This window comes from Streptomyces sp. NPDC005794 (genome assembly GCF_042871445.1).
In the GTDB taxonomy this organism is placed as follows: Bacteria; Actinomycetota; Actinomycetes; order Streptomycetales; family Streptomycetaceae; genus Streptomyces.
The window spans coordinates 110,061-165,376 of the sequence record NZ_JBIAIN010000010.1; the positions used below are offsets into that span (position 1 = coordinate 110,061).

At 72.6% G+C, this 55,316-nt stretch carries 52 protein-coding genes and 2 pseudogenes (1 of these 54 only partly in view); 27 read left to right on the forward strand and 27 right to left on the reverse strand.

Going from position 1 to position 55,316, the window contains the following annotated elements; translation table 11 throughout:
* From ACFYQ5_RS18025 to ACFYQ5_RS18035, 3 genes are all read right to left on the reverse strand, one after another.
* Window positions 1–1,111: the 5' portion of a PTS transporter subunit EIIC gene (locus tag ACFYQ5_RS18025; RefSeq protein ID WP_389198456.1), read on the reverse strand. Its footprint begins 404 nt before the window's first position; 1,111 of the gene's 1,515 nt are visible here — the first part of the coding sequence; it begins with the start codon at window positions 1,109–1,111; its stop codon lies beyond the left edge, outside the window.
* A gap of 32 nt (window positions 1,112–1,143) precedes the next feature.
* On the reverse strand, window positions 1,144–2,112 hold the full coding sequence (gene murQ, locus ACFYQ5_RS18030; RefSeq protein WP_389198458.1) for an N-acetylmuramic acid 6-phosphate etherase: 969 nt from the start codon (window positions 2,110–2,112) through the stop codon (window positions 1,144–1,146).
* 88 nt (window positions 2,113–2,200) lie between these two features.
* Window positions 2,201–3,118: a MurR/RpiR family transcriptional regulator gene (locus ACFYQ5_RS18035; protein WP_389198460.1), complete on the reverse strand. Its 918-nt coding sequence runs from the start codon at window positions 3,116–3,118 to the stop codon at window positions 2,201–2,203.
* Window positions 3,119–3,284: 166 nt separating this feature from the next.
* Between ACFYQ5_RS18035 and ACFYQ5_RS18040 the strand changes: the two genes are divergently transcribed.
* A complete protein-coding gene (locus ACFYQ5_RS18040) occupies window positions 3,285–3,653 on the forward strand; it encodes a hypothetical protein (RefSeq protein WP_389198462.1) in 369 nt (122 codons plus the stop codon).
* Window positions 3,650–3,922: a DUF4031 domain-containing protein gene (locus ACFYQ5_RS18045; protein ID WP_389198464.1), complete on the forward strand. Its 273-nt coding sequence runs from the start codon at window positions 3,650–3,652 to the stop codon at window positions 3,920–3,922. Before ACFYQ5_RS18040 ends, ACFYQ5_RS18045 begins: the two co-directional genes overlap by 4 nt.
* Here the strand turns inward: ACFYQ5_RS18045 and ACFYQ5_RS18050 are convergent.
* From ACFYQ5_RS18050 to ACFYQ5_RS18065, 4 genes and pseudogenes are all read right to left on the reverse strand, one after another.
* A complete protein-coding gene (locus ACFYQ5_RS18050) occupies window positions 3,873–5,108 on the reverse strand; it encodes a Cmx/CmrA family chloramphenicol efflux MFS transporter (protein ID WP_389198742.1) in 1,236 nt (411 codons plus the stop codon). The two genes, ACFYQ5_RS18045 and ACFYQ5_RS18050, sit on opposite strands and share 50 nt — an antisense overlap.
* A 104-nt stretch (window positions 5,109–5,212) precedes the next feature.
* Complete coding sequence (locus ACFYQ5_RS18055) at window positions 5,213–5,908, reverse strand: hypothetical protein (RefSeq protein WP_389198465.1); 696 nt, start codon at window positions 5,906–5,908, stop codon at window positions 5,213–5,215.
* Window positions 5,909–6,001: 93 nt separating this feature from the next.
* Window positions 6,002–6,286 (reverse strand): annotated as a pseudogene (locus ACFYQ5_RS18060) (DUF2891 family protein); the annotation flags it as partial.
* Between the two features lie 166 nt (window positions 6,287–6,452).
* Window positions 6,453–7,178 carry a GntR family transcriptional regulator gene (locus ACFYQ5_RS18065; protein WP_389198467.1) on the reverse strand — a complete coding sequence of 242 codons (726 nt, stop codon included), beginning with the start codon at window positions 7,176–7,178 and terminating at the stop codon, window positions 6,453–6,455.
* 223 nt (window positions 7,179–7,401) lie between these two features.
* Between ACFYQ5_RS18065 and ACFYQ5_RS18070 the strand changes: the two genes are divergently transcribed.
* From ACFYQ5_RS18070 to ACFYQ5_RS18090, 5 genes are all read left to right on the forward strand, one after another.
* The gene (locus tag ACFYQ5_RS18070; protein ID WP_389198744.1) at window positions 7,402–8,151 is read left to right on the forward strand and encodes a LamB/YcsF family protein; all 750 of its coding nucleotides are present in this window, start codon (window positions 7,402–7,404) and stop codon (window positions 8,149–8,151) included.
* Window positions 8,148–8,783, forward strand: a complete 636-nt coding sequence (locus ACFYQ5_RS18075) for an allophanate hydrolase subunit 1 (RefSeq protein WP_389198469.1) — start codon at window positions 8,148–8,150, stop codon at window positions 8,781–8,783. Before ACFYQ5_RS18070 ends, ACFYQ5_RS18075 begins: the two co-directional genes overlap by 4 nt.
* Complete coding sequence (locus tag ACFYQ5_RS18080; RefSeq protein ID WP_389198471.1) at window positions 8,780–9,640, forward strand: biotin-dependent carboxyltransferase family protein; 861 nt, start codon at window positions 8,780–8,782, stop codon at window positions 9,638–9,640. The genes ACFYQ5_RS18075 and ACFYQ5_RS18080 overlap by 4 nt, the downstream gene beginning before the upstream one ends.
* Window positions 9,641–9,778: 138 nt before the next feature.
* Window positions 9,779–11,182 carry a lipase family protein gene (locus tag ACFYQ5_RS18085; RefSeq protein WP_389198745.1) on the forward strand — a complete coding sequence of 468 codons (1,404 nt, stop codon included), beginning with the start codon at window positions 9,779–9,781 and terminating at the stop codon, window positions 11,180–11,182.
* A gap of 194 nt (window positions 11,183–11,376) precedes the next feature.
* Entirely contained in the window at window positions 11,377–12,066 is a 690-nt protein-coding gene (locus ACFYQ5_RS18090; protein WP_389198473.1) for a copper homeostasis protein CutC, read from the forward strand.
* 151 nt (window positions 12,067–12,217) lie between these two features.
* Here ACFYQ5_RS18090 and ACFYQ5_RS18095 read toward each other — a convergent pair whose 3' ends face one another.
* Window positions 12,218–13,213, reverse strand: a complete 996-nt coding sequence (locus tag ACFYQ5_RS18095; RefSeq protein WP_389198475.1) for a lytic polysaccharide monooxygenase — start codon at window positions 13,211–13,213, stop codon at window positions 12,218–12,220.
* A gap of 310 nt (window positions 13,214–13,523) precedes the next feature.
* Here ACFYQ5_RS18095 and ACFYQ5_RS18100 point away from each other — a divergent pair, with 310 nt between their 5' ends.
* Window positions 13,524–14,189 (forward strand): GPP34 family phosphoprotein, encoded by a 666-nt coding sequence (locus ACFYQ5_RS18100; protein WP_389198477.1) that lies wholly within the window; start codon window positions 13,524–13,526, stop codon window positions 14,187–14,189.
* Window positions 14,190–14,214: 25 nt separating this feature from the next.
* Here the strand turns inward: ACFYQ5_RS18100 and ACFYQ5_RS18105 are convergent, their stop codons facing one another.
* Entirely contained in the window at window positions 14,215–16,272 is a 2,058-nt protein-coding gene (locus ACFYQ5_RS18105; protein WP_389198479.1) for a HelD family protein, read from the reverse strand.
* Window positions 16,273–16,649: 377 nt separating this feature from the next.
* Between ACFYQ5_RS18105 and ACFYQ5_RS18110 the strand changes: the two genes are divergently transcribed.
* The gene (locus tag ACFYQ5_RS18110) at window positions 16,650–16,841 is read left to right on the forward strand and encodes a hypothetical protein (RefSeq protein ID WP_389198481.1); all 192 of its coding nucleotides are present in this window, start codon (window positions 16,650–16,652) and stop codon (window positions 16,839–16,841) included.
* Between the two features lie 15 nt (window positions 16,842–16,856).
* Here the strand turns inward: ACFYQ5_RS18110 and ACFYQ5_RS18115 are convergent, their stop codons facing one another.
* Window positions 16,857–18,500, reverse strand: a complete 1,644-nt coding sequence (locus ACFYQ5_RS18115; protein ID WP_389198483.1) for a DNA repair helicase XPB — start codon at window positions 18,498–18,500, stop codon at window positions 16,857–16,859.
* Window positions 18,501–18,701: 201 nt separating this feature from the next.
* On the opposite strand from ACFYQ5_RS18115, the gene ACFYQ5_RS18120 reads away from it, so the two are divergent.
* The 6 genes and pseudogenes from ACFYQ5_RS18120 (at window position 18,702) to ACFYQ5_RS18145 (ending at window position 24,937) form a co-directional block, all read left to right on the forward strand.
* Window positions 18,702–19,049: a hypothetical protein gene (locus tag ACFYQ5_RS18120; RefSeq protein ID WP_389198485.1), complete on the forward strand. Its 348-nt coding sequence runs from the start codon at window positions 18,702–18,704 to the stop codon at window positions 19,047–19,049.
* A pseudogene (locus ACFYQ5_RS18125) lies at window positions 18,994–20,507 on the forward strand (sensor histidine kinase). Before ACFYQ5_RS18120 ends, ACFYQ5_RS18125 begins: the two are co-directional and overlap by 56 nt.
* The gene (locus ACFYQ5_RS18130; RefSeq protein WP_389198487.1) at window positions 20,504–21,163 is read left to right on the forward strand and encodes a response regulator transcription factor; all 660 of its coding nucleotides are present in this window, start codon (window positions 20,504–20,506) and stop codon (window positions 21,161–21,163) included. The pseudogene ACFYQ5_RS18125 and the gene ACFYQ5_RS18130 overlap by 4 nt, the downstream one beginning before the upstream one ends.
* A gap of 121 nt (window positions 21,164–21,284) precedes the next feature.
* Complete coding sequence (locus tag ACFYQ5_RS18135; protein ID WP_389198489.1) at window positions 21,285–22,700, forward strand: SLC13 family permease; 1,416 nt, start codon at window positions 21,285–21,287, stop codon at window positions 22,698–22,700.
* Between the two features lie 60 nt (window positions 22,701–22,760).
* Window positions 22,761–24,020 (forward strand): glycerate kinase, encoded by a 1,260-nt coding sequence (locus tag ACFYQ5_RS18140; RefSeq protein ID WP_389198490.1) that lies wholly within the window; start codon window positions 22,761–22,763, stop codon window positions 24,018–24,020.
* 161 nt (window positions 24,021–24,181) lie between these two features.
* Entirely contained in the window at window positions 24,182–24,937 is a 756-nt protein-coding gene (locus ACFYQ5_RS18145) for a hypothetical protein (RefSeq protein ID WP_389198492.1), read from the forward strand.
* A gap of 85 nt (window positions 24,938–25,022) precedes the next feature.
* Here the strand turns inward: ACFYQ5_RS18145 and ACFYQ5_RS18150 are convergent, their stop codons facing one another.
* Window positions 25,023–27,488 carry a helicase-associated domain-containing protein gene (locus ACFYQ5_RS18150; RefSeq protein WP_389198494.1) on the reverse strand — a complete coding sequence of 822 codons (2,466 nt, stop codon included), beginning with the start codon at window positions 27,486–27,488 and terminating at the stop codon, window positions 25,023–25,025.
* A 63-nt stretch (window positions 27,489–27,551) separates the two neighbouring features.
* Between ACFYQ5_RS18150 and ACFYQ5_RS18155 the strand changes: the two genes are divergently transcribed.
* The 3 genes from ACFYQ5_RS18155 to ACFYQ5_RS18165 are packed head-to-tail and all read left to right on the forward strand — an operon-like array spanning window position 27,552 to window position 29,986.
* Window positions 27,552–28,790 carry a hypothetical protein gene (locus ACFYQ5_RS18155; protein WP_389198496.1) on the forward strand — a complete coding sequence of 413 codons (1,239 nt, stop codon included), beginning with the start codon at window positions 27,552–27,554 and terminating at the stop codon, window positions 28,788–28,790.
* 56 nt (window positions 28,791–28,846) lie between these two features.
* Window positions 28,847–29,428: a sugar O-acetyltransferase gene (locus tag ACFYQ5_RS18160; RefSeq protein WP_389198497.1), complete on the forward strand. Its 582-nt coding sequence runs from the start codon at window positions 28,847–28,849 to the stop codon at window positions 29,426–29,428.
* Between the two features lie 12 nt (window positions 29,429–29,440).
* Window positions 29,441–29,986, forward strand: a complete 546-nt coding sequence (locus ACFYQ5_RS18165; protein ID WP_389198499.1) for a TetR/AcrR family transcriptional regulator — start codon at window positions 29,441–29,443, stop codon at window positions 29,984–29,986.
* A gap of 72 nt (window positions 29,987–30,058) precedes the next feature.
* Here ACFYQ5_RS18165 and ACFYQ5_RS18170 read toward each other — a convergent pair whose 3' ends face one another.
* The 5 genes from ACFYQ5_RS18170 to ACFYQ5_RS18190 all read right to left on the reverse strand — a co-directional run bounded on the left by ACFYQ5_RS18170 (window position 30,059) and on the right by ACFYQ5_RS18190 (window position 34,271).
* Window positions 30,059–31,039, reverse strand: a complete 981-nt coding sequence (locus ACFYQ5_RS18170; RefSeq protein WP_389198501.1) for an ABC transporter substrate-binding protein — start codon at window positions 31,037–31,039, stop codon at window positions 30,059–30,061.
* A gap of 1 nt (window position 31,040) precedes the next feature.
* Window positions 31,041–31,913, reverse strand: a complete 873-nt coding sequence (locus ACFYQ5_RS18175; protein WP_389198503.1) for an ABC transporter ATP-binding protein — start codon at window positions 31,911–31,913, stop codon at window positions 31,041–31,043.
* A complete protein-coding gene (locus tag ACFYQ5_RS18180) occupies window positions 31,910–32,995 on the reverse strand; it encodes a FecCD family ABC transporter permease (protein WP_389198505.1) in 1,086 nt (361 codons plus the stop codon). The genes ACFYQ5_RS18175 and ACFYQ5_RS18180 overlap by 4 nt, the downstream gene beginning before the upstream one ends.
* Complete coding sequence (locus ACFYQ5_RS18185) at window positions 32,992–34,002, reverse strand: FecCD family ABC transporter permease (protein ID WP_389198507.1); 1,011 nt, start codon at window positions 34,000–34,002, stop codon at window positions 32,992–32,994. The genes ACFYQ5_RS18180 and ACFYQ5_RS18185 overlap by 4 nt, the downstream gene beginning before the upstream one ends.
* A gap of 68 nt (window positions 34,003–34,070) precedes the next feature.
* Window positions 34,071–34,271, reverse strand: coding sequence for a hypothetical protein (locus tag ACFYQ5_RS18190; RefSeq protein WP_389198509.1), 201 nt, complete (start codon window positions 34,269–34,271; stop codon window positions 34,071–34,073).
* Window positions 34,272–34,361: 90 nt separating this feature from the next.
* Between ACFYQ5_RS18190 and ACFYQ5_RS18195 the strand changes: the two genes are divergently transcribed.
* The gene (locus ACFYQ5_RS18195; protein ID WP_389198511.1) at window positions 34,362–34,979 is read left to right on the forward strand and encodes an HAD family hydrolase; all 618 of its coding nucleotides are present in this window, start codon (window positions 34,362–34,364) and stop codon (window positions 34,977–34,979) included.
* A gap of 6 nt (window positions 34,980–34,985) precedes the next feature.
* Here the strand turns inward: ACFYQ5_RS18195 and ACFYQ5_RS18200 are convergent, their stop codons facing one another.
* Window positions 34,986–35,222 carry a hypothetical protein gene (locus ACFYQ5_RS18200; protein WP_389198513.1) on the reverse strand — a complete coding sequence of 79 codons (237 nt, stop codon included), beginning with the start codon at window positions 35,220–35,222 and terminating at the stop codon, window positions 34,986–34,988.
* 166 nt (window positions 35,223–35,388) lie between these two features.
* Here ACFYQ5_RS18200 and ACFYQ5_RS18205 point away from each other — a divergent pair, with 166 nt between their 5' ends.
* Window positions 35,389–35,772: a cold-shock protein gene (locus ACFYQ5_RS18205; RefSeq protein WP_389198515.1), complete on the forward strand. Its 384-nt coding sequence runs from the start codon at window positions 35,389–35,391 to the stop codon at window positions 35,770–35,772.
* 34 nt (window positions 35,773–35,806) lie between these two features.
* Here ACFYQ5_RS18205 and ACFYQ5_RS18210 read toward each other — a convergent pair whose 3' ends face one another.
* From ACFYQ5_RS18210 to ACFYQ5_RS18225, 4 genes are read right to left on the reverse strand one after another with little or no spacing between them, the layout of a single operon-like run.
* Window positions 35,807–36,712: a 1,4-dihydroxy-6-naphthoate synthase gene (locus ACFYQ5_RS18210; protein WP_389198517.1), complete on the reverse strand. Its 906-nt coding sequence runs from the start codon at window positions 36,710–36,712 to the stop codon at window positions 35,807–35,809.
* Window positions 36,684–37,403 carry a futalosine hydrolase gene (locus ACFYQ5_RS18215; RefSeq protein WP_389198518.1) on the reverse strand — a complete coding sequence of 240 codons (720 nt, stop codon included), beginning with the start codon at window positions 37,401–37,403 and terminating at the stop codon, window positions 36,684–36,686. The genes ACFYQ5_RS18210 and ACFYQ5_RS18215 overlap by 29 nt, the downstream gene beginning before the upstream one ends.
* A gap of 47 nt (window positions 37,404–37,450) precedes the next feature.
* Window positions 37,451–37,933 (reverse strand): DUF2771 domain-containing protein, encoded by a 483-nt coding sequence (locus tag ACFYQ5_RS18220; protein WP_389198520.1) that lies wholly within the window; start codon window positions 37,931–37,933, stop codon window positions 37,451–37,453.
* Between the two features lie 27 nt (window positions 37,934–37,960).
* The gene (locus ACFYQ5_RS18225; RefSeq protein ID WP_389198522.1) at window positions 37,961–39,391 is read right to left on the reverse strand and encodes an MFS transporter; all 1,431 of its coding nucleotides are present in this window, start codon (window positions 39,389–39,391) and stop codon (window positions 37,961–37,963) included.
* A 429-nt stretch (window positions 39,392–39,820) separates the two neighbouring features.
* Between ACFYQ5_RS18225 and ACFYQ5_RS18230 the strand changes: the two genes are divergently transcribed.
* A complete protein-coding gene (locus ACFYQ5_RS18230) occupies window positions 39,821–40,750 on the forward strand; it encodes a DUF3027 domain-containing protein (RefSeq protein WP_389198524.1) in 930 nt (309 codons plus the stop codon).
* Window positions 40,751–41,101: 351 nt separating this feature from the next.
* Complete coding sequence (locus ACFYQ5_RS18235; RefSeq protein ID WP_389198525.1) at window positions 41,102–44,278, forward strand: sacsin N-terminal ATP-binding-like domain-containing protein; 3,177 nt, start codon at window positions 41,102–41,104, stop codon at window positions 44,276–44,278.
* Between the two features lie 25 nt (window positions 44,279–44,303).
* Here the strand turns inward: ACFYQ5_RS18235 and ACFYQ5_RS18240 are convergent, their stop codons facing one another.
* Complete coding sequence (locus ACFYQ5_RS18240; RefSeq protein ID WP_389198527.1) at window positions 44,304–44,564, reverse strand: hypothetical protein; 261 nt, start codon at window positions 44,562–44,564, stop codon at window positions 44,304–44,306.
* A gap of 215 nt (window positions 44,565–44,779) precedes the next feature.
* Between ACFYQ5_RS18240 and ACFYQ5_RS18245 the strand changes: the two genes are divergently transcribed.
* Entirely contained in the window at window positions 44,780–45,640 is an 861-nt protein-coding gene (locus ACFYQ5_RS18245) for a DUF5707 domain-containing protein (RefSeq protein WP_389198529.1), read from the forward strand.
* Window positions 45,641–45,649: 9 nt separating this feature from the next.
* Here ACFYQ5_RS18245 and ACFYQ5_RS18250 read toward each other — a convergent pair whose 3' ends face one another.
* Window positions 45,650–48,055: an HAD-IC family P-type ATPase gene (locus ACFYQ5_RS18250; protein WP_389198531.1), complete on the reverse strand. Its 2,406-nt coding sequence runs from the start codon at window positions 48,053–48,055 to the stop codon at window positions 45,650–45,652.
* Window positions 48,056–48,147: 92 nt separating this feature from the next.
* Window positions 48,148–48,450 carry a DUF2530 domain-containing protein gene (locus ACFYQ5_RS18255; RefSeq protein ID WP_389198532.1) on the reverse strand — a complete coding sequence of 101 codons (303 nt, stop codon included), beginning with the start codon at window positions 48,448–48,450 and terminating at the stop codon, window positions 48,148–48,150.
* A 189-nt stretch (window positions 48,451–48,639) separates the two neighbouring features.
* On the opposite strand from ACFYQ5_RS18255, the gene ACFYQ5_RS18260 reads away from it, so the two are divergent.
* Window positions 48,640–50,091, forward strand: coding sequence for an NCS2 family permease (locus tag ACFYQ5_RS18260; protein ID WP_389198534.1), 1,452 nt, complete (start codon window positions 48,640–48,642; stop codon window positions 50,089–50,091).
* A 57-nt stretch (window positions 50,092–50,148) separates the two neighbouring features.
* On the opposite strand, the gene ACFYQ5_RS18265 is transcribed toward ACFYQ5_RS18260, so the two are convergent.
* On the reverse strand, window positions 50,149–50,364 hold the full coding sequence (locus ACFYQ5_RS18265) for a hypothetical protein (RefSeq protein WP_389198536.1): 216 nt from the start codon (window positions 50,362–50,364) through the stop codon (window positions 50,149–50,151).
* A 134-nt stretch (window positions 50,365–50,498) separates the two neighbouring features.
* Between ACFYQ5_RS18265 and ACFYQ5_RS18270 the strand changes: the two genes are divergently transcribed.
* The 3 genes from ACFYQ5_RS18270 (at window position 50,499) to thpR (ending at window position 53,057) form a co-directional block, all read left to right on the forward strand.
* Window positions 50,499–50,939: a MarR family transcriptional regulator gene (locus ACFYQ5_RS18270; RefSeq protein ID WP_361890453.1), complete on the forward strand. Its 441-nt coding sequence runs from the start codon at window positions 50,499–50,501 to the stop codon at window positions 50,937–50,939.
* Window positions 50,940–51,032: 93 nt separating this feature from the next.
* On the forward strand, window positions 51,033–52,367 hold the full coding sequence (locus ACFYQ5_RS18275; protein ID WP_389198538.1) for an MFS transporter: 1,335 nt from the start codon (window positions 51,033–51,035) through the stop codon (window positions 52,365–52,367).
* Window positions 52,368–52,484: 117 nt separating this feature from the next.
* Window positions 52,485–53,057, forward strand: a complete 573-nt coding sequence (gene thpR / locus ACFYQ5_RS18280; protein WP_389198540.1) for an RNA 2',3'-cyclic phosphodiesterase — start codon at window positions 52,485–52,487, stop codon at window positions 53,055–53,057.
* Between the two features lie 145 nt (window positions 53,058–53,202).
* Here thpR and ACFYQ5_RS18285 read toward each other — a convergent pair whose 3' ends face one another.
* Together ACFYQ5_RS18285 and pip are read right to left on the reverse strand one after the other, a co-directional pair.
* Window positions 53,203–54,198, reverse strand: a complete 996-nt coding sequence (locus ACFYQ5_RS18285) for an aldo/keto reductase (protein ID WP_389198542.1) — start codon at window positions 54,196–54,198, stop codon at window positions 53,203–53,205.
* A 46-nt stretch (window positions 54,199–54,244) separates the two neighbouring features.
* Window positions 54,245–55,219: a prolyl aminopeptidase gene (gene pip / locus ACFYQ5_RS18290; protein WP_389198544.1), complete on the reverse strand. Its 975-nt coding sequence runs from the start codon at window positions 55,217–55,219 to the stop codon at window positions 54,245–54,247.
* Window positions 55,220–55,316: the final 97 nt, after the last annotated feature.

Below are 55,316 nucleotides of genomic sequence, written 5' to 3' on the forward strand. Positions count from 1 at the left end.
CGGCGGGCAGGGCGGACCTGATGGTCTTGCGGATCGACTCGTTCCGGGGAAGGCGGAGGTAGACCGCTGCCGCCGCGCCGACCTGGCCGGCTCCGGCCATCGCGAGGATCGGGAGCAGGACCGTGAAGCCCTGCTGTTCGATCAGCGTCGTGTGGATCGGGATCAGTGCCTGGTGCAGGCCCAGCATCACCAGGGGCAGGAAGAAGCCGCCGAGCAGGAAGCCCGCGCCCGCGCCGCCCGTGGAGAGCAGCCAGTCGGCGAACGTACCGATGGCGGAGGAGACCTCACCGGCCACGTACATCAGGCCGAAGATCGTGACGAGACCGGAGATCAGAACCGTGAGCGTCGGGGTGACCAGGACGTCCAGCGCCTCGGGCACCCAGCGGCGGCACCACTTCTCGACGTACACCGCGAGGACCGCCGCGCCGAGGGCGCCGAGGACGCCGCCCTGGCCGGGGGACAGGGTCTGGCCGAAGGCTTCGATGTTCGCGACGCCCGGGAAGACGATGATCGCCGCGACCGCACCGCCGAGGATCGGCGTGCCGCCGAACTCCTTCGCCGTGTTGTAGCCGACGAAGACCGCGATCAGCGCCATGAATCCGGAGGCCATCGCCGCCAGGGCGGGGGTGACCGAGGGCAGCCAGCCGAGGTTGACCAGCAGGCCGTTGAGGCCGGCGATGATGCCGCAGCCGATCAGGGCGGGGATCAGCGGGACGAAGATGTTCGCGATCTTGCGCAGGAACAGCTTGAACGGGGTGGCGTTCTTCGCCTTCTGCCGCGCCTTCAGGGACGCGCCCTTGTCGGCCAGCTCCTCGGCCGTACGGACGGGCGCGGGGGCCTCGGCCGCCCGGCCCTCCTCGACCAGCTGCTCGAACTCAGGAGTGACCCGGGCGACAGTTCCCGGGCCGAGGACGATCTGGTAGGTGTCGTCCTCGACCACGCCCATCACGGCGGGGACCGCCTTGAGGGCCTCGTCGTCGACGAGGGAGCGGTCGTGCAGGCCCAGCCGGAGCCGGGTCATGCAGTGGACGATCGAGTCGACGTTCGCAGCGCCACCGACGAGCGGCAGGATCGCGGCGGCAGTGGCGCGGTTCTTGTCTTCAGTAGCCATGCGTGGTGCCTTGCTGTGCGGGGAGTGGTGCGTCAGGTGGTTCGGACAGCCGCGAGGGCTGCGCGGAGGTGACCGTGGGACTCGGCCAGGAGCGTGGCGGCGGTGGGGCCGTCGACCCCACCGAGGATGGTGAGGATGGCGTCCTTCACCTCGCCGTCCGTGGCGGCGAGCGCGGCCTCGATCTCCTGGTCGGAGGCGCCGGTGGCGAGGGAGACGATCCGGCGGGAGCGGGCGCGCAGCTTCTCGTTGGAGGCGCGCACGTCGACCATGAGATTCCCGTACGTCTTGCCGAGCCGGATCATCGTGATCGTCGACAGCATGTTCAGGACGAGCTTCTGCGCCGTGCCCGCCTTGAGACGGGTGGAGCCGGTGAGCAGCTCGGGACCGACGACGATCTCCAGGCCGTGCTCGGCCGCCGCGGCGAGCGCGGAGTCCGCGTTGCAGGAGAGACCGATGGTGAGCGCGCCCCGCGTACGGGCGTGCTCGACGGCCCCGACGGCGTACGGTGTGCGGCCGGAGGCGGAGATCCCGACCACCGTGTCGTCGGCGGTCAGGCCCATACCGTCCAGGTCGGCGGCGGCCAGCTCCTTGCTGTCCTCGGCACCCTCCACGGACTTGACCATGGCGGACGGGCCGCCCGCGATCAGGCCGACGACCTCGGAAGGGTCGGTGTTGAAGGTGGGCGGGCACTCACTGGCGTCGAGCACACCGAGACGGCCGGCGGTGCCCGCACCCGCGTAGATCAGCCGGCCGCCGCGCGCCATGCGCTCGGCGGTGGCGTCGATCGCGGCGGCGATCTGCGGCAGCTTCTCGGCCACGGCGGCGGGGACGGTGGTGTCCTCGCCGTTCATGATGCGCGCTATCTCCTGGGTCGGCAGCCGGTCGATCTCGGCGAGCTCCGGCCGGAACGCCTCGGTGGTGAGGGTGGCGAGCTGGGCGCGCAGTTCCCCGTAGCCGCCGGGGGCGTCGGCGTCGGTGCTGGGGTCGGTGGTGGAGGTCATGGACAGCGGCTCTGCTTTCTCGTTCTTGTACGGTTCGCGGGTGCGGGTGCGGGTGCGGGTGCGGGTGCGGGTGCGGGTGGCGCCGTGGTCAGCGGCTGCGGGGGGTGTGGCGGTGGGCGAGTGCCTCGTACGAGGCGGACAGCGCGGGCGCGGCCGTCTCGTACGTCCGCTGCGCGACTCCTATGAAGAGGCAGTCGACGACGAGGAGCTGGCTCGTGCGGCTCGACATGGCGGCGGGCCGCAGCTCGCTCTCCCGTGCGGTGGACGTGGTCAGCACGTGGTCGGCGTACTGCGAGACCGGGCCGTCCGGCCGGCCGGTGATCGCGATCGTCGTCGCACCGCGGTCGAAGGCGACCCGGAGCGGCTCTATGACGTCGCCCGTGGATCCGGAGTGTGTGATCGCGATGGCCACATCGCCGGAGCGCAGCTGCACCGCGTTGGTCACCGCGAGGTGCGGGTCCATGTGGGCGTGGGCTATCAGGCCGATCCGGAGCAGCTTCTGCGCCAGGTCCTGGCCGACGAGGGAGGACGCGCCGACGCCGTAGATGTCGATGCGGCGCGCGGTGGCGGCGGCGGACACGGCCGCCCCGAGCTGCACCGTGTCCAGGCCGGCGGCCGTGTCCGCGAGGGTCTGCTGCTCGTCGTGGGCGAGCTTCGTGACCACGTCCGCGATGGAGTCGTCGACCGCGATGTCGGCCGTGACGGCGGGCGCCCGGCCCGACTGCTGGTGGGCCGCGAGCCCCGCGAGTGCGAGGCGCAGGTCCCGGTAGCCCGGGTAGCCGAGGAGGCGGGCCGTGCGGACGACGGTCGCCTCGCTGGTGCCGGTGAGTTCGGCGAGACCGGTGACGGTGAGGGCGGCGCACCCGGCGGGGTCACCCGCGACCGCTTCGGCGACCCGCTGCATGGAACGGGTCATGGACGGAGCGAGGGTCCGCACCTTGGCCGCGAGGGCGGCAGGGGCGGGCGGCGAGTCGGCCTTGAAACTTTCCTTCACATCATTGGTCACCCTTGAAAGTTATTTCCAACCCTCCCGCCCCGTCAATCCCCCCTCGGCCGACGGGAGGTCGCAGATGTGAAAGCGGGCGGTATATCCGTTTCCGGTGTCCATGGATGCCCCATGGACGTTTCATGGCCAGGCTCGGGGTCACCAGGGCGGGGGGACAATGGGAGGCATGGAGTTGAACAGCCTGGAGCAGGAGCTGCATACCGCGCGTGCGCTGGTGATGGCCGACCTCGTCGCGGGAGATGTGGCCGAGGCCGGGATCGTCTCGATGGTCGAGGACGCGGTGGCCCACCGGCGGTGGTGGGTCGAGCAGTGGCCCGAAGGCGTGTCCTTCGTCACGGGGCTCGTGGCACAGGACGTCCAGGACGCGCTCCTGGAGCAGCACGGGCGTTGGCCGCTGTGCCCGGTGTGCACGGACGAAGGGCCGCACGCCCTGGACGTCGAGCCGGAGCTCGGCCCCGATCCCCACTGGGTCTGCACGAAGGCCACGGTGTCCGTCGCCCGGGTGGGGGCGCTCGCCGAGGTGCTCGGCCGGTGACCGTCTACATCGACCCGCCTACCTGGCCGGGGCACGGCCACCTGTGGTCGCACCTGGTCAGCGATGTGTCGTTCGAGGAACTGCACGCCTTCGCCGCCACGATCGGCTGCCCGCCCCGCGCCTTCGAGCGCGACCACTACGACGTGCCCGAGGCGCGTTACGCGGACGCGGTGCGCGCCGGGGCGCGGGAGGTCGGGTCGAAGGAGATCGTGCGCCGGCTCACGGACGCGGGACTGCGGCGGCCGAAGGGGCGGCCCGCTCCTCGCTGAGGGGCGCCGGTGTGCTCGCCGCGATCCGGCGGGACGGCTTGCCGCCGCCGCCCAGCCGCAGTGAGACCGTCACGGCCACCAGGCCCAGCACCAGCATCGCGGCACCCGCCCAGGCCGTTGCCCGGAAGCCGAAGTCCGCGTCGATCACCGCACCGCCCAGCCACGGGCCGCTCGTGTTGCCCAGGTTGAACGCGGCTGTCGTCGTCGCACCCGCCAGCGTCGGGGCGACGCCCGCGACGTTGAACATCCGGGCGTTCAGCGCCGGGGCCGTGTAGAACGCGGACAGCCCGAGCAGGAACGCCAGGACGATCACCGCGGCCTGGTTCGACGCGAACAGGGCCAGCGCCACCAGGAAGACCGTCGAGGCGCTGATGCCGCTCAGCAGCACACCGAAGAGGTGCGCGTCCGCGACCCGGCCGCCGATCGTCGTACCGATCACGGCGCCGACACCGAACAGCGCGAGTACCCAGGGCACCCAGCCCGAGCTCAGCCCCGCCACATCCGTCAGCAGCGGCGCGAGGTAGCTGAACGCGCAGAACACACCGCCGGCCGCGAGGGCCGTGATCACGATGGACAGCCACACCTGCCGGTCCCGGTAGATCGCGACTTCCCGCTTGAGCTGGGGCTTCTCGTCCGGCAGCGGAATGCGGGGGATACGGGTGATCACACCGACCAGGGCCACGGCGGACGCCGCGCCGACCGCCCAGAACGCCGAACGCCAGCCGAAGCTCTCCCCGAGGAACGCGCCCAGCGGTACGCCCAGCACATTGGCGATCGACAGCCCGCCGATCATCACGGCCATCGCCTTGGCCCGCGCGTTCACGGGCACCATCGCGATGGCGACCGCCGCGCCCACCGCCCAGAAGCCGGCGCACGCCAGCGCACTCACCACCCGGGAGACGAACAGCACGTCATACGTCGGAGCCAGCGCGCCCGCGACCTGGCCGAGACCGAAGACCGAGATCAGCGCGATGAGCGTCGTACGGCGTGGCAGCCGCAGCGTGGCGACGGCCAGCAGCGGGGCGCCGACCACCATGCCGATCGCGAAGGCGGATATGAGGAGCCCGGCCTGCGGGATAGACACGTCCATGTCGTCGGCGATGGGCGGCAGCAGCCCGGACAGCATGAACTCACTGGTGCCGAGGGCGAAGACCGAGAGGCCGAGGATGTAGACGGCCATCGGCATACGGGGACGGCTGGAAGCGGAATCGGGCATGACAGTTCTCAACAGGGCTCACGTCCCTGCCATTCCCCTGTCTCGATGGGTGAGCGGCTCGGTGGGGAAGCGGCTCAGCGGGTGAGCAGGTCCAGCTCTGTCGTCAGGTTCTGCCGGGCCCTCGGCTCCCATTCCGCCGAACCGTGGGGCGTACGGAACAGCCGGGGGAGCTCCAGCAGCTGCCGCAGGACGGCCGACCGTCCCGCGCGGAACGCGTCGTCCGGGACGAAGCCGTACTCCTCCCGTACCTGCGCCGCGTACGCCGCGTACTCCTTGGGGGCCGCCGCCAGGATCGCGAGGTCCGCGTCGCACAGCACCTCGCCGTTGGTGTCGCCGTCGGCGGGGTCGTGCGTGACGGTGAGCCGGACCAGCCGGGCGACCTCGGTCGTCGCCGCGTCAGGGACCCCGGCCTCGGGCAGGGCCCGCTCGGCGAGGGCGGCGCTGCGCTCCTCGTTCTCGGAGCGGTCGGGGCGGTAGACCGCGTCGTGGAACCAGACGGCGAGGCGCACCAGGTCCGGGTCGGAGGCGTGGCCGGCCAGGGTGTCGACGCGGTCCAGGACCTGCGTCAGATGGGCGGTGGTGTGGTAGCGCCGCTGGGGTTCGGCCCAGCGCACGAGGAGGGCATCGGCGTACGGGTCCGGATCGGGCCCGCGGCCCGTCCCGCCGCGTGCGGCGAGCAGGGTCTCGCGCCAGCGGCCACGGAGTGCGCCGACGGCCTGCGGGCTCCCGGGTGTGCCGCTGTCGGATGGGTCGGGGGCGCTGTCGCTCATACGCCGAGGGTAGGGCGTAGGCCCCACGCCCCGTGCGCACGGCCCGTCACCCGGCCGCACCCCGGTCGGAGGGCCGGGCGACGGGCCCGCCGCTCAGTGACCGGGCGCCGTGTCCAGGGCCAGTGCCGCGTACGTCGCCAGCCAGTGGTCCGAGGAGAAGTCCCCGGAGGACACCGTCGGCAGACCGAGCGTGAGATGGAGCACCCGCCGCATCGCGTCCGCCTCGAACCAGGCCTTCAGCCGGTCCGTCGCCGCGTCGAGGACCGGCGCCGGCAGCCCGGCGGCCCCACCCGCGTCGAGGACCAGGCCCAGGCCGAACGCGCTGTTGTTGTGCACGCCGTGCCGGACCGGGTACGTGGCCTTGGGTAGCCAGGCGCTGGTTGGTCTTGTTCAACAATCCCACAACAGTGTGGGCCACATCGATCGGAATCGGCAGTTCCGGAAGGTGGGTGGCGGGCGCCTCATCCTGATACGCCCGCTTCCGGGGCGGAACGCGGGCACTTCGGGAGCGGAGGGGGAGCATGGATCATCGAACAATCCGGGGCTACCGCTCGGTGAGCCGTTGCGTGTACGCCTCCGCCAGTTGGCGTCGGGAATCCTCCAGGTAGAAGGCGAGCATCCGCTCGGCGCCGACCGCGTCCCCCTTGGCCAGTCTGTCCGTGATCTCGCGGTTGCGGGTGAGATAGGGCTCGTGGAAGCGGCGGGGGTCGGCCATCACGTGGAAGGCGAGCCGCAGTTCGGCGAGGACGTTGCGCATCAACTCGTCGGTGCGGGGACTGTCCGCCAGGCCGGCCAGCGCCTGGTGGAAGCGGATGTTGGCGGTGGAGCAGGCCGGCCAGTCGTCATGGAGCGCGGCCTGCTCGCCGGTCGACACCGCCGCCTCGACCGCCGTCAGGTCGAACGGGGGCTCGCCCAGGGTTCGCAGGGCCGCGCACTCGACGAGGAGCCGCACCCGGTAGATGTCGACCAGGTCGTCCACGGCCAGGACGCGGACGAAGACGCCCCGGTTGAGGCGGTGCTCCAGGAGGCGTTCGTGCGACAGGAGGCGGAACGCCTCGCGCAGTGTGTTGCGGGACACCGCCAGGGCGCCGCTGATGCTCTCCTCGGACAGCCGGCTGCCCGGCGGGAAGTAGCCCTCGGTGATCCGGTCCCGCAGGACGGCGGCGACCCGCTCGGCCGTACCTGACCGCTCCAGGGAGGCGCTGTGCGTCGCCAGTTCCGAGAGGTCCGGGGTGTCGCCGGTCCTCCTGCCGCTCGTCGTCCCCGCCATGCCCGTCCCCTGCCTGTCGCGCCTGTCGTACGGTCGTGCCTGCCGCGTCTGCCGTGCCTGCTGTTTCCGGAGTTCAGGGTGTGCCTGGTGTTCCGTCAGCTGTGCGCAGTGCGCAGTGTTCAGTGAACCGTACGAGTGTCTCAGGCGGTGGGCGGCTCTTGTCAGATTGTTGAACAATCGCTAGCGTGCGCCCGTGACGGATCTGACGAGTGTGACGCGCCCGATGGACCTCAACGCGGACCTGGGGGAAGGGTTCGGACGCTGGACCCTCACCGAGGACGAGGCGCTGCTGACCTGTGTCACCAGCGCCAACGTGGCCTGCGGCTTCCACGCGGGCGACGCCTCCGTGATGCGGCGGGTCTGCGACACGGCGGCGGAGCGGGGCGTGCGCATCGGGGCGCAGGTCTCCTACCGCGACCTGGCCGGCTTCGGGCGACGCGCCATGGACGTACCGGCGGCCGAGCTGACCGCCGAGATCGCGTACCAGATCGGCGCACTGCGGGTCTTCGCCGAGGCGGCCGGTTCCACCGTCTCGTACGTGAAACCGCACGGCGCCCTCTACAACCGGGTCGTCCGGGACGAGGAGCAGGCTGCCGCCGTCGTCGCGGGTGTGCTGCTGGCGGGCGGTCGTCCGGCGGTGCTCGGCCTGCCCGGTTCGCGGTTGCTCGCCCATGCGGAGGCGGCGGGGCTGACCGCCGTCGAGGAGGCCTTCGCGGACCGCGCGTACACCCCGCAGGGCACGCTCGTCCCGCGTGGGGAACCGGGCGCCGTGGTGCATGACGCCGACGAGGTCGTACGCCGCAGTGTCGGCATGGCCGTGGACGGCGCCGTGACCGGGGTGGACGGCAGCCGGATAGCGGTCGTGGCGCGGTCGCTGTGTGTCCACGGGGACACCCCGGGGGCCGCGGCGCTCGCCCTGCGGGTCCGGACGGCGCTGGAAGAAGCGGGCGTCCGCGTACGGGCGTTCGCGTGAGCGGCATCCGGGTGCTGGAGTCCGGACCCCGCGCCCTGATCGTGGAACTGGCCTCCGGCGAGGACGCCGAGGCCTTCCACGCGGAGCTGCTCCGCCGCCGGGCCGCCGGGGAACTCCCCGGTGTGCGCGAGATCGTCCCCGGCGCTCGGACGGTGCTGCTGGACGGGGTGGCGGACCGCACGCTCGCGGGGCGGCTGAGGTCCTGGACCGTGCCGCCGCTGAGCCGGGGCGCGGGGGAGGCCGTCGAGATACCCGTCGTCTACGACGGCCCGGACCTCGCCGATGTGGCCGAGGCGTGGGGCGTCGCCGTCGACGAGGTGCCGCGCATCCACACCCGTACGGAGTTCCGGGTGGCCTTCTGCGGGTTCGCGCCCGGCTTCGGATACCTCACGGGCCTGCCCGGGCACCGGCACGTGCCGCGCCGGTCCACCCCCCGAACCCGGGTGCCGGCCGGGGCGCTGGCCCTCGCCGGGCCGTACACCGGGGTCTATCCGCGTCCGTCGCCCGGCGGTTGGCAGCTCATCGGCCGGATGCCCGAGCCCGGCGCCCTCTGGGACCCGGGGCGCGAACCGGCGGCGCTGCTCGCCCCCGGGGTCCGCGTGCGTTTCGTACCGGCGGGGGCGCGCGGATGAACCCGGGGCTCGAAGTGGTCCGGGCGGGCGCCCTGACCACGGTGCAGGACGAGGGCCGTACCGGCTGGGCGCACCTCGGCGTACCCCGGGCGGGCGCGCTGGACGGGCCCGCCCGGCGGCTGGCCAACCGGCTCGTCGGCAACGCGCCGGACGCGGCGGTGCTGGAGACCACGCTCACGGGCTGCGCGGTCCGGGTGACCGGCACGCGGCCGGTGCTCGCCGTCGTCGGCGGGGCGGGGTGCCGGGTCACGGTGGACGGCCGCCCGGTGGCGTGGGGCGCACCCGTCCGCGTACCCGGGGGCGCGGTGCTGGAGGCCGGGCCGGCGGTGCGCGGGCTGCGCGCCTACCTGGCGTTCGCGGGCGGCCTGGTGCCCGAGCCGGTGCTCGGCAGCCGGTCCGCCGACCTGCTCTCGGGGCTCGGCCCGCCGGTCCTGCGCGAGGGCGACCTGCTGCCGCTGGGTCCCGCACGCACCGCGCCGGCCGCTGACACCGTGCCCTGGCCGGGTGCTCCCGCCGAGCTGGTGCTGCCCCTGTATCCGGGGCCGCGCGCCGACTGGTTCACGGAGGCGGCCCTGCGCACACTCGCCACCGCCGCGTACCGGGTCTCGGAGCGGAGCAACCGCATCGGCCTGCGTACGGAGGGCCCCGCCCTGCGACGCGCCATGGACGGTGAACTGCCCAGCGAGGGCATGGTGCTGGGGGCCGTCCAGGTGCCGCCGGACGGGCTCCCCGTGGTCTTCCTCAACGACCATCCGACGACGGGGGGTTACCCGGTCGTGGGCGTGGTCGCCGAAGCCGCGCTGGCCGGGGCGGCGCAGGCGGTCCCGGGGACGCCGGTGCGGTTCGTACGCGCGTGAGGGGGACGGCCCTGGGGCGGACATGCCCGGAACTGCACGTTACCGAAGCGTAACTTACCGACGAGTTACCTTCAGTAACGCAGCGGTGCTAGCTTGCGCTGACATTCATCGGAGCAGAGCGAGGAGTGAGCCGTGAGTCTGTGCAGGACCACCCGTTCGTGCTCGACCGTGAACACCCCCCACCTCCTGGAACCCCGCCGGCGGGGACGCCGTGCGGGGCGCCTGCTGGCCGCTTCCCTGGTGGCGGTCATCTGCCTGGGCGCGGTGGCCCTGCCGGCCTCGGCCGCCGACTCCGCCGGGTCGGAGCCGGTGGTCTCCCGGGGTGTGACCATCCCCGCCTTCTACAACCCGCCGGCGCGACTGCCCGCCGCCGACGGGTCCCTCGTCCGTACGGAGCCGCTGCCCCTCGGGCTGAGCCTCCCCGGCCTGGACGGCCGTCAGCTGCCCGGCACCGCGACGCGGCTGATGTACAAGTCCACCGATGCGGGCGGCGGGCCCGTCGCCGTCACCGGCGCGTACATCGAACCGGCCGCCGCGTGGAAGGGCGCGGGCCCCCGCCCCCTGGTGGCGCTCGCCTCGGGGACCATGGGCCAGGGTGACCAGTGCGCACCCTCGCTGTCCCTCCAGCACCCGCTGGTCATCGGTGCGGGCACGGTGTCCATCGGCTACGACAACCTCGCGGTCTACCGCTTCCTCGCCGCCGGTGCCGCCGTCGTCGTCACCGACTACGCGGGCCTCGGCGCGACCGACCGGCTCCACACCTACGTCAACCGGGTCGACGAGGGGCACGCCCTCCTGGACGCGGCCCGCGCGGCGCGTTCCGTCACCGGTACCTCGCTCACCCCCGAGTCGCGGGTCGGCCTCTACGGCTACAGCCAGGGCGGCGGCGCCAGCGCGGCGGCGGCCGAACTGCAGCCCTCGTACGCCCCCGACGTCAACCTGGCGGGCACCTATGCCGGGGCCCCGCCCGCCGACCTCACCGAGGTCATGAAGGGCATCGACGGCAGCGCCCTGGCCGGTGCGCTGGGCTGGTCGATCAACGGCTTCGCCCAGACCGACCCGTCGCTGAAGGCGGTGATCGACGCGCACACGAACGACGTCGGCAAGGCCGCGCTGAAGGACACCTCGACCATGTGCGTGGGCGACGCGATCCTCGGTTACGCCTTCACCAACAGCAAGAAGTGGACCGCCGACGGCACGTCCCTCGCCGACATCATCGCGGCCGAGCCGAAGCTGCAGGCTGCCCTCGCCCAGCAGCGCATCGGCAACCTGAAGCCGGCCGCCCCGGTCCGGGTGGCGACCGGGGTCCACGACGACATCGTGGGGCACGGGCAGTCCAGGCAACTCGCCGTGGACTGGTGCCGCAAGGGCGCCGACGTGACGTACGAGGCCGTCCTGCTGCCCAACCTCGGCGACAAGATCCTCACCAACCACCTCACCCCCTACCTCACCGACCAGGGCAGCGCCATCTCCTGGATGACCGATCGCCTCTCCGGCAAGAAGGCCACGTCCAACTGCTGGTCGATGCCGGTCCAGCCCTGACGTACCCGCACCCCGTGACCCGTGAGGCCGCGGCGCGCATCCGTTCGGCGGATGCCGTCGCGGCCTCACGCACGCTCCGCGCGTGTTCACGCGCGTGTCTCCCCGGGGAGGAGCTGCGCCGCGGGTGCGGGGCCCGTAGTCTGGTTATTGGACTAGACCTGTAGTCCGTAGCCGCTCCGAGGGAATGGAACACCATGAGCAACCGTGCAGTCCTGGAGGTGATCGCTCTCGACGCGGAGGACGCGGTCGCGGCGCAGGCCGGTGGTGCGGACCGCCTCGAACTCGTCACCGACATGGCGGCCGACGGTCTCACCCCGTCGGTGGCGGTCTTCACGGCGATCAAGGCGGCCGTGGACATCCCGCTGCGGGTCATGCTCAGGGCCGCGGACGGATTCGCGGCCGGTGACATCGCGGTCCTCGTGGAGAAGGCCCGGGCGATGCGCGCCGCCGGTGCGGAGGAATTCGTCCTCGGCTTCCTCGACCAGGACGGCCACGCCGACCTGGTGGCCGTCGAGCGGCTCGTCGCCGAGCTGAACGGCTGCCCGTGGACCTTCCACCGCGCCATCGACCGAGCAGTCGACCGCGACATCCTGCGCAAGCACCTCGCCGATCTGCCGGGGCTGGACACCTACCTCACGGCGGGTTCGGCGCGCGGCGTCGACGCGGGCATGGACACCCTGCTCGCCGAGGCGGCGCGCTCGGGCGTGCCCGGCTACGAACCGCAGATCATGGTGGGCGGCGGCCTGCGCCTGGACCACCTGCCGCCGCTGCGCGCGGCCGGCATCCGGGCCTTCCACATCGGAGGGGCTGCCCGGCGGGGCGGCTGGAGCGGCCCGGTGGACGCCGCGGCGGTACGGGAGTGGCGCGCGGCGCTCGACGGGTGAGGGCTGCCGGGGGCCAGGGCGGGCCGGGGGGCAGGGCGGACGCTCCCGCCGCCGTCGTACGGCTGCTGCCGGTACCCGCCGTGACGACCGGCTCGGCCACGGACCCCGGGCCGGTGAGCACCGGCCCGGGGTGACGAACAGCTCCTCGCGGTCAGTGGTTCTGATCGGCCTCCCGGCGCCGGCGCCGGATCTGGGCCACCGCTCCCGCGGCGAACACCAGGGCGGCTCCCGTCAGTGAGACGGCTGTGGCGGCGGGCAGGTAGCCGACCGAGGAGTCGTCGGTGGAGGCCACCAGGCCGGCCTCACCGGCTGCCGCCGCGTGTCCGGCGTGCTCGTCGTGCCCGGCGTGGACCTGTGCGGGCTCGATCCCGGCCTTCTCCTCGGCCGTCGCCAGCTCGGCCGCCGACATGCGGCTGCCGTTCATGCCGGTGACCTCGCCCTTGCCCCCGTCGAAGACGACATCGGAGCAGGAGTAGAAGTTCTCCTGGCTGTCCGAGCGGATCCAGTGGATGAAGAGCATGTGCTTGCCGGTCTTGCCCTGCGGGAGCTGGAGGTTCCAGTAGTAGTTGCCCCCGTCCGAACCCGCGCCGCCCGCCTGCGGCGGATTGTTCACGGTCTGGGTGAGCGTCAGGTCGTCCCAGGCCAGGGGCTGGTTCGGTGTCCAGCCGTCCTTGGTGATGTAGACGTCGAACTTGCCTGGATGGGCAGCCCAGTTGCTGTACTTCACCTGGGTGGTGGAGCCTGCGGTGAGGTGCGTCGTCGGCCAGTCGCTGCGGGCCGCGTTGTACGAGGAGAAGTCGTACGGGCCGTTGTGGCCCCCGCTGCAGAGCTCGCCGTCGGGGATGTATCCCTTGGTCCGTCCGCCGCCGTTGGAGTCCAGGACCCCGAACCAGTTGTACAGCGGTGTGGTGCCGGTCTGCGCGACCGCGGCGGCACAGGCCGGGTTGGACGGGGTCTGGTTCCCGCTCGCGATCATGTCCTTGTAGCAGAGGTAGCTGCGGGAGCCCGGCTCCATGGCGACACCGTGGGCGGACGCGGGGCTGGACAGGCCGGCCAGGGTGAGGGCCAGGAGGCCGGCTCCCAGAAAGCTCAGTGTGCGGGGGGCGCGTAACCGCGCCGTTCGCCGAGCGGTGTTTCGCATGGCCATGAGGTTGATCTCCTTCGGGATTCTCTGATGGGGCAGATGACCCTGGCGACCCCGCCCGCGCGCATGGAGCGCCGAGCGCCGGAGAGGGGCGGTGCCGGACCGTCCCGGGTCCGGCGACCGACCTGTCGTCGTGTGGTGCGGGTGGGGGGAGAAGGGCTCGTGGGAGCGCTCCCAAAAAAGTAGCGCGCGCCGGGTGGTCTGTAAACGCCCCGTGCAGCGACTGCCCCGAACTTCTTGCGCGGATGACCGGGAACTGATCGCGGCCACAGTTCGTCACTAAGAGTAAGCAAGCGAATGGGGGGGCGGAATCATGTCGGTCACGCTGGGCGAAGAGATCATGCTGCTGTCTCTGGACGACGAGTCCGGAGCGGCCAAGGACCGTCAGGCGGCAGGATGGGCGGTCGCGGGCGGCATCCTGCTCGAACTGGCCCTGGCGGGGCGGCTCTCGGTGGGGGACGGCAGGCTGTCGGTGACCGACCGCACGCCCACCGGTGTCGCCCTGCTCGACGAGCGGCTCGGCCTGATCGACGCCTGGGCGGCGAAGAAGAGCAAGCCGCCCAGGGTGACGGACTGGCTGACGAGAGATCACGCCAAGGCGGTCGGCGCCACGACGGAGAGCCTGCGGATCCGTGGTCTCGTGCACGAGGAGCAGCGCAAGGTGCTGGGCCTGTTCCCGGTGCGCCGTTACCCCGAGGCCGACGGCGCGGCAGAGGCGGAGCTGCGCGGACGCCTGGCCTCGGTGGTGCTGCACGGCACGGATCCGGACGACCGGACGGCCGGCCTCGTCGCCCTGATCCACGCCGCCGAGCTGCACCGCCTCGCCTTCCCCGAGGTGCCGGTGCGGGAGGTGAAGCCGCGCATGAAGAAGATCGCGGAGGGTCAGTGGGCGGGCGATGACGTGCGTACGGCGATACGCACCATGCAGGCGGCGATGGTGGCGGTCACCACCGTCACCGTGATCACCGCAGTGTCCTGACCTGACCTGACCTGACCTGGCCCGCCTAGCCCAGTCGCTCCGGCAGCGGTGCCGCGTGGAGGACCACGAGGCCGGAGACCGCGCGGGTCAGGGCCACGTACAGGCGGCGCAGGCCCGTGCGTTCGTCGGGTTCGCCGTCGACCACGGCCGCCGGTTCGTCCAGGACGACGTAGTCGTACTCCAGGCCCTTGGCCAGCGAGGCCGGGACCAGGGTCAGCCGGGATTCCGCCGTGGTCTCCTCACCGGGGGAGAGGCAGCTGTGGCCGGCCGCCGCGAGGGCGGCCGACAGGGACGGGATGCGGGCGTCGGCGGCGATCAGGCCGATCGAGCCCTCGTGGCGCAGCGACTCCTCGCACGCCGTGACGACCGCGGTGTCCAGCTCCGCCGTCGCCACCTCACGTACCGCGAGGGAGCCGGGCGTCTCACGCACCGACTGCACCGGGGCGAGGCCCGGCGAGATCGCGGGGAGCAGACGCGAGGCGTACGCGATCACCTCGCGCGGCACACGGAAGCCGGCCGTCAGTTCCTCCACCAGGGCGTCCGCCTTGCCCAGGTGGAACAGCGCCTGTTCCCAGCTCTGGGTCGACCACGGCGTCGTGCCCTGCGCCAGGTCGCCGAGCACCGTCGCCGAGCCGGTCGAGCAGCGGCGGCCCACCGCGCGGTACTGCATCGGGGACAGGTCCTGAGCCTCGTCGATGACGACGTGGCCCAGCGAGTGCGTCCGGGCGACCAGGTCGGCGGCCTCGTCGATCAGGACCGCGTCCGCCGCCGTCCACTTCGCGGACTTCACGCTGCGGGCGGGCTTCGCCATGAGGATCTGCTTCTGCTCGTCGCAGGTGAGGATGCCCTCCGCGTGCGCGGCCAGGAACTCCGCGTCCGTCAGGAGCCGCAGCACCAGCTTCGACGGGTCCACCGCCGGCCAGATCGCCTTCACGGCCGCCTTCACCGCCGGATTGCGCGCCACCGCGTTCTGCACCCGGTCGTCCGGGGCCTCGCCGGCCTCCTCCATCCGTACGAGGACGGCGTGCGCGATGCGCTGCGGAAGGGCCTCGTGGGCCGCCCCGTACCGCATGTCGCGGGCCAGCAACTCGCCGACCATCTCCTCGACTTCGTACGCCGGGACCCGCCAGCGGCGGGAGCCGCGCACCACCACGACCGGCTCCGTCGGGGGTGTCACGTGCGAGCGGATCGCCCGCCGCAGCACCTCGGCCATCCTGGCGTCGCCCTTGATCACCGCGGCGGCGGACTCGTCGGTGCCGCGCACCTCGACGCGCGCTGCCACCAGGTCCTCGACGGTGGCCTGCTGCACCTCCAGCTCGCCGAGTGCCGGCAGCACCTGCTCGATGTAGTGCAGGAAGGACCGGTTCGGGCCGACGACGAGGGTGCCGGTGCGGGCGAGGCGCTCGCGGTGCGCGTAGAGGAGGTAGGCGACACGGTGCAGGCCGACGGCCGTCTTCCCGGTGCCGGGGCCTCCCTGGACACAGACCGTTCCACCGAGATCGCTCCGGACGATCTCGTCCTGCTCCGGCTGGATCGTCGCCACGATGTCGCGCATCGGGCCCACACGGGGCCGCTCGATCTCCGCCTGGAGGAGCTTACTGGTCTGCTCGGTCTCCGCCGGGTCGGTGAGGCGCTCGTCCTCGTACGCGGTCAGCTCGCCGCCGGTGTAGCCGAAGCGGCGGCGGCGGTCGACGTCCAGCGGCTTGTTCCTGGAGGCCTGGTAGAACGGCTGCGAGACCGGCGCGCGCCAGTCGATGACCATGGGGTCGCCGTGGGCGTCGTGCACATGGCGGCGCCCGATGTAGAACTGCTCCCCCTCGGCGCCCTCCGCCTTCTCGGCGCCGACGACGTGCAGGTAGTCGAGGCGGCCGAAGAACAGCGGGGTGTGGGAGAGGTCGGCGAGTGCCTTGATGCGGTCGTCGATCTGGGCCTGCAGGACCGCCGCGTTGACCCAGTTCGCGGTGACGTCACGGATGTCGAGTGCCTGCACGTCCTCGCGCATGGCGCGCAGCGCGGCACGGGACGCGGCGAGATGCGCCTGCTCCCTGACCAGTGGATTGCTTGACTCTTCGTGCGCGGGCACGGTGTTGCCTCCGGCTCTTCGACGCGTCTCGACGGCTCTTCGACGCAGGACGGCGGACAGGGCGCACCGCCCGGTCCGCTCGGGGACGTTCACACAGAGAGCCGCACGCGAGGTGGGCGCGCGCGGCTGTTGTCGGCCGGTTTCCGTCCGGTCGGCGGCGCTCCCCCGGCTGCCGGCCGCTCAGAGGGGCGGGCCGGTACCACGGTGCGGGAGGCGGGCAGACCGGCGATTGTATCCACCACGGCCTGCGGGAGCGAACGAACAGAGGGCTCCGTCCCGTAGGGGAGGGTGTGCGACCTCCGGCCTACCCGGGCCCGTACGCGCTTCCGCCCGCAGGCCGATGCCGGGGCGCGGGCGGCCGGAGCACCATGGAATACATGAGCACCCTTTACCTGAACCCACGCAGGACCGGGCCCGCGCACGGCGCGACCGCGGCCACCGGTCAGCCACACAGCCACCGCATGGGAAACGCGGTGCGCGCCGTCTCCGTCTTCGCACGCACCGCGTTCGGTGTGGCCGTCCTCGGGGAGTACGCGGAGGAGGCGGGCGTCGTCCGCCGCCACCGCTGAACCCCGGACCGGCTCTCAGCTCTCCGTCAGCAGCTCGTCCGCGTCGACGATCCGGTAGGCGTAGCCCTGCTCGGCCAGGAACCGCTGGCGGTGCGCCGCGAAGTCCTGGTCGATCGTGTCGCGGGCGACCACCGAATAGAACCGGGCCTCGTGCCCGTCCGCCTTCGGCCGCAGTACCCGGCCGAGCCGCTGCGCCTCCTCCTGGCGTGAGCCGAACGTCCCGGACACCTGGATGGCGACCGTCGCCTCCGGCAGGTCGATCGAGAAGTTCGCGACCTTCGACACGACCAGCACGCTGATCTCGCCCTCGCGGAACGCGCCGAACAGCTTCTCGCGCTGCGCGTTACTGGTCTCGCCCTTGATCACCGGGGCGTTCAGGTGCTCACCGAGCTCGTCGAGCTGGTCGATGTACTGCCCGATGACGAGGGTCTGCTCACCCTGGTGCCTCCGTACGAGCGCCTCGGTGACCTTCCGCTTCGTCGCGGTCGTCGCGCAGAACCGGTACTTCTCCTCGGGCTCGGCCGTCGCGTACGCCAGGCGCTCCGAGTCCGTGAGGTTCACCCGGACCTCGACGCAGTCGGCGGGCGCGATGTAGCCCTGCGCCTCGATCTCCTTCCACGGGGCGTCGAACCGCTTGGGCCCGATGAGCGAGAAGACGTCCGACTCGCGGCCGTCCTCGCGCACCAGCGTCGCGGTGAGCCCCAGCCGACGGCGGGCCTGGAGGTCGGCGGTGAACTTGAAGACGGGCGCGGGCAGCAGGTGCACCTCGTCGTAGATCACGAGCCCCCAGTCGCGGGAGTCGAACAGCTCCAGGTGCGGGTAGATCCCCTTACGGCGGGTGGTCAGCACCTGGTACGTGGCGATGGTGACCGGCCGGATCTCCTTGCGCGTACCGCTGTACTCGCCGATCTCCTCCTCGGTCAGCGAGGTCCGCTTCACCAGCTCGTGCTTCCACTGCCGGGCGGAGACGGTGTTGGTGACCAGGATCAGGGTGGTCGCCTTGGCCTCGGCCATGGCCCCGGCGCCGACCAGCGTCTTGCCCGCCCCGCAGGGGAGGACGACGACACCCGAGCCGCCGTGCCAGAAGCCTTCGACGGCCTGCTTCTGGTACGGGCGCAGGGCCCAGCCGTCCTGGTCGAGTTCGATCGGGTGCGCCTCGCCGTCGACGTACCCGGCGAGGTCCTCGGCGGGCCAGCCCAGCTTCAGCAGCGTCTGCTTGATCTGCCCGCGTTCGGAGGGGTGCACGGCCACGGTGTCCGGGTCGAGGCGCGCCCCGACCAGCGGCTGGACCTTCTTCGAGCGGAGGATCTCCTCCAGCACCGGCCGGTCGTTGGACGTCAGCACCAGCCCGTGGACGGGGTGCTTGGACAGGGTGAGACGGCCGTACCGCGCCATCGTCTCGGCGATGTCGACGAGGAGCGCGTGCGGCACGGGGTAGCGCGAGTACTCCACGAGCGCGTCGACGACCTGCTCGGCGTCGTGCCCTGCCGCGCGGGCGTTCCAGAGGCCGAGCGGGGTCAGGCGGTAGGTGTGGATGTGCTCGGGGGCACGCTCCAGCTCGGCGAAGGGCGCGATGACACGACGGCAGGCCTCGGCCAGCTCGTGGTCGACTTCGAGGAGCAGCGTCTTGTCACTCTGGACGATGAGGGGTCCGGTCACGCGCGTCGGCCCTTTCCTGCGGGGGGTGGCCGTCCGGGTGCGAACGGCCAAACGTCCAGTGTGCCGCATCGCGGCGGTGACCGGGCGGCTACGTTGAGGCCATGAGCCAGAAGCACTGCCGGGGACAGCCGGAAGCCAAGATGAAGGTTTCCTCATCTTGGCTTCATGTGGGCCACCGGTCGGGGGCGGCAGGCTCCTCGTATGGCCTTCTCGCACCGTATCGCCACTCTGGCAGCCGTCGTCGCGATCCCGCTGGGGATAGCCGCGACCAGCTACGCGCTGGCCGACAGCCCCGCCCGGCCGGAAGTGCCCGCCCGGGTCGAGCTGGACCGCGGCTCGCCGTCGGGCAGCCCGGATCCCGGCACGACCGTCAGCCCGGGGCCGGACAGCAGCGCCGGCCCGAACCCGGGCAGCGCGGACCCGTCGGCGCCGCCGGGCGACGTCGTCGTCCCGCAGCCGCCCGCCACCGACACCAACGACGACGACGATGACGATGACGACGCCAGCACCCCCGGGGCCCCCGACGACGACGGCAACGACGACGGGTGAGCCGCTCCCGGCCCGGCACCGGATTTCGGCCCGGGTCCGCATCCTGCTCTGGCTGCTGGTGGTGATGACCGTGGCGCTCGCCGCGGTCGCCACCACCACGCGCTCCATCCTGCTGGGCGACCTGGACCACCGGATCAGCACGCTGCTCGCCCAGGAGACCCAGGAGTTCGCGAACTTCGTCGAGCACGGCAAGGACCCCGACACCGGAACCCCCTTCGCCGGACCCCGGCGGCTGCTGGAGGTACATCTCCAGCGCCAGTACGCCGACACCGGTGAGGAACTGCTCGCTGTCGTCACCGACGGGTTCGGCCCCTCGACGCTCCGGCAGAACCGTGAGATAGCCGCCCCGCGGCCCCTCCACAAGGACCGCGGGTCGCTGGAGACGATCACCGGTTCGTCGGAGAGCACCGGGACCCTGCAACGGCCCGGGGGCGAGATCCGCTGGGCGAAGGTCGATCTCGGCACCGGAGGCGGCACCCCGCAGGGGACCTTCGTGGTCGCCTTCCACGCGGACGGCGAGCGGGCCGTGGTGAACGGCGTCTTCCGCGTCCTGCTCGCCATATCGGGCGTCGCCCTGCTGATGACCACCGGCATCGCCTGGGTCGTCGCGGGGCGGATACTCGCACCGGTCCGGCTCGTACGCACCACCGCCGCCCAGCTCACCGAGCAGGACCTCACCCGTCGTATCCCCGTCCACGGGCGGGACGACATCTCGGCGCTCGCCGAGACCTTCAACGCGATGCTGGACCGGCTGGAGCGCGCCTTCTGGACCCAGCGGCAGTTCATCGACGACGCCGGGCACGAGCTGCGCACGCCGATCACCATCGTGCGCGGCCATCTGGAGCTGATGGGCGACGACCCGGCCGAGCGCGAGGAGACCGTGCGGCTGGTCACCGACGAGCTCGACCGGATGAGCCGGATCGTCGAGGACCTGCTGCTGCTCGCCAAGGCCGAACGCTCCGACTTCACGCACCCCGAACCGGTCCAGCTCGCCGAACTGACCGCGGACGTCTACGTGAAGGTACGGGCGCTGGGGCGCCGCGACGGAAGCTGGACGGCGGAGCCGAGGGCTGGGCGATGCTCGATCCGCAGCGGATCACCCAGGCGATGGTGCAGCTCGCGCAGAACGCGGTCCAGCACACGGCTCCCGGCGCGGTGGTCCGCATCGGCTCGCGGCTGACGGACACCGGTGAGGTGGAGCTGTACGTCGCGGACAGCGGTTCCGGCGTACGGCCGCAGGACGCCGAGGTGATCTTCCAGCGGTTCCGCCGCGGCGCCACCCGGCGCGGCTCACGCGGCAGCGGCGCGGGGCTGGGTCTTTCGATCGTCAAGGCCATCGCGGAAGGCCACCGAGGACGCGTCGACCTGCGCGCCACCCCCGGCGGCGGGGCGACCTTCGTCCTGCTGCTGCCCTGCTCGCCCGTTGCGGAACCCGATGTGGAGGCAGTCGAACTGTGAGCCGGATTCTCATCGTCGAGGACGAGGAGCGGATCGCCGCCTTCGTGGAGAAGGGCCTGCGGGCCAACGGCTTCACCACGACGGTCGCCGGCGACGGGCGTACGGCGGTCGACTACGCGTGCACCGGCGGCTTCGACCTGATCGTCCTGGACATCGGCCTGCCGGACCGTGACGGTTTCTCGGTGCTGCGGGAGGTGCGGGAGGCCCAGGTGACGTCCCCGGTGATCGTGCTGACCGCGCGGGACTCGGTGCGGGACACGGTGGCCGGCCTGGAGGGCGGCGCGGACGACTGGATGACCAAGCCGTTCCGCTTCGAGGAGCTGCTGGCGCGCGTACGGCTCCGGCTGCGCACCGCGGCCCGGGTGCCGGAGGTGACCGTCCTGCGCAGCGGCGACCTCACGCTCGACCTGCGCACCCGGCGGGCCCGGGCCGCCGAACGCACCGTGGACCTGACGGCGCGGGAGTTCGTCCTGCTCGAACTCTTCCTGCGCCACCCCGATCAGGTGCTGTCGCGCGAGCAGATCCTGTCGCACGTGTGGGGCTACGACTTCGACCCCGGCTCCAACATCGTGGACGTCTATGTGCGGTCGCTGCGCAAGAAGCTCGGCGCCGAACGGCTGGAGACCGTACGGGGCATGGGCTACCGGATGCGGTGAACGGGCCCGCGCGCGCATGAACTTTCCTTCATGGACGGCTCATGAGGGGCTCACCGCGGCTTCGCAGACTGGGTGACACGGGCCGGGACCGGCCCGGAGACACCCCGTGGAGGAGCCCCAGGTGAACCTGACCATCCGGCAGGCAGTGACGGCGTGCGCCGCGTTGAGCGTGTGCGCGGTGCTGCTCGTGCCCGGGGTCGTCCAGGGCCTCGGCATGGACGGCCGGATCACGTTGCTCGTGTTCGCCGTCGCCACCTGCGCGTGGATCGGGACCGCGGTGGACGACACGTACATCGCGCTGGGCGCCGGCCTCGTGCTCGCCGCGGCGGGCGTGATCAGCAGCGACACCCTGTTCGCGACCCTCGGCGACTCGACCGTCTGGCTGCTGATCTGCGCCTTCGTGATCGCCGCCGCGGTGTCGCGCAGCGGACTCGCGGGCCGGGCAGCGGCCTTCCTGGTCGGCGGGGCCCGCACCGTGCGGCAGCTGGTGCACCTGACGACCACGGCCCTGGTGCTGACCGCGTTCGCCGTTCCGGCGACCTCCGGCCGGGCGGCGCTCGCACTGCCCGTCTTCCTGGCCCTCGCCAGGGCCCTGGCCGGCCGCAAGCGGCTGGTGGTCATGCTGGCGCTGCTCTTCCCCACGGTCATCCTCCTGTCGGCGGTGGCCACGCTCATCGGGGCGGGCGCGCACCTGATCACGGTGTCCGTGCTGTGGGAGGCCACCGGACAGCGCATCGGCTTCACCCAGTGGCTCCTGCTGGGCCTGCCGCTGGCCGTGGTCTCCTCCCACCTCGCGGCGGAGCTGGTCCTGCTCACCACGACGCGGCGGGCGGACCGGCGCGGGCCCGTCCGCATCAGCGTGGAGGAGATCCAGGAGCACAGCGACAAGCCGGTGAGCGGCCCGCTGGAGCCGGGCGAGGCGCGGTGCGCGATGCTCCTGGGCACGGTGGTGGTCCTGTGGTGCAGCGAGCCGCTGCACGGGGTGCCGCCCGCCCTGGTCGCGCTGATCGGCGCGGTGGTCGCCGCCTCACCGGCGCTCGGCACGGTCCGGCTCAAGGACGCCCTGTCGACGGTGCCGTGGTCGCTGCTGCTGTTCATGGCGGCGACGATGGCGATGGGCGCCGCGCTCTCGCAGTCGGGGGCCGCGCAATGGCTCGTCTCGGGGCTGCCCACCGGCACCGGAGTGCCCACCTGGGCCTTCCTGGCCGTGGTCGTCGTCCTCAGCACCGCGGCGCATCTGGTGCTCCAGTCGCGTTCCGCCCGCTCCAGCGTGCTCGTGCCGCTGGTCGTGGCGGCGGCAGCGGGGCTCGGGATCAACCCGGTGGCCGCCGCGCTGGCCTCCACCGCCGCCGCCGGGTTCTGCCACACCCTGCCCGCCTCGGCCAAGCCCGTGGCCCTCTTCGCCGATGTCCCGGGCGTCCCGACGTACACCCCGCGCGATCTGCTGCGCCTGTCGGCGGTGCTGGCACCGCTGAGCGCGGCGGTCGTCCTGCTCTTCGCGCTCGGGGTCTGGCCGCTGCTCGGTGTCGCGCCCTGACCGCCGTTCCCCTCCTCGCGCCCCCTCACCTGTCACCTCGCCTGCCACCCAGGAGCAGTCATGCCCGCCACATACCGGTTCGCCGTCGCACCCAGCGGTTTCAAGGAGTCCCTGTCCGCGCAGGACGCCGCGCAGGCCATCGCGGAGGGGCTGCTGCGCGTGGTCCCCGACGCCGAGATCGACCTCATCCCGCTCGTCGACGGAGGAGAGGGCACCGCGGAGGCGCTGGCCGCCGCCACGGGTGGCCGGCTCGTGCGCCGTACGGCGACGGGGCCGGTCGGCGAACCGGTCGCCACCCACTTCGCCCTGCTCGGCGGCCCCGCCCACGGGCCGCGCACCGCGGTGGTGGAGATGGCCGCGGTGGCGGGTCTCGGCCTGGTGCCGCCGGACCGCCGCGACCCGGTCTCCACGACGACGTACGGAGTCGGCGAGCTCATCCGCGCCGCGCTGGACGCCGGGGCGCACCGCATCCTCGTCGGCTGCGGGGACTCGGGGACGTCCGACGGCGGCGCGGGGGCGCTCCAGGCGCTGGGGGCGCGCCTGCTCGACGCCGACGGCCGCGAACTCCCCGTGGGCGGAGGGGCGTTGCGTCACCTCTCCCGCATCGACGCCTCGGGCCTGGACCCCCGGCTGTCCGAGGCGGAGATGCTCGTCGCCTGCAATCCGTACAACGTGCTGTGCGGACCGCAGGGCGTGGCCCGGGTCTTCGGCCCGCAGAAGGGGGCGACCGCGCTCCAGGTCGAGGAGCTGTCCACGGCTCTCGACCACTGGGCGGGTGTGCTCGCCCGCGACGTACGCCCGCGCCTGTGCGGCGCGCCGGACGCGGCTTTGCCGGACGCACTGCGCCACGGGCCCGGCACGGGTGCGTCGGGCGGACTCGGGGCGGGGCTCGCCGCACTCGGCGCGCTCCTGCTCCCGCGCTTCGAGGTGCTGCTCGACCACCTCGACCTGGACGCGCGGCTCGCCCGTGCCGACCTCGTGATCACCGCCGAGGGAGCCCTGGACCGGCAGACCCCGCGCGGCAAGGTGCCGGCCGAGGTGGCGCGCCGGGCCAAGCTCTTCGGCCGTCCGGTGCTCGCCCTGGCCGGGACGATCGGCGAAGGCGCCCAGCAGGTACGGGAGTCGGGCGTCGACGCGTACAGCGGCATCCTGCCCGCACCGGTGGGCCTCGCGGAGGCGCTCGACCGGGGTGGGGAGTTCCTCGCCGACGCCTCGGAGCGCGCGCTGCGCATGGTGCTGATCGGCATCGGTCTGACGTCCAGCGGTACGCCCGGCCACCGCACGGCGGCGCCCGGCGAGGCGCTGGCCCAGGCCGGGTGAGGCGGGGCCATGGCGTGGCGGAACGGACACTCCGCGAGGCCGCGGGCGTCGGCGGATCCCCGGCCTCCTGACCGCGCTCCCCTCGGCCGACCGGCCGTCAGAAGCGGCTGGTAGAAAGGGAGGTCGCGTCGGCAGGGCGTCGGCTGCGGGGGAGGAACGCCATGTCACAGCCGCCACCCTGGCCACCGCAGCAGCCGCCCGGAGCCCAGCCGCCCCCGCAGCCGCCGTACGGCCCACCGCAGACCGGGGCCGGGAATCCGCACGGGGGCCGGCCCGTGCCGGACAACCCCTACGCGGCCCAGCAGCCCCCGCAGCTTCCGCCGTACGGCGCGTACCCGCCGCCTCTTCGAGGGCCGGGGACACCGGTGTCCCCGGCTCCCGGGAAGCGGCGCACCCCGCTGATCGTGGGGGCCGGTCTCGTGGCGCTCGTCCTGATCGGCGGCGGGGTGTGGTTCGCGGTCGGCACCGGCGGGGACGACGATCCCAAGGCTCCCGTCGCGAAGGGGAGTTCCAGCGCGTCCGCGTCCCCGACCGCGACGGAGGAGACACCCGTGGAGCCTCCCTCGCCCCCGCCCTCGCTCATGCCCTCGCCCACCGGGACCGGGCTCCAGGCCGTCTGGCGGGCCTCCGACTCCACGATGCTGGGGCTGGGCGACGAGCACACCGACGAGCCCGCCCGGATCAACGCGGTCCTCACCACCGCCGACGGCCTGGACTGCGAGGGCCGGTGGCAGGAGGACGAGAGCGGTGACTTCCTGGAGATGGCGCTGCTCTGCAAGGAGGACGGGGTCCGGGTCGCCGGCAAGGACCGCGTCGGCAACCTGGAGCAGACCGGGAACACCCTGACCGTCGAGTGGGCCAAGGGGGCCGACGGCACGGAGACCTTCGAGCGCTTCCGGGACATGGACCCCGCCTGACGCTCCCCAGGCCGGGATCAGGCCAGAGCCAGGCCAGAGTCAGGCCAGAGTCAGACCGGGGTCGGGCCGGGGTCAGGCCGGGGGGTCAGGTCGACTGCTCGTCGGCGAGTTCCGCGACGCCCGTGATCCGGTGCAGCGGATACGTCCGGACCTCGTCGGCGGTGTGGTCGTACGCCGTCACGAAGCCGCCCTCGACCTTGACCGGGGCGATCACCCGCTGGCTGGCCGCGCCGTCCGCGTTGACGTAGCCGATCCAGACCGCCGAGCCGGTCATCGCGGCGGCCTGCACCGTGGCCAGGGTCTCGGCGGGGGTCGTGCGGGGGAGCGATCCCGCCGTCGCCGTGTCCGGAGCGTCCTTGTGGACGGCGCGGGCGGCCGAGTCGCCGGCCCGGATGGCCCGGACCGCCGCGGTCAGCAGGGTGGCGTCCGGGACCGGCGGCCCCTCGGGGACGGGCACGGGCGGCGTACGGGGTGGGGTGCGGCGGGCGCCGGCGCGGGTGATCAGGACGTCGCCCTCGGCGGATTCGGCGGCCGGGGCGTACCCCATCTCGCGCAGCCCTTCGAGCAGCGACCCCGGGTCGGCCTGCGCGGCCAGGACGGTCGGCGCGAGCCGGCGCAGCCGCAGGGTGGCGGAACGCTTGTCGGCCAGGATCTCGTTGAGCACGGCCTCGTCGTCGCAGCGCACGTACGCCGACGCGGCGCCGATCCGCAGGTGGCCGTGGCGGCGCGCCACGTCGTCGATGAGGTAGCTCAGCGGCTGCGGAACCGGCGTACGGCTGTGGGTGGCCAGGAAGGCGTGCAGGTCGGTCGCGGCCTGTCCGGCGTCGAGCGCGCGGCGTACGGAGCCGGGCGTGAAGCGGTAGACCGTCGCGCCGCCCTTGGACTCGATGTCGGCGAGCACCGAGAGCATCTCGGCGAGGGGGCGTTCGAGCGGGCCGGGGGCCACCGCGGTCAGGTCGGCCTGGAGCAGCACATGGTCCAGGGGTTCGGGGATCAGCGGGGCGAGGAGGGCGGCGGCCTCGCCGGGGCCCTCGTCGAGCAGCGCGCGGGCCTGCGAGGAGAGTGCGCCGCGTCCGGTGATGCCGAGCATCTCCGCCTCGTTGACCGTCCACAGGGCGATCCGGGAGCGGAGGTCCGAGGCGTCGCCCGGGGCCGCGGGGCCGCCCGGTGCCGAGGTGCGCAGCGGCCGTTCCCAGCGGAGCCGGGCGAGCAGGGTCTGCGGGTCGGGTGCGGTGCCCGGCGGGAGCGAGGCGAACAGGGCCAGGACCCGGCGGCGTACCTCGGGTGCGGCCGAGCGGTCCAGGTCGGGGCCGAGCGTGGACAGGGCCCGGCCCTTGGAGTCCTGACCGCCGATCAGGCCCGCGGTGCGGGTGGCGGCGAGCCAGGCCGTGGCGAGGTGCGTCCAGCGGTCCTGGGTGGGGAGGTCCAGCCACTCGTCGGACGCGGGCGTCGGCGCGTACCGCTCGTCGGTCTCGCCGTCGGGGGCCAGCAGGCCCGCCGCGTAGGCGAGTTCGATCCAGAAGGCGGCGACGGGCTCCGTGACGTCGAGCGCGCCGGCGGCACGCTTCAGCTCGCGCACGCTCAGGCCGCCCGCGCGGAGGATGGCCGGGCCGCCGTTGTTCCAGAGTTTCACCAGCTCCTCGACGGTGGACAGCGCCATGAAGCCCTGGCCCGCCGCCGCTCTGTCCACAGCCTGGGGATCCCGTTCGGCCGCCGCCACGAGCGCCGGCGGCACGGGCTCGGGCACGCGGTGGGCACGGCCGGCGCGCAGATGCAGCGCCGCCTCGCGCGGCAGGACGACGGTGCGGGTCGACACGGGCAGCAACAGACCGCGGTCCCGCAGCCATTGCACGGGCTGGGCGGGGTTCGGGGTGACCTCCCCGTACGGCGGACCCCAGACCAGCCGGTCGAGGACGGACAGCGCCTCGACCGGGGCGGTGTCCAGCAGCTCCGCCATCCTGGTCCGGTCCGTGAAGAGTCCGGTCAGCGCGGCGACGGCGGACACCGGGTCGTGGGTGGCCGGCAGCCCCGCGGTGGCCAGGATCTCCTGCAGCCGGCCCGGCGACATCCCGGCGGTGGCCTCGGCGACGGTCGGGCCGAGGCCCGTGGGGGAGGGGTGCTGCGGGGACGGGGCGAGCAGTTCGCGGGCGGTGCGTACGAGGTGCAGCCGGGCGTCCTCGCCCCAGACCAGGGCCTGTTCGCGCAGGGTCGTGAGGGCTGCGGGCAGTGCGCCGGTGATCGCCGCGCCCGCGTCGTCCCGCCCGTCGCCGTCGTCCTGGCCGTCACCGGTGAGCAGCGCGAGCAGCGTGTCGTACGGAGCCGGGTCCGGCGCCACGGCCAGCGCCTCCGCGGTCTGCAGGGCGAAGCGGTCGAGGTGCTCCAGCGCACGGATGACGGAGGCCCGTGTGCCGGCCCGCGTCGCCAGCTGGGTGATGTCGTTCGGTACGGGGCTGAGCAGATCGGGGCGGGCGCGCAGCAGCCCTGCCAGCGATTCGTCGCCCCGGGCGCGCAGAGCTTCGGCGAGCGTGCGCGGTGGTGTGGTCGTCCCCATCCGTCCCACGGTAGCCCCTGGAACGCTACCGTCGGGGCAGGGCGGGTGGAGGGAGAACGTCGCGTGGGTATCGAGAGCGACCAGCTGGTCTACGACTATCTCAGCCGGGTCGGTGACCTGGCGCAGCAACAACAGCTGTCCTCGGGTGCCCGGATGAGACTCGTCGCGACGCTGCGGGGCGAGATCGACCGGCAGCGCGGCACCGACGGCTCGGACTCTCCGGCGGTGGTCCGGCGCATCCTCGGCAGGATCGGCGCACCGGGTGAACTCGTGGCCGCGGCAGCCGAGTCGGGCGACGGCGCGGTGCCGCTGCCGTCACCCCGGGCGGATGAGGCCACGAGTGACGCGGGCTCTCGCGGGGTGCCCAGGGCGCGGCGGGGAGTGCTCCGGAAAGACGTGTCGCGCAAGGGCGCGTCGCCGGAGGCCGAGAAGCTGAAGAGGCCCGAGGAGCCGAAGAGGCCCGAGGAGTCGAAGGCGCGCGAGGAGCCGAAGAGGCCCAAGGAACCGAGGGCGGCCAGGAAGGCCAGGAAGGCCGAGACCCGGAGCGCGGAGTCCGGCCTCGGGGAACCGGCGTCCACGGAACCGGTCCCGGACTGGCCGGCGGCGTCCGCGCCGCACATGGCGGGCCTTGACCAGGCCCCGTCCGGAGACGAGTCCGAGTGGTGGCGGATCGAGCCGGGGCCCTTCGGTGAAGGCGGGCCGGGCGGACAGGACGGGCCGGGGGCCATGGGCCCCGGCACGTCCGTGCCCGGGTTCACGGGCGGGTTGCTGAGCCCGGAGCTGTTCGGGATGCCGAGTGCGCCGAAGACCCCGCCACGCGCTCCGGTGGAGGCCGAGGACCCCGGGCCGACGGCGGGCGAGGAGGACGCCGTACCGGAACCGTCGGCGGCACGGCCTCGGCGGAAGCTGCGGCTGCGCCGTCCCGGGCGGGTCGCCGAGGGCGACGGGGCGGCCGTGCGGCCCCGGCTCTCGAACCCGCTGTTGCTGCTGGCCGCCGCGCTGCTGGTGGCCGGAGCCGTGCTCGGGTCATGGCTGGCGCTCGCGGGTGGCTGGCTGCTGGCGTACAGCTCGCGCAAGTTCTCGCGGGCGGAGGCGAAGTGGGTCGCGCTGGGCCTGCCGGGCGTGGTCGTGGCCGGGGCCTTCGTCTGGCTGTGGGGCCGCATGGAGGGCCGCTGGGGCGCGCCCCTCGCCGCGGACGCGATGGGCGACGCGATGACGGACGTCTGGCCCGTGGTGGTGCGGGTGGCGGCGGTGGCGTCGGCGCTGTATCTGGTGTGGCGGGCGCGCAGGCTGACAGGGTGAGAAAGGGTGCGGGGCGGGAGTGTACGTTCGTACATCTGAGGGGTACGATCGCGGGCATGCCGACGGACTACTTCGCCAACGATCCGCGCACCAACCTCGAGCGCATGCTCGCGGGCGACCTCTACGTCGCCGACGATCCGGAGATCGCCGGCCGCCAGCAGCGGGCGATGCGCCTCGCGGCCCGCTTCCAGGCCGCCTACACCGAGGACGCCGACGCGGCCCGTTCGCTCCTGGCCGAGCTGCTGGACTTCGTGGGCGAAGGCGTCGACCTGCGGCCGCCGCTGTTCGTCGACTACGGCAGCAACATCACCATCGGCGCCCGCACCTTCGTCAACTACCACCTCACCGCGCTGGACGTCGCGCGCATCACCATCGGCGAGGACTGCCAGATCGGCCCCAACGTCCAGCTCCTCACCCCGACCCACCCCGTGGAACCGGGCCCCCGCCGGGACAAGCTGGAAGCCGCACTCCCCATCACCATCGGTGACAACGTCTGGCTCGGCGGCGGAGTCGTCGTGTGCCCCGGGGTGACCATCGGCGACAACTCCGTGATCGGCGCGGGAGCCGTGGTCACCAAGGACATCCCCGCCGACGTCGTCGCCGTGGGCAACCCCGCCCGCGTCATCCGAAGCGTCTGACAGGCCCGCCCCATGGCCACCGGACGCACGGATCCGCAGCGGCGTGAGCGCATCCTCGCCGCCACGCTCGACCACATCGCGGAGGAGGGGGTCGCCGGCGTCTCCCACCGCAAGATCGCCGGCCGCGCCGATGTCCCGCTGGGCTCGATGACGTATCACTTCGGCGGCATCGACGACCTGTTGCGTGAGGCCTTCACCCGCTTCGCCGACCACATCGTGGCCGTCTTCGAGCTGTACCTGGGCCGGGCCGAGACCCCCGAGCAGGCCCGTGAGGCCGTCGCCGACCTCATCCACGTGCTCTCCGAGGGGCCCCGCAGGGACCTCGTCCTCACCCAGGAGCTCTACACGCTGGCCGCCCGGCGCGACGAGTACCGCGAGCTCACGCACGCGTGGATGAACCGCAGCCGCCGCCTGCTGGAGCAGCACTTCGATCCGGACACCGCCCGCCAGCTGGACGCGCTCATCGAGGGACTGGCCCTGCACCGGTCCCTCGACACCGAGCCGCAGGGCCGCGAGCTGACGCGGCTGGCGGTGCTGAGGATGACCTCCGGCGCTTGACGGCGCCTCCCCGGACCGCCTGTGGGGCGCGAACCTGACACCGCGCCCCACAGGCTTCAGCCCTCGTACCGGCTACTTCGTCAGGTCCGCCTGGAGCTCGTCCAGGATCTTGCCGGCCGCCGAGTAGCCGATGCCCTGGACCCACAGCTCGTCCTCGACGGGGAACACCTTGCCGTCCTTCACCGCGGCCATGTTCTTCCAGAGGCCGCTGCCCACGGTCTGCTTCTCCTTGGACTTCTCCGCGTCCCCGTACGTCGAGTGGAAGATGACGTCCGCGTCCGCCTGGTCGATCTTCTCCGGGCTGACGTCGTACGAGAAGCCGTCCTTGGCCTTGTCGACGACCGCGGGCCGGCCGAGACCGACATCGGCGAGGATCGTCGCGATGTAGTTCTGGCGGCCGTAGATGCGGATGTCGGCGCCCTCGACGAACCGCACGATGTTGACCTCGGTGGCCGCCGCCTTCTCCTTGCCGCCGAGCGCCTCGGTGACCTCACCGACGTGCGTGTCGTACGCGGCGATGACCTTCTCGGCCGCCGGGACCTTGCCGAGCGCGTTGGCGTGGACCTGGAAGTTCTCCTTCCAGGGGTAGCCCGTGTTCTCCGTCATGACCGTCGGCGCGATCTTCGCGAGCTCGTCGTACGTGTCGCCGTGGCGGATCTTGCTGGTGAGGATGAGGTCCGGCTTCAGGCCCGCGATGGCCTCCAGGTTCGGCGTCATCATCTCGCCGACGTCCTCGATGCCCGCGACCTTTTCCTCCGGCAGGTAGCTCAGGTAGCCCGACTCCGTGCCGGTGTGCGTGGCACCGACCGGCTTCACGCCCAGGGTGAGCGCGGAATCCAGCTCGGCGCTGTCCAGGACGACGACGCGCTTCGGCGCCACGGGGACCTTGATGTTGCCCATGGCCGTGGCGACCATGTGGGTCTTGTCGCCGCCGGAGGAGGAGGCCGAACCGTCGGACTCGGAGCCGGAGTCCGACGAGCCGCAGGAAGTGAGGGTCAGTGCGGCGGTCACGGCCAGCGAACCGGCGACGAGCAGACGGGGCGAGGCGGGCATGTCAGAGGGCCTTTCCTGAGGAGGACGGGGCGGGAGTCCAGGGCGCGCCGGGTACGACGAGCGGCGAACCCGTGACCGGGTCCGGGACGATGACGGCTTCCAGGCCGAAGACCTCGCGGACGAGTTCGGCGGTGACGACGTCCCCGGGCCGGCCCTCGGCGACGATGCGGCCCGCCTTCATGGCGACGAGGTGGTCGGCGTACCGGGCGGCCTGGTTGAGGTCGTGCAGGACGGTCACGACCGTCCGCCCCCGCGTGCCGTCCGCCGCCGGAGCGGCGAGCCGGCGCACCAGGTCCAGGACCTCGACCTGGTGCGCGATGTCGAGATACGTCGTCGGCTCGTCGAGCAGCAGCAGATCCGTGTCCTGCGCGAGCGCCATCGCGATCCACACCCGCTGGCGCTGGCCCCCGGACAGCTCGTCCACCGGCCGGTCGCCGAGCGCGGTGATGTCCGTACGCTCCATGGCGTCGGTCACCGCGCGCTCGTCCGCCTCGGACCACTGCTGCCACCAGCGCTGGTGCGGCTGGCGGCCCCGGGCGACCAGGTCGGACACGGTGATCGCCTCGGGCGCCACCGGTGTCTGCGGGAGCAGGCCGACCGACTGGGCGATCGTGCGCGTGGGTATGCGGGACAGTTCCGTGCCGTCCAGGAGCACCGAACCGCCGGCCGGCTTCAGCAGCCGGCCGAGCGCCCGCAGGGTCGTCGACTTGCCGCAGGCGTTGGGGCCGACGATGACCGTCACGCACCCGTCGGGGACGGCCAGGTCCAGCTTCTGCACGACGGTGCGGTCGTCGTAGGCGAGGGTCAGGGCGCGCGCCGTGAGCCTCGACGCGCTCGGGGTGGTCCTGCTGTCCGTGGAACGGGTCGTCGTCATGCGGTGCCTCCAGTGCGGCCACCGTGGCCACGGATGATCAGCCAGATCAGATACGGGGCGCCGACCGCCGCCGTGAGCACCCCCACCGGAAGCTCGGTGGGGGAGAAGAGCCTGCGGGCCAGCAGATCGGCGAAGACGACGATCACGGCGCCGAGCAGCGCGGAACACAGGAGCGGGATCTGCGCCGTACGCGTCATCCGGCGGGCGATCTGCGGGGCGAGCAGCGCCACGAAGTCGACCGGTCCCGCCGTCCCCGTCGCCACCGACGCCAGCACCACCCCGAGGGCGACGAGCCCCAGCCGTACGCGCCCGAGGCGCACGCCCAGCGCCGTCGCGGTGTCGTCGTCCATCGAGACGGTGCGCTGCGCCCGGGCCGCCCACAGCACGGCGGGCAGCAGGACCAGGAGCGCCCAGCCGATCGGGGCGGCCTCGTCCCAGCCTCGGCCGTTGAGCGAACCGGTCATCCAGATCTGCGCCTGCTGGGCGACCAGGTAGTCGCCCTTCGTCAGGAACAGCGTCGTCACCGACCGCAGGGCGATCGCGAAGCCGATCCCGATGAGGACGAACCGGGTCGCGTGGAGCCCGCCGCGCCACGCGAAGACGTACACGAGCGCCGCCGCGGCGACACCGCCGACGACGGAGAGAGAGGGCAGGACGGTGTACGAGGTGAGGCCGAAGGTCATCGCGCCGACCGTGAGCGCGCTCGCGCCCTGGCTGACGCCGATGATGTCGGGGCTGGCGAGCGGGTTGCGGGCGACGGTCTGGATCAGCGCCCCGGCGATCCCGAACGCGGCGCCGACGAGCAGTCCCACGACCATGCGGGGCAGCCTCAGCGTGCCCACGACCAGTTCGTCCGGGGACGGCTGCCCGAGGACGACCTTCACGACCTCCGCGGGCGCCACGAAACTCTCGCCGACGCAGAGGTACGCGACGCAGACCACGGCCAGCAGGACGCCGAGGGCCACCGCGACGAGCCCGGCCCGCCGGTGGAGCAGGAAGCGGCCCCGCTTCCCCACCCGTACGACGCGGTAACCGGCGGGCCGGACCGGGGTCCGTACGGGCACTGCCGTGTCCGCGCTCATGCGGGCACCGCCTTCCGGCGTACGAGGGTGACCAGGAACGGGACACCGATCAGCGCCGTCATCACACCCGCCGGGACCTCGCCGGGCGGGAACAGGACCCGGCCGACGACATCGGAGACGAGGAGCATCACGGGCCCGACGAGGGCCGCCATCGGCAGCACCCAGCGGTGGTCGCCGCCCACGATCGCGCGGGCGATGTGCGGGACGGCGAGGCCGACGAAGGCGATCGGTCCGGCCGCCGCGACGCCCGCGCCGGTGAGCACGGTGGCCCCGATGCCGCCGACGACGCGGACGGCCGCCACGTTCTGGCCCAGGCCCTTCGCGACGTCCTCGCCCAGCGCCAGCGCGTCGAGACCGCGCGCCACGGACAGCACGAGGACGGCGCCGATCAGCAGGAACGGCCAGATCTGCTGGGCGACCTGCGCCTCGCGGCCGGCGATCGAGCCCACCTGCCAGAAGCGGAACTCGTCGAGCGCCGACGCCTTGGTGGTGAGCACCGCCATGGTCACCGACACCAGCAGCGCGTTGATCGCGGCCCCGCCCAGCGCGAGCTTCACCGGCGTCGCGCCGCCGCGGCCCCGGGAGGCGATGGCGTACACCGCGACGGACGCGACGGCGGCCCCCGCGAACGCGAACCACACATAGCCGGTGAGGGTGTGGATCCCGGCGTACGCGATGGCCAGGACGACGGCCACCGAGGCGCCCTGGCTGATCCCGAGGATCCCCGGGTCGGCGATGGGGTTACGGGTGATGCCCTGCAGCACCGTGCCCGCGAGGGCGAGCGCCGCGCCGACCATCAGCCCGATCACGGTGCGCGGCACCCGCATCTGCCGGATCACCTCGGCGGCGTCGGAGTGCCCGCCGTGCAGCAGGGCGTCCAGGACCGCGGACGGCGCGATGGTCCGCGCCCCCACGGCGAGGCTGAGCAGAACGGCGAGCAGCAGCGCGACGACGGCGGCGGCGGTCGCGAGCGCGCGTCTGGACAGGCGTGGAGCGGCGGCTGCCATCGGAACCAATCGGGGTGAGCACGGCCGGGACGTGCGGGATCAGGACCCTGCGAGGTAAGGCACTAAGCCTAGGGGCGGCCTGCGTGCCTGCGCAGGGGACCTGCCTTCTCCGCCATAGGACCCAGGGCCCTCTCCTTGCGCAGCTCCACCTCCTGGGCGGTCACCGGGGCCTGGATGCTGTAGACATCACCGACCCGCAGGGTGCCGGGGGTGCTGTACTCGCCATGGACGGCGACGAAGGTGACGGCTGTGCAGCGGGCGAGGAGCACCTCGCGCGAGCACGGGGGTCAACTCTGATTCCCCGGCTGGACGCGGACGGGCCGGACACCCGGGCCGGGGCGGTCGGCACAATGGGAAGCATGCCCTCACACACTCTGACGGTCGGTTTCGACCTCGACATGACGCTCATCGACTCCCGGCCCGGCATCAAGGCCGCCTACGAGACACTGGCAGCCGAGACGGGTGTGCACATCGACACCGACCTGGTCGTCAGCCGGCTCGGCCCGCCGCTCGAGGACGAGATGCGGAACTGGTTCCCGGCCGACGCGGTCGCCGGGGCGTGCGACCGGTACCGCGCGATCTACCCGGACACGGCGATCACGCCGACGACCGCGCTCCCCGGCGCCCGGGAGGCCGTCGAGGCCGTCCAGGCTCTCGGCGGGCGGGCGATGGTCGTCACCGCGAAGTACGAGCCGAACGCCAAGCTGCACCTCGCGCACCTCGGCATCGACGCGGACGTGCTGATCGGCGGGCTCTGGGCCGAGGGCAAGGCGGAGGCGCTCCTCGAGCACGGCGCGCGGGTCTACGTCGGCGACCACACCGGAGACGTCCGTGGGGCGCGTGCGGCGGACGCCCTGTCGGTCGGTGTCACCACCGGCCCGTGCGACGAGGAGGAGCTGCGCGCGGCTGGCGCCGACGTGATCCTGCCGGACCTCACGGTGTTCCCCGCCTGGCTGCGGACCTACGCGGCGGCGTGAGCGCCGCTACTGAGCGGCGGCGCGCTTCGGGGAGTTCTTCCACACCGACCGCACCACCCCCGCGCCCGCGATGAGGAAGCCCAGGCCCATCAGCATGCACACCGCGTAGGCGATGGGCGGGAACGGGTCGGTGCCCAGGAACAGGGGGGCCACAGTGACCAGAGTGGCCAGTGCGCCGATGAAGAAGACGATCGCGCCGGCCTGTACGAGCCGGTCGCCCGCGCCGGAAGGAGTAGTACTCACCCGGTCAGGGTAGTTCCCAGCTCGGCGGAACCATTCGGCGACGTCTTGTCTACGGCCCCTGGCCCATTAGCCTGGGGCATGGCGGGTCGGAAGACCCGCTGTACTGCTATCAGGAGCCGTATCGCGGCTCTCCCGCACACCGACGAGTACGAGGACGAGGACAGACGTGCCCACGGGTAAGGTCAAATGGTTCAATTCGGAAAAGGGCTTCGGCTTTCTTTCGCGCGACGACGGCGCCGACGTCTTCGTCCATTCCTCCGTACTTCCAGCCGGCGTCGACGCGCTCAAGCCCGGCCAGCGCGTCGAATTCGGTGTGGTCGCGGGCCAGCGCGGTGACCAGGCCCTTTCCGTGGTGATGCTCGACCCCACCCCGTCCGTCGCCGCCGCGCAGCGGCGCAAGCCGGACGAGCTGGCCTCGATCGTCCAGGACCTGACGACGGTGCTGGAGAACATCACGCCGCTGCTGGAGCGGGGCCGTTACCCCGACAAGGCCTCGGGCGCCAAGATCGCCGGCCTGCTGAGGGCGGTCGCCGACCAGCTCGACGTCTGACAGGAGGCCGGGCCCGGGGGCCCGGCCCCGTCGGTCAGCGTGCGGTGACGGAGAACGCGTCCGGGGCCAGCGCCGGCACGAGGCCCTCGGCCGCCGCCCGGGTCAGCAGGCCACGGATCGCCGCGTAGCCGCTCTCGCCGAGGTCGGCGGTGAATTCGTTCACGTAGAGCCCGATGTGCTGGTCGGCCACGGCCGGGTCCATCTCCTGGGCGTGCTCCAGGACGTACGGACGCGAGCGCTCCGGGTCGTCCCAGGCCATCCGCACCGACGTACGGATCGAGTCCGACAACCGGTTCAGCGTCTCCTCGCCCAGCGAGCGCTTGGCGATGATCGCGCCGAGCGGGATCGGCAGGCCGGTGGTCGACTCCCAGTGCTCGCCCATGTCGGCGAGGCTGTGCAGGCCGTAGTTCTGATACGTGAAACGGGCCTCGTGGATCACGAGCCCGGCGTCCACCCGGCCGTCGCGGACCGCGGGCATGATCTCGTCGAAGGGCAGGACGACGATCTCGCCCACACCGTCCGGGACGACCTCGGCCGCCCACAGCCGGAACAGCAGGTACGCGGTGGAGCGTTCGCTCGGCACCGCGACGGTCTTCCCCGTCAGGTCCGCGCCCGGCTCGCGCGTGAGGACGAGCGGCCCGCAGCCGCGCCCGAGGGCGCCGCCGCACGGCAGCAGCGCGTACTCGTCGAGCACCCACGGCAGGACGGCGTACGACACCTTCAGCACGTCGAACTCGCCGCGCTCGGCCATGCCGTTGGTGAGGTCGATGTCGGCGAAGGTGACGTCGAGGGCGGGCGCGCCGGGGACCCTTCCGTGCGCCCAGGCGTCGAAGACGAAGGTGTCGTTCGGGCACGGCGAGAAGGCGATCCGCAGCGCGGGGAGCGGTGCGCCGGCGGAGTCGGTCGCGGTGTCAGTCACGGTGTCGGTCGAGTCGGTCATGTCGGGTCCAACTTTCCACTACAGGTGCGGTCTTCCCGAACGCCTCGGTGAGTGCCGCCAGGGCCTCGCCGATGCGCCAGGCCGCGCGGTCGCGCGGCCCCACGGTGTTCGAGACGGCGCGGAGCTCCAGCGCCGGCACGCCGAACCGGTCGGCGGCCTCCGCGACGCCGAAGCCCTCCATGGCCTCGGCGACGGCTCCGGGATGCGCGGCCAGCAGCTCGGCGGTGCGGGCCGCGCTGCCGGTCACGGTGGAGACGCTGAGGACGGGGCCCGGCACGGCGCCGGTGGCCCGGGCCACGTCCCGGACGAGGGACGCGGGCGGCAGGAAGGTGTCCCTGCCGAAGCCGAGACCGGTGACGGGCACGAAGCCGTCCGGGGTCTCGGCGCCCAGGTCCGCGGCGACGATGCCGGTCGCCACGACGAGGGAGCCGACGGCCGCCGCGGGTGCGAAACCGCCGCCGATGCCGGCCGAGACGACGGCCGCGTACGGCTGCGAGGCGGGCGCGGCGGCGAGGGCGAAGGCCGTGGCGGCCGCCGCGGCCGCCGGACCCGCGCCGCCCGCGAGGACGTCGAACGGCCCGGCCCGGTGCAGCTCGGCGCCCGGCACCTCGCGGACCTCCGGATCACCCCCGAACGCACGCGTGACCGCGTCCCTTTCGGCAGGGACAGCGGTCACGACAAGCACCCGCACAGCGGTGGTCCTCGGGGTCAGAGGGTCGGTCGGAGGACGGAAGGAGGTCAGGACGTCTTCGTGAGCTGGAAGTGCCAGATGCCCGTGAGCTTCTGACCCTTGGTCTCGACGATGCTGACCTGCGTCTTGTCCGCGGTGGTCTCGCCCGTCTGGCTGGCGAAGAAGGCGCTGCCGGGGATCGACCGGTAGGTCCTCTTGTAGGGCTCCTGCTCGGCCTGCTGGCCGTTGATGAAGAGGGTCCAGCCCTTCTCCGCGACCTCGGGGTCGACGCCGAAGCGGACCTTGTCGTCCATCGCGACCTCGACGGACTTCTCCGCCTTCTTGTTCAGGCAGCCCTGGATCTCGGACTCCTTGAGGGCCTTGCCGTCGTTGTAGCAGGACGCCTCGGTGTTCACCGAGGTGTCGCCGACCGTCACGGTGGCGAGCGGCGTCGGCTTGTCGCAGGCGGACAGGACAAGGAGTCCCGCGGACACGGCACCAAGAGCGACGCCGATTCGACGGCCCTTACCGGAGAAGAACGCAACGGTCATGCGCCGAAGGTTATCGGTCGGTGCCGCTCACGCCACGCGGGGGTGCGGCGAGCCGCGCCGCGCGGCCCCCAGGAGGCCCCGTACGGAGGCAGCGGCGCCCAGGGCGAGGAGCCCGGCGGCGACGGACATGCCGAGCACTCCGCTGAGGGGGAGCGCGATACCGATCGCGCCGCCGACGACCCAGGACATCTGGAGCAGAGTCTCCGAGCGGGCGAAGGCCGACGTACGCACCTCCTCCGGCACATCGCGCTGGATCATCGCGTCCAGCGACAGCTTCGACAGGGCCTGGGTGAAACCGGCGACCGCGGCGAGAGCGGCGACCATGACGGTGCTGAAGAACACCGCGGCGAGTACGGCGGCCCCCAGGGCGAGCCCCAGCACCGTCGCGACGATCACCTCGGGGCCGCGTGCCCTGAGCCAGGAGCCCACCGCCGTGCCGCAGGCGTTGCCGGTACCGGCCGCGACGCCGACGATGCCGAGGGAGACGGCGGCGCTCTGACCGGCCAGGGGATGCTCACGCAGCAGGAACGCCAGGAAGAAGATGAGGAAGCCGGAGAGCGCGCGGTGCGCGGCGTTCGCCTGGAGGCCGTGCAGGACGGAGGGCCCCACGGACCGCAGCCCGGGTGGCCTCTCCCGCCCGTTCCGCCCGGTTCTCGTGCTGCCGCTCCTGCCGTCCTCGGCCTTGCCGCGGGGGACGGCCGGGCGGTCCGCCTCCTCGTGCGGGACGACGAGACGGGCCTTGCGCTCGCCCTTCGCGGAGTCGACCTTGGGGGGCAGCGTGAAGGCGAGGACGGTACCGCCGAGGAAGATCGCGCAGGCCCCGTAGAGCGGCCAGGCGGACCCGACGCTCTGCAGCCCCGCCCCGACCGGCGCCGCGACACCGGTGGCCAGCAGCCCGGCCAGGGTCACCCGCGAGTTGGCCTTCACCAGGGAGAAGCGGGGTGGCAGGAGGCGGGGTACGACGGCACTGCGCACGACCCCGTACGCCTTCGAGCTGACCAGGACCCCGAGGGCCGCCGGATAGAGCTCCAGCCCACCCGTGGCCACCGCGCCCGACATCGTGATCGCGAGCACGGCCCGGGCGAACATCGCACCGGCCATCGCGGCGCGGCGGCCGTGCGGCAGACGGTCCAGGAGGGGGCCGATCACCGGGGCGAGCAGGGTGAAGGGGGCCATCGTGACGGCGAGGTAGAGGGCGACGCGGCCGCGTGCCTCGTCCGTCGGCACGGAGAAGAACACCGTGGAGGCGAGCGCCACGGTGATCATGACGTCACCGGCGCCGTTGACCGCGTGCAGCTCGATCAGCTTGCCGAGGCCGGACTCGCCCGCCCCATGGGCGTGGGTCGCCTTCCGGATCCCCCGTGCGGTGCCCGTGAACGGGGCGCGCAGGGCACGGCCCATCACCCGGCCCGCCCTGCGGAGCGGACCGGATCCGTCGGACGACCTGGCGGCAGTCACGTGGTCATAGTGCCCCACCCCCGGCCCGGACGAACGCATGATCGGGGCGGGGCGTGGCGGCGGCCGCTCCGTCGGGTGAGTCGTCCCGGCCGCATAACTGCTGGACACAGCGCCGGTTCCGGGCGTATCGGCCACTGCTCGGAGCAGGCTCCGGTCCGGGATCCTGCCCAGTTCGGGACGGGCAGGTGGGCGTGGGGCGGCGGAGAGGGTAGCGTGCACTCACGCGCCACCGGCGGTTGTTCTTGGCCGCGCGCCTCTCGGCGATCCCGCAGAATGGGTGGCAGAAGGCGCGCCCGAGGCAGGCACAACGGGTGTGGACGTCGACGCGGCCCCCAGGTCCGCTCCGCTCACAACTGTCATGGCCGAAATCGGACATCGATGGAGCTGCTGGCGCGCTCGTGAGACGGCGTATGGAGAGAAGCGAGACCTGTGAGTGCTGCGACGACGCGAAGCCGTACGGCCCGTACCCCCGCCCCTGACCGTCTGTGCGCCGAGGCGGTAGACCTCGCACGCGCGGCGGCGGAGGAAGCCGCCGCGCCAGGAGTGGTGGGTGAGCACGTGGCCCTGGTCTCCGAAGGTGACCGGGTCGTCACGCACTTCTTCGAGTCCAAGGAGCCCGGCTACCGGGGCTGGCGCTGGGCGGTGACGGTCGCCAGGGCCTCCCGCGCCAAGAACGTCACCCTTGACGAAACGGTGCTGCTGCCCGGATCCGACGCGCTCCTCGCCCCCGAGTGGGTGCCCTGGAGCGAGCGGCTGCGGCCCGGTGACATGGGTCCCGGCGACCTCCTGCCCACCGAGGCGGAGGACCCGCGCCTGGAGCCCGGCTGGACGGGCGAGGACGAGCCCCTGCCGAACAGCGCCGTCTCCGAGGTGTCGCAGGAGCTGGCCGCCCTCGCCGACGTCGAGGACGCGGAGCTGACGGCGCGGCCCGCGACGAGCCGCGGTTCGATCGCCGCGGTCGCCGACGAGCTCGGCACGCGGCGCGCAAGGGTGCTGTCCCGGTACGGGCTGCGGCTGGCGGCGGACCGCTGGGACGAGGAGTTCGGCGCGAAGACGCCCATGGCGCAGGCGGCACCGGCGTCCTGCGTCACCTGTGCCTTCCTGGTGCCGATGGCGGGCTCGCTGAAGCAGGCCTTCGGGGTCTGCGCGAACGAGTTCGCCCCGGCGGACGGCCGGGTGGTCTCCCTGTCGTACGGCTGCGGGGGGCACTCCGAGGCGGCGGTCATGCCGAAGACGCCGAAGCCCGCGCACGCGCTGGACACGATGCGGGTGGACGACTACGCCCTGCGTCCCGCCGACGGCTCCGGCTCGGTCCCCGACCGGACCGACGGCTCGACGGAGGACCTCGGCCACTCCTGACGCTCCTGCCCGCTGTGGGGTCCGGGCTTGCGGTGCCCGGGGGCGCTCCTGGTACAGGCTTTGTCCTCAAACGCCGGACGGGCTTGATTCTGCCGGGGTGCGGTCCGGCCCTGCGTGTTGCTGATACCGGGGCCGGCCGGCGCCGAGGGCTTCCCGGTCGCGGTACCTTCGGGCGCACACTGGGTCTTTCGTTGCCGTGCATCGCAAGGCGGAGGATTGAGACAACGCGGAGCGTTGTTGATTGACGACGACGCCGCGAGGTGCGGTGCCAGGGCACGCGAGCCCGGCATGATCCAAACGAGAGACCCCAGCGTCACGGGTTCACCGGAAGAGCGGAGTACGAGCGTGGGCATGAATGCGACCGAGGGGGCCGATCCGTTCGGGACGGCGCGACTGCGGCGCGGCGTGCTCGACGCCTGGGGCGCCGGCCCCGCCCGCTTCCGTGAGGACGCCAACGCCGAGGAGGACCTCGCCCTGGGCGGCTACCGCGACCGCCTGGTCGTCGAGCTGGCCCAGAACGCCGCGGACGCCGCCGCCCGCGCCGGTGTCCCCGGCCGGCTGCGCCTCACCCTGCACGACGCGGGCGAGGACACTCCCGCCGTCCTCGCCGCCGCCAACACCGGCGCGCCCCTCGACGCGACCGGCGTCGAGTCGCTGAGCACGCTGCGGGCCTCCGCCAAGCGTGAAGGCCACGAGTCGGCCGTCGGCCGCTTCGGCGTCGGATTCGCCGCCGTACTGGCCGTCAGCGACGAGCCCGCCGTCATCGGGCGCCACGGCGGCGTCCGCTGGTCCCTCGCCGAGGCACGCGACCTCGCGCGGCAGGCGGCCGTCGGCAGCCCCGGCCTCGGCGACGAGCTGCGCCGCCGCGACGGACACGTACCGTTGCTCCGGCTCCCGCTGCCCGCCGAGGGCACCGCCCCCGACGGGTACGACACCGTCGTCGTCCTGCCGCTCCGCGACGGCGTCGCCGAGGACCTCGTGGGCAGGCTGCTCGACGGCGTGGACGACGCGCTGCTCCTGACGCTGTCCGGCCTCGACGAGGTCGTGATCGAGACCTCCGACGGCGTACGGACGCTGAGCCGCTCGCAGCACGGCCCGTACACGCACGTCGACGACTCGGCGCACGGCCTCCACCGCTGGCGCACCGCCACCGCCCAGGGCGCCCTGGAGCCCGCACTGCTGGCCGACCGGCCCGTCGAGGAACGGCTGCGTCCGTACTGGTCCGTGACGTGGGCCGTGCCCGTCGACGAGGACGGGGCGCCCCAGCACCCCCGTACGGCACCCGTCGTGCACGCGCCGACCCCCACCGACGAACCCCTCGGCGTCCCCGCGCTGCTCATCGCCTCGCTGCCGCTCGACACCACCCGACGCCACCCCGCGCCGGGCCCGCTGACCGACTTCCTGGTGGAGCGCGCGGCCGACGCGTACGCCGAGCTGCTGGCCGGCTGGGAACCCGTCTCCGTGGCCACGATCGCGCTGGTACCGGGCGTGCTCGGCAAGGGGCAGCTCGACGGCGCGCTGCGGGCCGCGATCCTGGAGAGGCTGCCCCGGGTCGCGTTCCTGGAGCCCGCCGCGCCCCGGGACCCGGCCGAGGCGGCGGACCGGTGGGACGACTGGGACGGCACCGGGGCCCCGAGCCCGGGGACGACCGCGCTGCGGCCGGTCGAGGCCGAGGTGGTCGAGGGCGTGGGGGACGCGACCGTACGGGTCCTCGCCGAGGTCCTGCCCTGTCTGCTGCCCGCCGGGCTGGAGCGCCGCACCGAGCTGCGCGCGCTGGGCGTCGCCCGGGTCCCGCTGACCGAGGCCGTCGACCGGCTGGCCGGCCTGGAGCGCGACCCGGACTGGTGGCGGCGGCTGTACGACAGCCTGGCCGGCGTCGACCCCGACCGGCTCTCCGGGCTGCCCGTGCCCCTCGCGGGCTCCGGGGACACCCCCCGCACCACCATCGGCCCCCGCCAGGTCCTCCTGCCGCTGCCGGACACGCTGACCTCCCCCGTCCTCGGCCGGCTGGCCCGGCTCGGGCTGAAGATGGCCCACCCGGACGCCGCCCACCCCCTGCTGGAGAAGCTGGGAGCCCTGCCCGCCACCTCCCGCGCCGTCCTGACGACCCCGCAGGTCCGGGCCGCGGTCGCCGGGTCGCTGGAGGCGGGCGAGGTGTGGGACGAGGACGCCCTCGACGGCGACGAGCTCGCCGAGACCGTCCTCACGCTCGTACGCGACGCGGACCTCGCGCCCGGCGACGAGCCCTGGCTGGGCGCGCTCGCCCTGCCCGACGAGGACGGCGAACCCGCGCCCGCCGGTGAACTCGTGCTGCCGGACAGCCCGTTCGCCCAGGTCATGCGCGAGGGCGAACTCGCCCTGTGCGACGCGGAACTCGCCGAGCGCTGGGGCGAACAGCCCCTGACCGCCTGCGGGGTGCTGGCCACCTTCGCCCTCGTACGGGCCACCGACGTGGTCCTGGACCCGGACGAACTGGAGCCCCGCGACACCGACTTCGCCGAGCCGGACGACGCCGGGCTGCTCGACGCCGTCGACGTGTGGTGCGAGGACGTCCTGGACCAGCTCCCGGACACCCCGGTGCCGCCGGTCGCCACCGAGATCGTCGCCGTACGCGACCTGGACCTCGTCGACGACGACGCCTGGCCGCAGGCCCTGGCGATGCTCGCCCGGCCGCCGCTGCGCGACGCGCTGACCCAGCCGGTACGGGTGCTGCTCCCGGACGGTACGACGCAGTCGGTGCGGCCCTACACCGCCTGGTGGCTGCGCGATCACCCCGTGCTCGACGGCCGCCGTCCGGCCGGGCTGCGCGCGGCGGGCGGCGACCCGCGCCTGGCCGGCCTGTACGACTCCGCCGACGCGACGGGCTTCGACGACGCGCAGGTGCTGCGCGCCCTCGGGGTACGGACCTCGGTGGCCGCACTCCTGGACGAGCCGGGCGGGGCGGCCGAACTGCTGGGCCGGCTCGCCGACGAGGAGCGTCCCGTCGGTCCCGTCCAACTGCATTCGCTGTACACGGCGCTCGCCGAGCTGGACCCCGAACAGGTCACGCTGCCGGACGAGTTGCGGGCCGTCGTGGATGACGAGGTGCGGGTCGCCGACGCGTCCGACGTCGTGATCGCCGACGCCCCCGACCTGCTGCCGCTGACCGGGGGCCTCCCGCTGCTGCCGGTGGCCCCCGCCCGGGCGGCCGAGCTGGCGGACCTGCTCCAGGTGCGGCGGCTCGGCGAGAGCGTCGAGGCCGTGGTGACGTCGGAGGGCGAGGAGCACCAGGTGCCGGAGTCCGTGCGGATCCTGCTCGGTGCCGGGACCCCCGACACCTACATCGAGCACGGCGAACTGCGCGCCGGCGGTGTCGAGCTGGACTGGCGGCGCACCCCGGACGGGGTGGTCCACGCGTCCACGGTGGAGGGCGTGGCCGCCGGCCTCGCCTGGGCGGCCGGCCAGTGGCCGCGCCGCTTCGAGGTGGCGGCCCTGCTGGAGGACCCGTCGCGTACCGAGGAGCTGGCCCGGGACCGCTGGTTCGACTGAGCGGCCGGCCGCGAGCCGGCCGGGCTCACAGCTCCTGGACGTACCGCTTCGCGAGCACCAGTGAGACGCGCGGGTGGTCGTCCCGGACGGTCTTGATCGCTGCGACGTCCCCGCGGGCGCTGCGGACGGCGCGGACCTTGTCCGCGTCGACCTGGTCGCGGAAGCCTTCGTAGGTTCCGTAGTGATCCCAGAAGGCGCGCTTCCGCTTGCGGGCGGCGCGGTCTCCGGCGATGCCCAGGGCTCCCGTGATCCCGACCGCGAGGGCTCCGGTGAGCAGGTCGATCATGCGCATGTCCCTTCGGGGGGTGAGGGTGTTGATGCCGCGCGGCGCCTACCCCGGTTCGGCCGATGTATGCGATCTTCACGAAAAAGTCGTGTCGTGAGCACAACCTTTCAGGTCTGTTCGCTGTCTGTTCGTGCGAGTCACCAGACTCACCGACCAGTTGGGACCTGCCGGGGCGAACACCACCCCGGCGGGTCCCCTGCTCCACAGGGGACCACATGCGTATTCGTGCCACCGTCGCCGCTGTTTCCGGCGCCCTGGCTCTGTCCGCTCTCGCCGTTCCGGCGGCGCAGGCGAGTGACCAGGCGGTTCCGAGCCTGGACAAGCCCACCGCCGCCGACGTCTTCGGCTCCGGCGTCAAGGCCCCCCGCGCCGCGGCGCGCGCCGCCGTGACGACCCCGGTCATCTCGAAGGTCGTCATCAACGGCGGCAAGGACATCGTCGTCGGCACCACGGCCGCGAAGAAGATCACCGTCTCCGTCACCGCGTCCCACCCGTCGGGCATCGCCGACGGTTACATCGACCTGTGGCACGGGACGGCCTCCGAGCTGGACGGCGCGCTGATCCCGAACGAGGAGGCGGCGACCTGCACGCACTCCAGCGCCACGACCGCCACCTGCAAGCTGACGATCACGGTCCTCCCCGGCTACGACCTCTACAAGAACACGCTGGCCGGTACCTGGAACGTGACCGCGGGCGCCCTCGCCGGAGACCAGAGCGACTTCGCCTGGAACGACTACCAGACCAAGGCCCGCGTCCAGCGCCTCTCCAAGCTGACCGTCAACGCCGCGCCGGAGCCGGTCAAGAAGGGCAAGACCATCACGGTCACCGGCAAGCTGACGCGCGCCAACTGGGAGAACGGCACCTACATGGGCTACACCGCGCAGCCCGTGAAGCTGCAGTTCCGCAAGAAGACCAGCAGCACCTACACCACCGTCAAGACCATCAACACGAACAGCACCGGTGCGCTGAAGACCACCGCCAAGGCCTCGGTCGACGGCTACTGGCGCTACAGCTTCGCCGGCACGTCGACCACCCCGGCCGTCACGACCGCGGGTGACTTCGTCGACGTGAAGTAACCACCCTTCTCAGGGGCGGAAGCGGCGGCCGACCACACGCCAGGCCAGTTCCAGGACGGCCGCCGCTGCCGCCGCGATCCCCACCGCGGCCCACGGCATCGTCGTGCCCACCAGCTTCAGAGCGAAGAAGTCCTGGAGCCGGGGCACCGCGAGCACGATGACGAAGCACAGGCCCATCGTGGCCACCAGGGCGACCCGCCACCACGTGTACGGGCGGGCGATGATCGCCAGGACCCACACGGAGACCAGGAACAGCGTGAGGGTCGCCGAGCTCGTCTCCGCGTCCAGCGCCCCCGTGCCGGCGTAGTGGTGGCGGGCGAGCAGATACGTGGTGAAGGTGGCCGCCGCCGCGATGACCCCGGACGGGACCGCGTACCGCATGACACGGCGTACGAAGTGCGGCTGGGCCCGCTCCTTGTTGGGGGCGAGCGCCAGGAAGAACGCCGGGACGCCGATCGTCAGCGTGGACAGCAGCGTGAGATGGCGCGGCAGGAACGGGTACTCCACCTGGAAGCAGACCACCAGGATCGCCAGCAGCACCGAGTAGACCGTCTTCGTCAGGAACAGGGTGGCGACCCGGGTGATGTTGCCGATGACCCGGCGGCCCTCGGCGACGACCGACGGCAGCGTCGCGAAGCTGTTGTCCATCAGCACGATCTGGGCCACCGCGCGGGTCGCCTCGGAGCCCGAGCCCATCGAGACCCCGATGTCGGCGTCCTTCAGCGCGAGGACGTCGTTGACTCCGTCGCCGGTCATCGCGACCGTGTGCCCGCGTGACTGGAGTGCCCCGACCATGTCCCGCTTCTGCTGCGGGGTGACCCGGCCGAAGACGGCGTTCCGCTCGATCTCCGTCGCCATGACGTCACGGGCCTGCGGAAGCCGGCGGGCGTCCACGGGGTGCTCGGCGCCCGGCATCCCCAGCTTCCGGGCCACCGCGCCGACGGAGACGGCGTTGTCGCCGGAGATGACCTTCGCGGCGACGTTCTGGTCGTCGAAGTAGGCCAGGGTCTCCCCGGCGTCGGGCCGCAGCCGCTGCTCCAGGACGACGAGTGCGGTGGGCGCGGCGCCGGAGGCGGCGTCCGGGGCGTCCAGCTCGCCCCGCACCCGGGCGAGCAGCAGGACCCGCAGCCCCTGTTCGTTGAGGTGGCCGGTCTCGGCGAGGGCCGGGTCGTCGGTGGACAGCAGCACGTCGGGGGCGCCGAGCAGCCAGGCGGACGAGGCGCCGTCGCCCTCGGTGAAGGCGGCGCCGCTGTACTTGCGGGCCGAGGAGAAGGGCATGGTCTGGGTGACGCCCCAGCCCTCGCCGTCCGGGCAGGCGTCGACGATGGCCTGGAGGCTGGCGTTGGGCCGGGGGTCGGACGCGCCGAGGGCTCCCAGGACACGGCGGACGTAGTCCTCGTCGGAGCCGTTCAGCGGGCGGACCTCGGTGACGTCCATGCCGCCCTCGGTGAGGGTGCCGGTCTTGTCCAGGCAGACGATGTCGACCCGGGCCAGGCCCTCGATGGCGGGCAGCTCCTGCACGAGGCACTGCTTACGGCCCAGCCGGATGACCCCGATCGCGAAGGCGACCGAGGTGAGCAGGACCAGGCCCTCGGGGATCATCGGGACGATGCCGCCGACCGTGCGGGCCACCGAGTCCTTGAAGTTGTCGTCCTTGACGACCAGCTGGCTGATGATGAGCCCGATCGCCGTCGGCACCATCATCCAGGTCACGTACGTGAGGATCGTGCTGATGCCGCTGCGGAGCTCGGACTGGACGAGGGTGAAGCGGGACGCCTCCTCGGCGAGCTGCGCGGCGTACGCCTCGCGGCCGACCTTGGTGGCGGTGAAGGCCCCGCCGCCCGCGACGACGAAGCTGCCGGACATCACCGGGTCGCCGGGCCGCTTGAGCACCGGGTCGGCCTCGCCGGTCAGCAGCGACTCGTCGATCTCCAGGCTGTCGGACTCGACGACCGTGCCGTCGACGACGGCCTTGTCCCCGGGGCCGAGCTCGACCAGGTCGTCGAGGACGATCTCGGAGACGGAGACCTCGGCGGAGGTCCCGTCGCGCCGCACGGTCGGTTTCGCCTCGCCGATCACGGCGAGGCTGTCCAGGGTCTTCTTCGCCCGCCATTCCTGGACGATGCCGATCCCGGTGTTCGCGACGATCACGAAGCCGAAGAGGCTGTCCTGGATCGGCGCGACGGACAGCATGATCACCCAGAGCACACCGATGAGCAGGTTGAACCGGGTGAGGACGTTCGCACGGACGATCTCGGTGACCGAGCGGGACGAGCGGACCGGTACGTCGTTGACCTCACCCCGCGCGACCCGTTCGGCGACCTCGGCGGTGGTCAGCCCGCCCGGCGGCGTCGCGGGAGAGGTCCGTACGGTTTCCGGCTGCTCGCCGGAGGAGTCGAGTGCCCGCTGCGTCATGAGTCCGACCGTACGGGCGGAAGGCGCGATTCACCCGCCGGGCGCCGGACGTTCCGACTGCGGGAGGACCGGAATGGTCCCACGGTCGTACGTCAGGAACGCGCGGTGCCGGACGTCGTCGGGCCGGCGTCGGTGACAGCCGCCTCGGCCCGCGCCGCGGCCCGCTTGAGCGCGGCATCCCGCCCCCGGACGTACCAGACGCCGATCAGGCCCAGCCCGGCTCCGGCGAGGCAGACCCAGATCCACCAGGCGTGTCCGCGGTCGTCGAACCAGCCGTAGAAGGGGACCTGCACGAGGAAGAGGACGAACCAGAGGATCGTGCCGCCGGTGATGGTGGCGACGACGGGACCCTCCAGGGGCTCGGGTGCCTCGTGCTTCGGTGTCCACTTCTCCATGCGGCCGAGTCTAGTGCCGCGACGCGACGGGGGTGCCTCGGGCCAGTCGGCGCAAGGATCTACGCGCGGAGATAGCGATCTTTCAGTTATGTATTCATACTGAATCTGCTTATGGGTGGCTCGATTCATTCGTGTGAACATCCAAGAATGACCACTTTTAATCCCTCGACGCGCGACTGAAGGTCACACATGTCCTCCTCGGCCACCGCTCCGGTCGATCAGCCTCCGATGCCGCAGCAGCCTCACGGCGTGCTCGACCGCTACTTCAAGATCTCCGAGCGGGGGTCGACGGTCGCCCGCGAGGTCCGTGGCGGTTTCGCCACGTTCTTCGCGATGGCGTACATCATCGTGCTCAACCCGATCATCCTCGGCAGCGCGAAGGACATGTACGGGCACCAGCTGGACGGGGGCCAGCTCGTCACGGCCACCGTGCTGGCGGCCGCGTTCTCCACGCTCCTGATGGGCGTCATCGGCAATGTGCCGATCGCGCTCGCCGCCGGCCTCGGCGTCAACACCGTCGTCGCCCTCCAGCTCGCCCCCCGGATGAGCTGGCCGGACGCGATGGGCATGGTCGTCCTCGCGGGCATCGTCGTGATGCTGCTGGTCGCGACCGGACTGCGCGAGCGCGTGATGAACGCCGTGCCGCGCTCGCTCCGCAAGGGCATCGCGATGGGCATCGGCCTCTTCGTGCTGCTGGTCGGTCTGGTCGACTCGGGCTTCGTCTCCCGCATCCCGGACGCCGCGCACACCACGGTGCCGCTGCAGCTCGGCGGCGACGGTCACCTCAACGGCTGGCCGGTCCTGGTCTTCGTGCTCGGCGTGCTGCTGACCCTCGCGCTGATCGTCCGCAAGGTGCCGGGCGCCATCCTGCTCTCCATCGTCGTCATGACGGTCGTCGCGCTGGTCGTCGAGGCGGTCGCCGACCTGCCGGCCGGCGCCTGGGGGCTGACGGTCCCGGAGTGGCCGGGCAATCCCGTCTCCTCCCCGGACTTCGGCCTCATCGGTGAGGTCAGCCTGTTCGGCGGGTTCGAGAAGGTCGGCCTCCTGACCGGCGTCCTCTTCGTCTTCACCGTGCTGCTGTCCTGCTTCTTCGACGCGATGGGCACCATCCTCGGCGTCGGCGACGAGGCGAAGCTGATGGACAAGGACGGCAACTTCCCGGGGATCAACAAGGTCCTGCTCGTCGACGGCGTCGCCGTCGCCGCGGGTGGTGTGAGCTCCTCCTCCGCGTCGACCTGCTTCGTGGAGTCCACGGCGGGCGTCGGCGAGGGTGCCCGTACCGGGCTCGCGAGCGTGGTGAGCGGACTGCTCTTCTCCGTGGCGCTGCTCCTGACGCCGCTGGCGACGATGGTCCCCTCGCAGGCGGCCACTCCGGCGCTGATCGCGGTCGGGTTCCTGATCCTCGCGGGCAACGTCCGCGACGTGGACTGGAGCGACTACACACTCGCCATCCCGGCCTTCATGGCCATGCTGATGATGCCGCTCACGTACTCGATCACCAACGGCATCGGGATCGGCTGCATCGCCTTCAGCGTGATGCGCCTGGCGGCGGGCCGCGGCCGGGAGGTCCCGGCGGCCATGTACGTGGTGTCCGCGGTCTTCGTCTTCTACTACGCGATGCCGGCGCTCGGCCTCACGTAAGCGCGTACGGATCGTCCGTCCACGCGGACCTCTCCACCCCTGCGGGGCGGACCTCCGTCAGGTGATCCGGTCGGCCGGGTCCGCGTGACGGGGTTCCGCCCCGTAGAACTTCTCCGTCTCGTCGACGGACGCGTGGAAGCGCTCGTCGAAATCGTCGCGAACAAGCGTCCGGACCACGTAGTCCTGGACGCTCATGCCGCGTCTGGCGGCGTGCCGGCGGAGCCGGTCGAGCAGCTCACCGTCTATGCGCAGGCTGAGCACTGTCGATCCCATGCCAAGCAGGTTCGCGGCATCCGCGGTCTTTTCGCGGCTCTTTCCGCCCCATACTCACTCGTTCGGGTGATCAGTTTCTCGCGCGTGTACCACCAGCTGGTATTTAGCATAGCTAATGAGTTACGCTAAAGAACATGCCTGACCTGATCCACGACGGTGACAGTGCCGCCGCCGTGAGCTCCCTTCGCTCCGCCGTGATGCTGCTGGGCCGGCGCCTGAAGCACCAGCGCGTCGACGAGTCGCTGAGCCCCACCGAGATGTCGGTGCTCGGCACACTTGCCCGCTGCGGTTCCGCCACCCCCGGTGAGCTGGCCCGCAAGGAGCACGTGCAGCCGCCGTCGATGACCCGCATCGTCGCGCTGCTGGAAGCCAAGGGCCTGGTCAGACTGGAACCGCACCCCGATGACCGTCGACAGAAGATGGTCAGCCGGACCGAGCAGGCGGAAGCCATGCTCGCCGAGAGCCGCTCCAAGCGGAACGCCTGGCTGGCCGACCTCGCCGAGGGCCTGGACGAGGACGAGTGGGAGAAGCTGCGGGCCGCCGCGCCCGTACTGGAGAAGCTCGCCCACCTGTGACCCGACGGGGCGCGCGGGCTCACAGCCCGCGGCGCCCCGCAGTCACGTCCCCGTCAGCAAGAACGCCGTATACGCCCGAGGAGGCGAACTCTTTTGAGTACGGGATCCGGAGCAGACTCCGCCCCCGCACCGACTTCCACCCACGAGAGCAAGACCGGCGGGACCTTCTCGTCGCTGAAGATCCGTAACTACCGCCTGTTCGCCACGGGCGCCGTGATCTCCAACACCGGTACCTGGATGTCCCGCATCACGCAGGACTGGCTCGTCCTGAGCCTCACCGGGTCCGCCGCCGCCGTCGGCATCACCACGGCCCTCCAGTTCCTCCCGATGCTGCTCTTCGGCCTGTACGGCGGCGTCATCGCCGACCGGCTCCCGAAGCGGCGCCTGCTCCTCATCAGCCAGGCGGCGCTCGGCCTGTGCGGCATCGCGCTCGCCGTCCTGACCCTCTCCGGCGTCGTCGAGGTCTGGCACGTCTACCTGATCGCCTTCCTCCTCGGCATGGTGACCGTCGTCGACAACCCGGCGCGCCAGTCGTTCGTCTCCGAGATGGTCGGCCCCGCGCAGCTGCGCAACGCGGTCAGCCTGAACTCGGCGAACTTCCAGTCCGCCCGGCTCATCGGCCCCGCCGTCGCGGGTGTCCTGATCACGACGGTCGGCAGCGGCTGGGCGTTCATGCTCAACGGGCTGTCCTTCATCGCCCCGCTCATCGGCCTGCTGATGATGCGTACGAGCGAGCTCCACGCGTCCGTGACCGTCAAGCGTGCCAAGGGCCAGCTGCGTGAGGGCCTGCGCTACGTGTCCGGCAGGCCGGACCTGATCTGGCCGATCGTCCTGGTCGGCTTCGTCGGCACGTTCGGATTCAACTTCCCGATCTTCCTGACGGCCTTCGCGGACGAGATCTTCCACGGCGACGCCGGGATGTACTCGTTCTTCAACATCCTGATGGCGGCCGGCTCCCTCGCAGGGGCCCTGCTCGCCGCTCGCCGCCGCTCCTCGCGGCTGCGGATGCTGGTGGCCGCCGGCACGCTGTTCGGCCTGCTGGAGATCGCCGCCTCCCTGTCCCCGACCGTCTGGCTGTTCTCGCTGCTGCTGGTCCCGATCGGGATGATCGGCCTGACGACCAACATCAGCGCCAACACGAGCGTCCAGATGGCCTCGGACCCGGAGATGCGGGGCCGGGTGATGAGCCTCTACATGATGGTATTCGCCGGGGGTACGCCGGTGGGCGCCCCGATCGTCGGCTGGATCAGCGACGCCTACGGCGCGCGCACCGGGATGGCGGCCGGCGGAGCGATCTCGATGGTGGCGGCGCTCGGCGTCGGCTTCATGCTGACGCGTGTCGGCGGCCTGCGTCTGAAGGTCGACCTGCGTCCGGGGCGCCCGCACGTGCGAATAGTTCCGCGCGAGCAGCTGGCCACGGCGGCCTGAGCCTCGCGATGACTGCCCTCCTTCCCGTCCACGGAAGGAGGGCAGTCGTGCTTTCCGTCCCGGGGTGCCGAAGGACGGAACACCAGGACACGCGGGGACGCTGGGACACTCACCCGCATGAGCAGCCAGAGACTCTTCGCCGCCGTCCTGCCGCCGGAGCCCGCCGCCGACGAGCTGGCCGGGGCCGTCGCCCCACTGCACGAGCTGCCCGGGGCCGTGAACCTCCGCTGGACCGCCCGAGCGGGCTGGCACTACACCCTGGCCTTCCTCGGGAGCGTCGACGAGGAGCTGCTGCCGGAGCTGTACGCCCGGCTGGAGCGCGCCGCGCACCGGACCGAGCCGTTCCCGCTCCGGATCCACGGCAGCGGCCGGTTCGACGGGCGGGCGTTCTGGGCGGGGGCGGCCGGCGGACTCGACACGCTGCGGCTGCTCGCCGCACGCGGCCACGCCGCCGCGCGCAAGGCCGGGGTCCGGATGGAGGAGCACCGCCGGTACATCCCGCACCTCACGCTGGCGCGCAGCCGTGAACAGGCCGACCTCACCCCGTACACACAGGCGCTGGACGGCTTCGAGGGCATGCGCTGGGAGGCCGGTGAGCTCTGTCTCGTACGCAGTGATCTGCCGGTGGACGGGGTGCCGGGGGAGCAGCCCAGGTACGAGGTGGTGCGGGCCTGGCCGCTGGGCCGGTGAGCGGGGCGGTTACGCTCGTCGGGTGGACCCGAAGACCAGAAACCGCATCATGGCGGCCGTGCTCGTGCTGATGTTCGTCGTCGTGGCGGCGGCCTCCGCCCTCGGGGGCTGAGCCCGGGGGCGAGGCCGCACGCGCGCCGCGTACCTACCAGGCGAAGTTCTCCGGAGAGGGGCCCGGACCCGGGAAGATCTCGTCCAGGGCCGACAGCACCTCGTCCGACAGCTCCAGCTCCACCGCGCGCAGCGCCGAGTCGAGCTGCTCGCGCGTGCGCGGGCCGGAGATCGGCCCGGTGACGCCGGGCCGGGTCAGCAGCCAGGCCAGACCGGCCTCACCGGGCTCCAGGCCGTGCTTCTCCAGCAGGTCCTCGTACGCCTGGACCTGCGCCCGTACCTTCGGGTCGGCCAGCGCCTCGCCGGAGCGGCCCGAGGTGGAGCGTGCGCCGCCGCCGTCGCGCTCCTTGCGGAGCGCGCCGCCGAGCAGCCCGCCGTGCAGCGGCGACCACGGGATGACCCCGAGGCCGTACTCCTGGGCGGCCGGGATGACCTCCATCTCGGCGCCGCGTTCCATCAGGTTGTAGATGCACTGCTCGCTGACCAGGCCGTAGCTGCCCCGCTGCCGGGCCCGCTCGTTGGCCTGGGCGATCTTGTAGCCCGAGAAGTTGGACGAGCCCGCGTAGAGGATCTTGCCCTGCTGGATCAGTACGTCGATGGCCTGCCAGATCTCGTCGATCGGGGTGTCGCGGTCGACGTGGTGGAACTGGTACAGGTCGATGTGGTCCGTCTGCAGCCGCTTGAGGCTGGCGTCGACGGCGCGGCGGATGTTCAGGGCGGACAGCTTGTCGTGGTTGGGCCACGCCTCGCCGTCGGCCCCCATGTTGCCGTAGACCTTGGTGGCGAGGACGACCTTGTCACGGCGGTCGCCGCCCTGCGCGAACCAGGTGCCGAGGATCTCCTCGGTGCGGCCCTTGTTCTCGCCCCAGCCGTAGACGTTCGCCGTGTCGAAGAGGTTGACGCCCGCCTCCAGGGCGGCGTCCATGAGCGCGTGGCTGTCGCTCTCGTTGGTCTGGGGGCCGAAGTTCATCGTCCCCAGTACGAGGCGGCTGACCTTGAGTCCGGTGCGTCCGAGCTGCGTGTACTTCATGAGGCCCAAGCCAACTCCTTCGAGCGCGCTCGAAGCAAGGGCCTGTTCAGGCGCGCCGCGCGAACCGGTCCAGCGCGGCCAGTACCGCCCGGGAGGTCGCCGGGCCGCCCAGGTGGCCCGCGTCGTCGATCACCGTCAGCTCGGCGTCCGGCCAGGCCTTGGCCAGCTCCCAGGCCGTGATCAGCGGCCCGCCCAGGTCGAAGCGGCCGTGCACCAGGACACCGGGGATGCCCGCGAGGCGGCCGGCGTCGCGGATCAACTGCCCCTCCTCCAGCCAGGCGGCGTGCGCGAAGTAGTGCGCGCAGATGCGTACGAACGCCAGCTGGTCGCGGCCCGGCCGCCCGCTGTACGGAGGCGGGCCGGTGTGCGTCTCCATGGACAGCACCGCGTCCTCCCAGGCGCACCAGTCGGCCGTCGCCTTCGCCCGTACCTCCGGGTCGGGGCTCTCCGTCCGGCGCGCGTACGCGGCGACGAGATCCCCGGGGCCCTCCGCCTCCGGGACACCCGCCCGGAACCGGTCCCACGCCTCGGGGAAGATCTGCCCGGCACCCCGGTAGAGCCAGTCGATCTCGCTGCGCCGGGTCGTCGTCACGGCCGGGATCACGATCTCCGAGACGCGCTCCGGGTGCTGTTCGGCGTACGCGAGGATCAGTGTGGAGCCCCAGGACCATCCGTGCAGCAGCCACTTCGCGATGCCGAGGTGCTCGCGCAGGAGCTCCATGTCGGAGATCAGGTGGGCCGTCGTGTTGTGCCGCATGTCGGTGGCGGGGTCGCCTGCGTGCGGGGTGGAGCGGCCGCAGTTGCGCTGGTCGAAGAGCACGACGCGGTAGAGGTCCGGGTCGAAGTGCCGCCGGGCCCCGGCCCCGCACCCCGAGCCCGGTCCGCCGTGCACGACGAGGGCGGGCTTGCCGTCCGGGTTGCCGCAGACCTCCCAGTACACGAGGTTGCCGTCGCCGACGTCCAGCATCCCCTGGTCGTACGGCTCGATCGGCGGGTATTTCTCGTTGGGTTCCCTGCTCACGGCGTCGTGTCTCCTCGGCCGGTGGTGGGCTGTCGGATGTGGGCGAACGGGGTGTCGGCCCGCAGGCGCCGCCCTGGGGGTCCCAGTTCGCTTTCCC

What these genes read in the sequence shown, in the direction of transcription:
- murQ (WP_389198458.1), bottom strand. Translation starts at nt 2,112, where the DNA reads ATGACCTCCACCACCGACCCCAGCACCGACGCCGACGCCCCCGGCGGC.
- ACFYQ5_RS18040 (WP_389198462.1), top strand. Translation starts at nt 3,285, where the DNA reads ATGGAGTTGAACAGCCTGGAGCAGGAGCTGCATACCGCGCGTGCGCTG.
- ACFYQ5_RS18050 (WP_389198742.1), bottom strand. Translation starts at nt 5,108, where the DNA reads ATGCCGATGGCCGTCTACATCCTCGGCCTCTCGGTCTTCGCCCTCGGC.
- ACFYQ5_RS18055 (WP_389198465.1), bottom strand. Translation starts at nt 5,908, where the DNA reads ATGAGCGACAGCGCCCCCGACCCATCCGACAGCGGCACACCCGGGAGC.
- ACFYQ5_RS18065 (WP_389198467.1), bottom strand. Translation starts at nt 7,178, where the DNA reads ATGGCGGGGACGACGAGCGGCAGGAGGACCGGCGACACCCCGGACCTC.
- ACFYQ5_RS18070 (WP_389198744.1), top strand. Translation starts at nt 7,402, where the DNA reads ATGGACCTCAACGCGGACCTGGGGGAAGGGTTCGGACGCTGGACCCTC.
- ACFYQ5_RS18080 (WP_389198471.1), top strand. Translation starts at nt 8,780, where the DNA reads ATGAACCCGGGGCTCGAAGTGGTCCGGGCGGGCGCCCTGACCACGGTG.
- ACFYQ5_RS18090 (WP_389198473.1), top strand. Translation starts at nt 11,377, where the DNA reads ATGAGCAACCGTGCAGTCCTGGAGGTGATCGCTCTCGACGCGGAGGAC.
- ACFYQ5_RS18095 (WP_389198475.1), bottom strand. Translation starts at nt 13,213, where the DNA reads ATGGCCATGCGAAACACCGCTCGGCGAACGGCGCGGTTACGCGCCCCC.
- ACFYQ5_RS18100 (WP_389198477.1), top strand. Translation starts at nt 13,524, where the DNA reads ATGTCGGTCACGCTGGGCGAAGAGATCATGCTGCTGTCTCTGGACGAC.
- ACFYQ5_RS18110 (WP_389198481.1), top strand. Translation starts at nt 16,650, where the DNA reads ATGAGCACCCTTTACCTGAACCCACGCAGGACCGGGCCCGCGCACGGC.
- ACFYQ5_RS18120 (WP_389198485.1), top strand. Translation starts at nt 18,702, where the DNA reads ATGGCCTTCTCGCACCGTATCGCCACTCTGGCAGCCGTCGTCGCGATC.
- ACFYQ5_RS18140 (WP_389198490.1), top strand. Translation starts at nt 22,761, where the DNA reads ATGCCCGCCACATACCGGTTCGCCGTCGCACCCAGCGGTTTCAAGGAG.
- ACFYQ5_RS18145 (WP_389198492.1), top strand. Translation starts at nt 24,182, where the DNA reads ATGTCACAGCCGCCACCCTGGCCACCGCAGCAGCCGCCCGGAGCCCAG.
- ACFYQ5_RS18150 (WP_389198494.1), bottom strand. Translation starts at nt 27,488, where the DNA reads ATGGGGACGACCACACCACCGCGCACGCTCGCCGAAGCTCTGCGCGCC.
- ACFYQ5_RS18160 (WP_389198497.1), top strand. Translation starts at nt 28,847, where the DNA reads ATGCCGACGGACTACTTCGCCAACGATCCGCGCACCAACCTCGAGCGC.
- ACFYQ5_RS18165 (WP_389198499.1), top strand. Translation starts at nt 29,441, where the DNA reads ATGGCCACCGGACGCACGGATCCGCAGCGGCGTGAGCGCATCCTCGCC.
- ACFYQ5_RS18170 (WP_389198501.1), bottom strand. Translation starts at nt 31,039, where the DNA reads ATGCCCGCCTCGCCCCGTCTGCTCGTCGCCGGTTCGCTGGCCGTGACC.
- ACFYQ5_RS18175 (WP_389198503.1), bottom strand. Translation starts at nt 31,913, where the DNA reads ATGACGACGACCCGTTCCACGGACAGCAGGACCACCCCGAGCGCGTCG.
- ACFYQ5_RS18180 (WP_389198505.1), bottom strand. Translation starts at nt 32,995, where the DNA reads ATGAGCGCGGACACGGCAGTGCCCGTACGGACCCCGGTCCGGCCCGCC.
- ACFYQ5_RS18185 (WP_389198507.1), bottom strand. Translation starts at nt 34,002, where the DNA reads ATGGCAGCCGCCGCTCCACGCCTGTCCAGACGCGCGCTCGCGACCGCC.
- ACFYQ5_RS18195 (WP_389198511.1), top strand. Translation starts at nt 34,362, where the DNA reads ATGCCCTCACACACTCTGACGGTCGGTTTCGACCTCGACATGACGCTC.
- ACFYQ5_RS18210 (WP_389198517.1), bottom strand. Translation starts at nt 36,712, where the DNA reads ATGACCGACTCGACCGACACCGTGACTGACACCGCGACCGACTCCGCC.
- ACFYQ5_RS18220 (WP_389198520.1), bottom strand. Translation starts at nt 37,933, where the DNA reads ATGACCGTTGCGTTCTTCTCCGGTAAGGGCCGTCGAATCGGCGTCGCT.
- ACFYQ5_RS18235 (WP_389198525.1), top strand. Translation starts at nt 41,102, where the DNA reads ATGAATGCGACCGAGGGGGCCGATCCGTTCGGGACGGCGCGACTGCGG.
- ACFYQ5_RS18240 (WP_389198527.1), bottom strand. Translation starts at nt 44,564, where the DNA reads ATGATCGACCTGCTCACCGGAGCCCTCGCGGTCGGGATCACGGGAGCC.
- ACFYQ5_RS18245 (WP_389198529.1), top strand. Translation starts at nt 44,780, where the DNA reads ATGCGTATTCGTGCCACCGTCGCCGCTGTTTCCGGCGCCCTGGCTCTG.
- ACFYQ5_RS18250 (WP_389198531.1), bottom strand. Translation starts at nt 48,055, where the DNA reads ATGACGCAGCGGGCACTCGACTCCTCCGGCGAGCAGCCGGAAACCGTA.
- ACFYQ5_RS18255 (WP_389198532.1), bottom strand. Translation starts at nt 48,450, where the DNA reads ATGGAGAAGTGGACACCGAAGCACGAGGCACCCGAGCCCCTGGAGGGT.
- ACFYQ5_RS18260 (WP_389198534.1), top strand. Translation starts at nt 48,640, where the DNA reads ATGTCCTCCTCGGCCACCGCTCCGGTCGATCAGCCTCCGATGCCGCAG.
- ACFYQ5_RS18265 (WP_389198536.1), bottom strand. Translation starts at nt 50,364, where the DNA reads ATGGGATCGACAGTGCTCAGCCTGCGCATAGACGGTGAGCTGCTCGAC.
- ACFYQ5_RS18270 (WP_361890453.1), top strand. Translation starts at nt 50,499, where the DNA reads ATGCCTGACCTGATCCACGACGGTGACAGTGCCGCCGCCGTGAGCTCC.
- thpR (WP_389198540.1), top strand. Translation starts at nt 52,485, where the DNA reads ATGAGCAGCCAGAGACTCTTCGCCGCCGTCCTGCCGCCGGAGCCCGCC.
- ACFYQ5_RS18285 (WP_389198542.1), bottom strand. Translation starts at nt 54,198, where the DNA reads ATGAAGTACACGCAGCTCGGACGCACCGGACTCAAGGTCAGCCGCCTC.